This window comes from Frankia sp. AgB1.9 (genome assembly GCF_016786355.1).
Classification (GTDB): Bacteria; Actinomycetota; Actinomycetes; order Frankiales; family Frankiaceae; genus Pseudofrankia.
In genome coordinates this window covers 1-45,016 of the sequence record NZ_JADWYX010000077.1, presented here as the reverse complement: position 1 = coordinate 45,016, position 45,016 = coordinate 1, and the positions used below count along the sequence as shown (strand labels likewise).

The following is a 45,016-nucleotide window of genomic DNA, read 5'->3' as shown; positions in this document are numbered from 1 at the left end:
GCCTGACCGATTCCGGCCCGGGAGACCGGCACCGGGGCATCGCCGGCCCGGTCATCCGATGGGTGACCGGGCCGGCCCCCCAACGTCACCGCCCCCCGCGGGGGCCCCGGCCGCGCCTCTCGCGCGTGCGGCGCCTTCCGGGCTTCGACCCGACCGGGGCGCGGCTCGCGGCCTCCCGGCTGGGCGGTACGCCGCTGGTCGCGTTCTGGCTGCTGATCGTCGCGATCCTCGTCCTGCCGATCGTCCTGTTCCTGTTGAACGCCTTCCTGCCGCGGCTGTTCGGCCAGGGGCAGGCGTGGTTCACCCTCGCCGGTTTCCGCGCCGCGTTCACCGGCGTCCTGTTGCGCGGAACGCTCGACTCGCTGCTCGTCGGCGTGATCAGCGCGGTGGTCGCGGCCGGGACAGGATTCGTGGTGGCCTGGCTGACGGGGCGTACCGATGTACCGGGCCGTCGGGTGTGGCCCGGGGCGATGTTCGTGCTGCTCCTCGCCCCGAGCTACCTGATCGCGCTCGGCTGGGAACGGCTGCTGGAGCCGGCGGGCGTGCTCGACCTGTTCGGAGTTCCCGACGCGACGGCCCGCCGGCTGCTGTACGGGCCGGTCGGGGTCATCGTCGTGCTGACCGTCAAGGGTGTGCCGTTCGCGTACCTGGCGATCTCGGCGGCGCTGCGCGGGCTGGGTGAGGAGTTCGAGGCGGCGGTCCGGGTGCACGGCGGTGGTCGGGTCGCCGCGCTGCGGGTCGTCGTCGCGCTGCTCGCCCCGGCGGTCTGGTCCGCGCTGGCGATCGTGTTCGCCGAGTCGGTCAGCGACTTCGGTGTCGCGGCGACGCTCGCCAACGACGCCCACTTCCCGGTCGCGACCTACACCCTCTACAACGCCGTCGACGCGTTCCCGGTGCGGTTCGCCGTCGCGGCGGCTGTCGGCTGGGTGCTGCTGGGCCTCGCGGGAATCGCGCTGGCCGCCCAGTCGCTGGCCCTGCGCGGCCGCAGCTACCAGGTTCTCGGCGGCCGCAGCCGACCGGCGCGCCGGCACGTCCTGTCGCCGCCGGCGAAGGTTGGCGCCGTGGTCTTCCTCGCCGCCGTCCTCATCGTCGGGCTGGGCGTACCCGCCTTCGGCGCCGTGTCGGCGTCACTGATCAACGGGCTCGGCTCGCTGGCCGGCGGCCACGGCCTCACCCTCGCCAACTACGACCGCGTGTTGCGGAACGCCGACATGCGGGCGTCGCTGGCCTTCTCGGCCAGGCTCGCCGCGATCACGGCGACCGCGGCGACCGCGCTCGGCCTGGTCACCGCCCGACTGCTTACCCAGCGAGGGAGCCAGGTCGGTGCACGCGTCCTGGACATGGTGCTGCTCACCGCGGTGGCGCTGCCCGGGATCGTGTTCGCCGCCGGCTACATCTTCACCTACAACCTGCCGTGGGTCGCCCATGCGGGCATCCACCTGTACCAGACGACGACGCTGCTGGTCCTGGCCTATGTCGCCACGGCGCTGCCACCGGTCTCCCGCGTGCTGGTCGGTGCGGTGGGCCAGGTGCAGGACTCCCTGCGGGCCGCCAGCCGCGTTCACGGCTCGGGCGCGCTGGGCTCGTGGCTGCGGGTGGTGCTGCCGCTGCTGGCCCGGCCGCTGGTCACCGCCTGGCTGCTGACGTTCGCCGCGACGCTGCTGGAGCTGCCGGTCTCGCAGCTGCTCTACCCGCCGAACCATCCCCCGGTCGCGGTCGGTATCGAGAAGGCGCTGGCCAACTACGACTTCGGCGGTGGCACGGCGATGGAGGTCATCGCGATCGGTCTAGCGCTGGCCGTCGTCGCCGTGGCGTGGGGTCTGTACCGGCTGCTGTCCCCCGCCGGCTGGCGCCGCGTCGGAACCACCCGGTGAGCGTGGCCCTCGGCCGCGACCGCCACCAGCCCGCCACCCAATCCGAGCGGAAGGAAACCTCGTGACGGCTACCGCCGCATCCGACGCTCCTTCGAGCCGCGGCCATCGGCTGCGGGTCGCTGGAGCGGTCAAACGCTACGGCCAGGTCACCGCGCTGCACGACGTCGGGCTGGACATCGCCGCCGGCCGGTTCCTCGTCCTGCTCGGCCCGTCCGGCTCCGGCAAGTCCACGCTCGCCCGGCTGCTCGCCGGTGTCGAGAAGCTCACCGACGGCACCATCCGCCTGGGCGACACTCTGGTCGCCGACGGCCGCAGCCACCTTCCGCCCGAGCGGCGCGACCTGGCGATGGTCTTCCAGGACTACGCGCTGTGGCCGCATCTGACCGCCGCCGGCAACGTCGCCTACGCGCTGCGCCGCCGCAGGCTGCCGACAGCCGAGGCTCGCCGCCGCACCCACGCCGCACTGGAGCGAGTGGGCCTCGGCGCGCATGCCGACCGCTACCCGCATGAGCTCTCCGGCGGTGAGCAGCAGCGCGTCGCGCTCGCCCGCGCCGTCGTCGCCGAGCCGGGCCTGCTCCTGTTCGACGAGCCCCTCTCCAACCTGGACGCCGACCTGCGCGAACGGCTGCGCGTCGAGATCGCCACGCTGACCCGCGAGTGCGGCGCGACCGCCGTCTACATCACCCATGACCAGTCCGAGGCGTTCGCGCTGGCCGACGAGATCGCGGTTCTCGACCGCGGCCGGCTCGTGCAGCTGGCCACCCCCGAGACGGTCTACCGTCGACCGGCGACGCCGTTCGTCGCCCGTTTCACCGGCCTCGCGGGCGAGCTGCCCGGCAGCCTCGCCACCGCCAGCGACCAGGTCGCGACCGTTCGCGTCGCGGGACGCACCGTCACGGGCCGCCTGACCGGCGACGCCGGGCCCGAAGAAGCCGTCAGTCTCCTGGTCCGTCCGGCTGCCACCCACCTGCTCCCGGCGAGGCCGGGCGACGCGGACACCGCCGGCGACGGGCTACCCGGAACGGTCCTCGACCTCGCCTACCGCGGCCGCGGCTACGACCATGTGATCGTCACTCCCGCCGGCACGCTCACGTCCGTCTTCGACCAGCACCCCTACGCCCGCGGGACCGCCGTGACGGTGTCGCTCGACCCGGACGGTTGCTTCGTGTTCCCGGCCAAGCCGGAACCCGTCGGCCTGGTCAGCGTGCCCGATCTGCGGTCGCCGCCGCCCGGCCCGAGCTCGAGCCCGCTGCGCGTCCCTGCGTGATCTGTCCGTGCGAGCGGCGGACGTCGACCCGGCCGTCCTGATCTTCCGGCCGGCGGCCCACGCCGCCTGCCCCCGATCGTTCGCCATCAGATCTAACAGTCGTTAGACTCACGACGAATTGATCGGTCGTCCACCGACGGATGCCCGCGCACGATGCGTCGAAGGGCGACCGCGTCCCAGTCCAGGCATCGTGGTTCGAGTGAGCCTGTCCCCGCCGGGACAGCTGGGAGGTCGCATGACCACCGCATCGCTGTTCATTGCTGTGTTCCTCGCCTGCGCGGTCGAGGCCGTCGAGGCGACGACGATCGTGCTCGCCGCCGGTACCGCCCGCGACCGGCGTTCGACGGTCCAAGGCCTGTTCTGCGCCCTGATCGTTCTCGCCGTGGTCGTCGCCGCGCTCGGACCTGCTCTCACCGCCGTGCCGCTGTCCGCGCTACGAGTCGTCGTCGGCACCCTGCTGCTGATCTTCGGCCTGCAGTGGCTGCGCAAGGCGATCCTGCGCGCGAGCGGGCACAAGGCGCTGCACGACGAGAACGCGCTCTACGAGCAGCAGCTGGCCGAGGCCCGGCTGGCCGCGGCGACCAGCCGCGGCGTGGTCCGCGACTGGTACGCCTTCACCTTGTCGTTCAAAGGTGTCCTGCTGGAGGGTCTGGAGGTCGCGTTCATCGTGGTCACCTTCGGCTCCAACCAGCACGACATCCCGACGGCGGCGATCGCGGCCGTCGCCGCCGTTGTCGTCGTCGCGGGGGCTGGGCTCGCGGTTCGAGCGCCACTGGCCCGGGTGCCCGAGAACACCATGAAGTTCGTCGTCGGCGTGATGCTGACCGGCTTCGGCACCTTCTGGGCGGCCGAGGGCGCCGGCGGCCGCTGGCCCGGCTCCGACGCGGCCCTTCTGATCCTCGTGCCGGCGATCGGCGTCTTCGCACTCGGTCTCGTCGCCATCCTGCGCCGACACCCGGCTTCACCGGCCCTGAGCGGCGCCGCACCCGCCCCGAAAGCGAGCTGACCGATGACCGCGAAGATCCGCGCGTTCTTTGCCTTCTGGTACGACTTCATCGTCGGCGACGACTGGCGCGTCGCCCTCGGGGTCGCGCTCGGGGTCGCCGCGACCGGTGCGATCCACACCGCCATCCCGGCCTGGTGGCTGCTCCCGCTCGCGGTGGCCGTCCTACTCCCGTTCACGCTCTGGCGGGCAAGCCGGTCGCATTGACTCGCCGGGTGGTCTCGCTTACTCGGTCGCCGGCCGACCAGCACCGCTGTTCCGCCCTGCGAACGTCTGCTCGGCTCTTGCCGAACCACCGGATCTGAACGCCGCGGGACGTAACCCTCCGTTACGGACGAACGTCCCGGCAGCGGGCCGCTCTGTCACGGTGTTCCGCTCCTGGATTTTGCGTGCGGCAGCGCTCATCGATTCGTGGGGCGGGGCGCGTTGATACCGGGTGTAGCGGGGGTGTGCGAGATCGGAGGCGCGGGCGGGTGCGGGACGGGGAGCAGGCGTTCGAGGAGTTCGTGACCGCGGCGGCGGACCGGCTGCTGTTGAGCGCGATCCTGCTCGTCGGTGGTGACCGCGCGGCTGGCGAGGACCTGCTCCAGGGGGCATTCGAGCGCTGCTACCTGCATTGGGCGAGATCGCCGACGGCAACCCCGAGGCCTACGTGCGCAGGGCGCTGGTCAACGCGGCGACGAGCCGTTGGCGGCGGCTGCGAGCGCGGGTCCCCGAGGTTCCGTTGACCTGGGGCGGGGAGCCGGATATGGCTGCCGCGGATCACGCCGATCGGCTGGCGGTCGCCGACGGGCTGATCCGGGCGTTGCGGACGCTCCCGCCCCGCCAACGGGCCGTGGTCGTGCTGCGTTACCTCGACGACCTGCCCGAGAGCGAGGTCGCGGCGGTGCTTGGCTGCTCGGTCGGGTCGGTCCGCAGTCAGGCGTCGCGGGGCCTGGCGCGGCTACGCGACAGCGAGCATCTGCACCTACTCGCCGCCGCCCGCCCCGCCGACCAAGACCCGCGCGGGAGGGCGTTTCCAGCGTCGGCCGCGGATGTGCTGACGAACGATCCCCGCGGGGGCAGGACGGCGGTTCCCCCGCGGCCGCCGAGCGCGGAGACGAGATCGAGCCAGCGCGCGGCGAAGGAGGGGCGGCGGTGACAGCGACCGAGGACCTCGAAGGAGTGGCCGCCCGGCTACGCGCCTCACGGGACGCGCTGCCCCCGGTGGCGGTCGGTGAGCGGTTCGCGGTGGACGTGCGGGCGGGGGCGCGCCGGCGCCGCCGCCGGGGCGTCGCGGCGGCAGCGTCGGCGCTCGTGGTCGTCGTCGCGGTCGCCGCGCCCGTCGGCCTGCGCGTAGAGGATTCCGGAACAGTGGTGGGGCCGGCCGCGACCATCGCCGAGACGAGCCCACCGCGGGCCGACGCGGGCTGGGGTGGAATCCGGATCGGCTGGTTGCCGGCGGGCACGACGCATCTGGGCGACGCGGGCGGACCGAACGGCCAAGGGATTGGCAACGAGACCGACCAGCCCGGCACAGGCGTGGCGTACACCGGACACCAGGACGCGATCTACGTCAGCTCGTTCACCCAGGCGAGCGAGAAGGACTCCCTGCTGCGGATCGTGGTGAGCTGGGCTCCTCAAGAGGACTTCGTGGCGTCGTCCCTGTTGGAAGGGGGAACGCCGATCACCGTGCACGGACAGCCGGGCCGGCTCTACGACGGGGGCCTGGCGTCGCGAGCGGGCGCGCCGCCGGACTACCGCGCGGGCCTGACCTGGCGGGAGGCCTCGGACGGGCCGGTAGTAGCGGTCACCGCGCAGGGCGCCGCACCGGTGGACACCGGGGCCCTGCTGCGAGTCGCGGAGAACATCACGGTCGTCGGCGAGCCCGGCGCGGTGCAATCGACGACGAGGGAGCAGATCCAGGCGGCGTTCACTACGGCGCTCGGGCACCCCCCGGCACCGGACGACGCCTGGGTACGCGCTGTCGAGAACGGTCCGAAGCTACTGAAGGCCCGCCAGCAACTGCTCGCATCGTTCCCCCACCTCTCGGCAAACGTGACCGCCACGGTCACGCATGCGGTATGGACCGGGCCGGACACGATCCGGGTAGACCTCACCTACGCGTACAACGATCCGACGACGCCGATCGCGAAGGACCTCGCCCGCCAGGGGACGAACCGCAGCGGTCACGTCGAGGAGGGCGAAATCGGTCTGGAGGCCGTCCGGGTCGACGGCCATTGGTTGGTCACTGCTCGGTCCTACTGCACCATCCTCGTCTCACTGGTAACCGACGCTCCGGGGTGCGGGTAGCGCACCTTCCGCCCTGCGACCGACTGAAGAAACGATCGTCATCGCCAGGAATCGGGAGGGCGCCGACGCGCCTGTGCCGTCAATGGGCATGTGGGCAATGGTCGCCTCTGATCACCTGAGGACCAAAAGCCCTGCAGGACAGGGGTTTGCGCACCCGACCGGCACGAATGCGAACCTCCCCAGTGTGACCGGCCCAACCATCACCATCCCCGCCAGCCACAGCAAGATCCGCCGCGACGGCTACCTCGGCAACACCCACTGGCGCGCGCGACCTGCACAAACGAACCACCCGATCCAGCACGACAACGAACGAACCACCGAATCCGACCACCGCGATAGGTAACCCACCGCCACCAGCAACGGCAGGCGTCACCAAAGAAGGTCGAGACCAGCAGCTTCGGCCGCGCGACCTGCTAGCCGAGGCGTGCATAGGCGCGGGCGGTCGCGGCCAACTCGGCGCCGGACGGTTCCCGGGTCAACGCCGGCTCGTCGAGCTGCACCCAGCTGAAACCGGTTGCGGCCAAGTCGGCGAGCAGCTGGGCGTACTGCTCGACCAAGGTCGTCGAGCAGGTCCAGTGGCCGAAGGCCGCCCGGCGCACCCGCGGCCGGCTTGGCCAACAGCAGGAAGGTGACCGGGCCGACGACTACCGGCCGGGTCTCGACCCCGACCTCCCGAGCCTCCCGGTACTCACGCAGCGGCTTGTCGTCAGCGAGCCGGAATCTCGTCGACGGGTCGAGCTCGGGTCATCTCCAGCAGCGCGACCGCGTCGGCGCCACGAGCCATTGCGAAATACCGCTCCAGCGCTGTTGCTGGGGAGCCGTCCGCGCCGGACAAGCCGCGGAAGCGGTCCGGAACGGCGTCGAAGAGCACGGCCGTGTCGAGGACCTGGTCGTAGGAGGACAACGTGTTCGACGGGATGGCGTCGAGCCCCGCGGCAGCCGGTCGAGAAGCGCACTGTCGGGCGGACCTACACCGCGCAGACAGGATGGCGTGGCGGCTGTCAATTTGCCTCACACTCACCTACGGCCGGGTTCATGGCGACGGCCCCGATCGACCCGAGCAGGTATGGCCACCCGCGGGCGGCGCGGCACGCGATCCACTTCCCGAAGCTGATCGACCGGTTCTGGCAGAACCCGCGCCGCGCGATCGGCTGGGATGTCCAATTTCCGATACTTCGTCGCCTTCGAAGCACAACGCCGGCTCGCGCCGCGCTCGACGGGGCTTATGGAAGGATCATGTTTATGATCCAGACGTTATCGTGGCGAACCATGAGGAACTGATGACTACCGCTGTCACACCGCTCACCAGCCTCTCCGTCGCTGGTATAGCACTCCGAATATTTCACTTCTATCACAGGAGACCCATTACGAACACCTGAACCTTCTACTGAAATGTTCTTTATTTGGACATTTTCGTAGCCTGCCTCGAACTGCTGCCGCGTAGTTTGCGATGCAAATCCAGGGCCGAGTTCATCATAGGCTCTGCCTAGTTGATGGTCGTTCACAAAATTAAAGTATGCGTCCAGGGTCTTTTCGATTCCCTTCGAGTCTCCAGTACTTGCTGGGACATTGAGCGAGACACCTGAAGTGAGTATTGAGCCATGATATTTTAGGAGCAGAATAATTGCGACGACAATGGCGGCGAACCCCATGAAGACTACAATTGGGGAGGAGAATTCATCATCTCCACCCTGATAATTGCCACCGGGGCGCCCAAAGATGCGCAGCTCGGAGACCGGACCGCGGCGTTGAGTAGGGTTGTGAATCTGAGGGTGGGGCTCGTTGTCTTCGGCCTGATCGGACGCCCGCGCGCTAATCATTTGCCGGTTAAGATCACTGAGGGATCTTGGCTCAGACGGTGGAATGCTCCGAACAGCCTGAACGAATCGCTTCGTAAATGCAGTCGCCAGCGCTCCCTGAGGCGCTCTTGCGGCGTCCTCTCTGCTCGAGGCCAGCAGGAGTGCAACTCCTTGACTTCCCCCGATGTGAGCAAAAGCCGGCACTGCGGCTCCGGCGTAGCATGCGTCGATTATAAGATAGATGCGCATGAACCTTGCAGCCATACTGACTGCTTCTGCGAGAGCCGCGGCCGAAATTGCCGATCCCCTAGGCAGTTCCTTGGAGCTTTTAGCGACGTAGAGGTAATATTGATTATCGATCCCAGGTGAGTCCCCGTGACCGATGTAGTAAATGACCACGTCACTCGGGCGCCCCCGGGAAAAGTCGGTTCTGGTGAGAAAATTATGAATCTCCATCAGTTGAACGTTCGCGTTTAGGGGTTCATCGAAAAGATCCAGAGTATATTCTGTTGTAATCCCAAGTTTCGGAAGAATTCTCTCTAGGGTCGAATGGGACCCGCGCAGAGTGGCTGAGTCGAGGTCTTGCCAGCCGGGCCACTCGCTGGCGCCAATCAGAATCGCTGCCGTTCTGACGTTTGACAGATCGGGATTCGTGCCATCACTCATCTTCGGAGTGGTGCTGGTCGATGAATTCAGCTAGCTGTTTTCCGAGCTCACTGGCTGAGCGGCTACTTATTTTGTCGACCGACAGAGATGATTCGCCGCTCTTAAATACTACTTCCGATGTTGATCGCCGCGCGAGCCACGACCTGACTCCCAGAGCAACGGCGCCTATAGACGGCGTTTGGAGGATTAGAATCAAGGTGGCTCCGATATCCTGTGCTTCAGGGTCAGACCGCATGAACTCGATATCAGCCTCGGGTTCCTCGTCAAGAATAAAGTCGCGCAGCTCTCGCGCCATCCTGCTCTTCTCGCCGTTCGGTGCTCTCTCGATTTGTAGCAGCAACCGATGCTCGGTCACGAGACGTCCCCCTGTTCCTCCGGCCTCTATTACCTTTTTAGCCTTGCGCCAGTTGGCCTCGCCTCTGGCTAATCGGCTATCTTAGCGACCGGATCTTGCGGAGGTGCTCAAGGTGCCGACAGTCTCGACTTCGCTCGCAGTAGAACATGCGAGGTTACGAAGGTCGGTAGGTCCCTCCGGGATCACGCCCAGGCCCCCTGACCCGGTAGAACGGCTGTGCTTGGTAGCAAGCATTGACCCCATCCGCCCTGGTCAATGAAGTCGCTACCAGGATCGGTAAGATCATTTGTCGATGATCGGAACACCAGAGGTCATGCAGGCCGTCAGCCGAGTCACTTGGAGTGTCCAAACTCGCTTCACCACCAGGTGGAGGCCTTGGTGACCGGCGGGTCTGGCGTAACAATCCAGATGCCAGACCGGCCTACGCAGGCGCGGCTCCAGGTCGCCAAACACCGCGACCCGACGCTGTCCCACGGGGGGATGCGGACCGGCGTCGCCTCTGCGCTCCTCGATCACTCGTGGGCCAGGACTGTGGAACGACGCGGCCGATTGGTTGCGACACCTGCGATACCGGGAGGGATCGGCTAGTCCCGTCGACAACGAGGACTCGGACGGCTCTACCGCGGCAGCCTGGCGAGGGAGTATGGCAGCCATACTCCGCTGCCAGCGAAGATGAAAGGCCGGCGGGGCTGATCCACATCGACCCCACTGAGCTGCATAAACGGACCTTCGGGCCGTCGGGAGCTCGAACTGCCTCTGGCTGTCTTGTGGGAGGCGAGGTGGACGTTGTGGACCGGTCCGGGGCTCGAGGCGCCGACTCTCGGCGCGACGGCGACCTTTCGGGTCGGACGGCTCAGAAGGCGGGGGGGATCCGCGGCGCCGCTGCCTTGGCGGAGCCGGCGCTGCGGGCCCGCGAGCGGCGGTAGCGCGGCAATCAGCCGGTGATCGCGGTCATCACCGCCGTGTAGCCGTTGAGCTGCCCGCGTGCGTTGGGTGGTGCAAGGCTTCGATGTCCCCGGGATCAAGCCGTTCAGCCACGATGATGGTGAGCATTGCTGGACGCCCGATACGCGAACAACAAGATCGAAGCCGATCACGGCCGGCTGAAGGCACGGCTGCGGCCGATGCGAGGACTGAAACGTCTCCGCTCCGCTCAGGTCATCGGAGCCGGGCACGCCTTCGTCCAGAATCTCCGCCGCGGCCACTACGAACTCGGCACCGATGCCGAACCCCGTCACCGACTCGCAGCCGCGTTCACCGAACTCGCCCTGACTCTCTGAGCAGGCAACCGGCCCGTCCGAGCCCTGCCCCGGGCCAGCTCAATGCAACAGCGCCCTTCCGAGGGCTCGGCCCGAGACCCGACTCGCCGCGTACGAGTTCCGCCAATCTTCGATCACTCTGTGTAATCCTCGCCGGGCGTCCCGGACCTGGCTGGGACGTGGGACCGCGCTGTGCCGGTCCATCAAGGTCTGCCGCCGGCCCGCCAGAGTCTCGGGTCTCGGCGGGTGACCACGCCGAGGAGCGAGCATGTCGAGACGTCCAGCGCGGCGCCGCGAGCGGCTGCTCGCATCAGCCGGATCCGCGGGCCCAATGGCCTGGCCCGTCGCGGCCGTGGTCGCGCTGACCGTGTTGACTGCGACGGCGGCGCCGGCGATGGCCGTCGCGAGGCCCGCTGCCGGCGATCCGTCCGCTTCCGGCAGACTCCCACTCGCCGCAGCGACACTGACTCCCGCGATCACGGTCGCCACGTCCGCGGCCCCGGGCTCGTTCTCCGGCGCCGGGCAGACGCTCGACTTCTCCTACCTGGTGACGAACAGCGGCGACACCCCGCTCACGAACGTCGTCGTCCACGACGCGCTCGCGGGCGTGTCTCCGGTGACCTGCACGGCCGCGGAACTGGTCCCGGGGGCAACCACCAACTGCGGCGCCACCTACGTGACGACCCAGGCGGACGTCGACCGCGGACGGGTCGTGAACACCGCGGTCGCGAACGGCACGCCGCCGTCCGGCCCTCCGGTGACCTCCGCCCCGGCGCACAGCCTCACGTCCACCGCGCTGCCCGGCTCGCTCAGCATCACTGGCTCGGCGGACCAGCCCTCTTTCAGCGCCAGCGGCACTCCACTGAGCTTCACCTTCGTCGTGACCAACACCGGCGCCGCGCCGCTGAGCGAGGTCTCCATCCTGGAGACGAGCCGGCCCGGCCCCGCGGCCACCTGCCCGGCGCAGGTACTCGCGCCCGGTCAGTCGATGACCTGCGCCCTGCAGACAACCTCGACTCCCGCGGACCTCGACCGAGGAGCGATCTACATCAGCGCCGTCGCCAGCGGCCGGCTCCCGGCCGGCCAGTGGGTGACCTCGGCACCGACGACGGCCTCCGTGCCCGCCGTTCAGAAGCCGAGCCTTCAGTTGACCCCGGTGTTTGCCAGTAGCTTCAGCGCGGCCGGCCAGCGGGTCAATTTCACCTACAGCACGTTCAACACCGGAAACGTCACCCTGACCGGGGTGCGACTCGTGTCGTCCCGATCAACTTCTGGACCGGTGAGCTGCGCGCAGACGCTGCCGGCGGGCCAACGCCCCTCCTGCAGTGTCTCGGCCGTATCGACCCAGGCCGACGTCGCCGCCGGTTTCCTCGCGAACGTGGCCTACCTCGTCGGGTTCGACCCCGCGGGCGTGCTGGTCGCGTCGCCGCCGTCGGCCGCCTACACGCCGAGCACCGGTGGCCCGCCCGTCCCGCCCGCCACTGGCGCGCTCTCCCTGGCCAAGTCCGTCGCGCCAGCCACGTTCACCGGCACGGGCCAGACGCTGGACTACTCCTACCTGGTGACGAACACCGGCGTGGTCGGGCTGTCCGACGTCGACGTCCTGGACGGCCTGCCCGGGCTGAGCCCGGTCACCTGCCCGGCGACGACGCTGGCCGCCGGCGCGGCGATGACCTGCACCGCCTCCTACGTCACCGGCGACGCCGCCGCGAACGCCGGCCAGGTCAACAACGTCGCGATCGCCTACGGATCGGTGCCGGGCGCTCCGCCGGTGGTCTCCCCCGCGGCGGCCACGACGACGCCGGGCCCACCCCCGCGACAGCCCAGTCCAGGCATCGCGCTGGTGGCGCAGGTGCAGCCGACCACCTTCTCCGCCGTGAACCAGTCGCTGAGCTACTCGTACCTGGTGACGAACACCGGCGATGTCCCGCTGGATGTGAGGCTCACCGAGGCGCTGCACACGACTCCGGTGTCGTGCCCGAGCGGTCCACCTCTGCCGCCTGGTGTGTCGATGATCTGCACCGCCCAGCACAACACGGACGTTCAGGACCTCGCCCGGGGCTCGGTGTACAGCCTCGCGGTGGCGACCGGCCAGGGCGCCTCCGGGCCACCGGTGACCTCGACGCCCTTCCGGACGACCGCGACGCTGGTGCCAGCGACGATCTCGCTGACGAAGTCCACGGCCCAGAGGTCCTTCACCGGGCCGGGCGAGCAGATCGACTACACCTACCGCGCGACGAACACCAGCAGCCAGCCGCTGACCAACGTGTTCGTGTACGACGCGCTGGCGGGTGTGTCGCCGCTGCGCTGCGACGCGACGGCCCTCGCCGCGAACCAGTCGATGAGCTGCACCGCCAGCTACGTGACGACACAGGCCGACGTCGACAAGGGCACCCTCAGCAACAGCGCGTGGGCGGCGGGCACGCCACCGTCCGGTCTGTCGGTCGTCTCCGAGCCGGCGATCACGACGTTGTCGGTGTCGGTCCTGTCGCTGGTGAAGACCGTCAACGCGACGTCCTTCACTGCGGCGGGTGAGCGGCTGACCTACCTCTACATCATCACCAACGGCGGCCCGGTCACACTCAGCAAGCTCGTGGTCAACGACCCGATGCCCGGCCTGTCGGCCGTCGACTGCCCGGTGACGACTCTCGCCGTCGCCGTGACGACGATCTGCACGGCGAACTACGTGACCACACAGGCGGACGTCGACGCGGGGAAGGTCGAGAACGTGGCAACCGCGAGCGCGACGCCAAATTCCGGCTCCACGGTGACCTCGAAGCCCTCGATCACCTCGATCCCCCTGCACTCCGGCACCGGGCCCACTGGGCCGCCCGGTCCGGCTGGTCCTGCCGGACCCGCTGGACCGGCTGGGCCCGTAGGACCCGCAGGACCGGTAGGACCTGCTGGACCCGCAGGACCGGAAGGGCCTGCTGGGCCGGCAGGACCCGATGGACCCGATGGACCCGATGGACCCGATGGACCCGCAGGACCCGCAGGACCCAGTGGGCCCGCCGGACCTGCCGGACCTGCCGGACCCGTTGGACCTACGGGGCCGACTGGGCCTCCCGGACCACCAGGTCCGGCCAAGGACTGGAAGATCGACATCGGGAAGATCCGTATTCCAGGTTGACCGGCTCCCTCGTCTCCGAAATCCGCGTGACCGGCCGCCACAAGATCGAACCGATCTTCCGCATCCCGACATACAGCCCAGAGGCCGAACCGCCGACCGCGACCCATACAGATCAGGACGATCTTCGCAACCATACACACAGGCGTAGTGACGGTATGCAGGTTCGCACCTTGCCTGGATTGGTGCACCCGACCGCCACGAATGCGAACCTCCCCAGCGTGACCGGCCCAACCATCACCATCCCCGCCAGCCACAGCAAGATCCGCCGCGGCGGATATCTCGGCAACACCCACTGGCGCGCGCGACCTGCAGAAACGAACCACCCGATCCAGCACGACAACGAACGATCCGCCGAATCCGACCACCGCGATGTGTAACCCACCGCAACCAGCGGCAGCGCCCCATGGCCCGCCACCACGCGGCGACGCCACCGTCCGCCACGCACGCCCCGACAGACGGCCCGTCCGCAGCGAGACCCAGACGGCCTGTCCGGGTGCCAGAGGCCTGCCAGCGGCGTGGTCTCGGCAGTCGTCGACAACCCGGCATTGATCGGCACCGCCGTGACCGAGGCGAAGTTCGCGATCCGTGGCGAAGAGGTAGGTGGCACGAGTTTCGGGTTCCCGGGGCCGCCGGGCGGCGCACTGGGCGGCCAGCATCCCATGCTCGGGTCGCCCGGGCGGTAGCCGCCGAGCCAGGTTCGGCCCGGTCAGCGAGCCCCTACTTTCGCCGCAGGCTCGCCGCGCCGACGATCCCGGACGACCAGTCCACGTTCCCCACCTCGCCGTGACGGTCGAAACACCACCCGGTGCAGCCTCGGCCACACCCCCACCCGCGACCACTGCTGGAACCGCCGGTGCGCGGTCGCCGGCGACGTGGACCGGGTACTCGCGGCCAGCCAAACAAGGCCAGGCAGGAACCTGGCCCATCGCACGCGCGGCGCCCGTCAAACCACCTGTGAACAGCCAGACTAGACACGACCCTGCCCCGGCCGATCACCTCCGCAGTTCCATGGCTGGCCTGGTCGGCGCTATCGCTCGTTTTCGGCGGGAGTGGCCGAACGGAGCGCGCCCCGAGGCCTCCCTCAGCAGGGCGGGCAGACGACGCTTCGCTGCGTGTGAGTTGGTGCCGGCGAGTGTTCAGGGCGCGGAGGGCAACCACGACAACGGCGCCAACAACCCCTCAGGCAACCGTGTGTTCTCGTTCCCCCGCGCCACGTCCAGCTGATCCTGCGTCAGCCCGAGGACGCCGGTCAGGTCCAGTCCGCCCAGCATGGCCTGGGCCAGGTCCGCGCCGATCAGATCGGTGCCGACGAGGGTCGCCGCATCCAGTGCGGCGCCGGTCAGGTTCGCCCCGTTCAGCAGGGCGCCCATCAGATTCGCCTCTTCCAGGTGGGCATTGGTCAGGTTCGTCCCGACGAGGCGGGCACGGCTGAGATCCGCCAACATGACACCGGCATCCATAAGGTTCGCCTCCTGCAAGTTGGCGCCAGTGAGGTTCGCATGGATCAGGTCGGCGCCCGTCAGGTCCGCCCCTTCTAACGTGGCACCGGAAAGATCTGTGTCGGTCAGCCCTGCGCTGGTCAGGTCCGCGCCGATCAACACGGCCCCCGTGAGGTTCGCGTCATCCAACTGGGCGCCGGCCAGATTCACCTTGGCCAGCATCGCGCCGCGCAGCCATGCGCCCGTGAGATCAGCGCGCGGGACATCCAGCCGGCCAGGGAGACGCCCGAGGACCGTCAGGGCGGCCTGCACATCGGTATCCGGCGTGTCCGGCCCAGCGGCACGCGGTGCGCCGGTCGGACCGGGCGGGGGCAGGCGGGTGTGCTCGCGGACGAACGCGGACAGCACCTCCACAACCGTGCGCTGGTCGGCCGGCGAATCGACCGCGATCCGCTCCAACGCATACAGCCCCCCAAGCCTCCCGTCGACCGTGCCCGCGCCCAGCAACCCGATCGCCGTCGCATACAACTCACGCACGTGGGTGTTCAGGTCCGCGGCCCGCTCACGGACGTCGGCAGCCTCGTTCGCCCGCTTCGTCTCCTCGTTCGCCGCCTTCACCTCCGCATTCGCCGCCTTCACCTCCGCGTTGGCCTGGCGCGTCTCATCCAAAGCGATCAACGCACCCGCGACCGCCGTGAGCGCCGCCGCCGCCGTCAAGAGCGCGCCTTGCAACGCCGCGCGGGCTTGGACCGCCCCGTCACTCGAGCCCGGATACATCTGGGGCGGCAGATGCCAGATCGCGACCACCGCCGCGACCGCCCCCAGGCCAGCGACACCGGCCACTGTCAACAGCCACCGCCGCCCGGAACGCCGAGCCGCCCCGCGATCGCTCATAGGGCTGGGTTGTACTCCACGCCACCGATCTCCAACAGTCCCGAGTGGAGGATCTATCCGGGCCGGAGTCCTGACGTCGTGACCGACGATCACGCGGCTGCCCGGCCGCCGCCGTTGTCGGCAGCAAGCAGTCGGTGAGGACCCAGCTGCAGAGGTGCTGACGGTTAGTGGTGGGCGGCGATGGCGGCGGGTGGCGGTGCGCTCAGGTCGTCGTCCGGGCCGAGGCGGACCGCGTCCAGCATCGCCGTCCACGACGTGCGGCCCGGTTCGAGCGCGGCCACGAACGAGTACGGCCAGCCCGGGATCACCTGGGCCTGCCCTTTGCCCCGGCCATAGGTGTGGCAGAACATCCGACCCGGACTGGTCGCCGCCTCGGGGCGTAGCCACGGGCTGACGTCAACCGCCAGCATGATCCGGCCGTCGTCGGACCAGGGTAACGGCAGCCCCGCCAGGTCGCGTCGCAGCCGGCCGGTATCAAGCAGGCCATGGTTCCCCGCGTCGTATAAGGCCCCGTGTCCCCGACGGTGCTCCGGCGCCAGCGACAGCCCCACCAGTGTCCGGACCGGACCGTCAGCGCACAGCACCGCGTCGGTCAACTCGAACAGCGTGTCCGCCCGCCGGGACAGGCAGCCATGGAAGTCCCGACGAAAGCGACACAGCACCCCGATGTCCTCGACGCCCGGCAGATCCCGCGGCAAGCTGTCCCCCAACGACCTCCGTTTGATCTTGTGACTTTGGCGAGAAACATGATCAATCGAAGGTCGTGCCATGTCAGCCTGACACGCGCACCCCACCGACCCGGCACGGACAAGGGCAAGCCAACGCGGATCGAAGGTTAAACGGCAAGCTAAGGAATCCGCGCGGCACGTAACCTGCGCCGACGAACGCCCACGCCGGCAGTCTGCGTGGTCGGGGTCGAGTCCCTGGCGGTGCGCCCGTTCTGACCTGGCCAGACAACCCCGGGGGCTATACGGCTCTCATCGTCGCGGGGCATGGATCGGCACGCCTGGGTCACGGACCTGCCCCGTGGCTGACGGACGGATTCCGGCGCGCAGGCCCCGAAGGCCTATCTCGTGGAGACAATCCCCCCACCGGTCGGCAGGTTGCTGCTTTCATGGCGGATGTGGCCCAGCAGGGTCGACTGATCACGGGGGCAGAGAGTGAAAGGCGTCATCTCCAGCGGGGTTGTGTTTTTCCCGCTCATCGCCATAGCTTTGGCTGGGGTGATCCGGGCCGTCCGCCGGCATCGGCGTGAAGAGCGGTACGACCTGCCGCCGGCCGCGCCGGCCTGGACCGACGTCGGTCCCAAGGTCGGCCGTGTCCGGCGCCGTTCGGCGGTCTGGCGAGCGGCGGTGGTCACCCGCCGGATCCTGGTCGGTGCGGGCGTTCTCATCTTCCTGGCCGACTACTTCGCGGCCGAGAGTCCGACCGGCGACCGGCACGTCGGTGGCGTCCTCTACTTCACCGCGGTCGGGGGGATCGTGGCCAGCGGACTGGCGCTTACTCCGCTCTGCCGTGCCTTCCGGGACCCGCTTTATGCCGGCGAGGTGTACGGCACGGACGAGCGTCGCCCGACCAGCGTCATCGGCCTCGGCCTCCGCTTCGCCGCGAACCTGCTGCTCGTACCGGTGATCATCACCGCCGTGGCGTACTGGATAGGCGATGTGGTCACCGTCGGAACACGGGGTCAGGACGCGGTCCTGGGCCTGGTTCCCCGCTACGGCCTCGTCGTCGCGCTCCTCGCCGTGCTCGGGACGGCCGCGGTGGCGCTCGACCGGCTGGGACTGCGCATCCTGACCGCGGAGGCACACACGCTGATCGTGCAGGATCCGCGCCCGCCGATTCTGTACCTGCGCAGTTTCGGCGACGACGCCGTCTCGGTCGAGGCGGCCGGTCCCAGCAGGCGCGGCCTTTCGGGCAAGCTGACTCTTCGCAGGAAACGACCCTTCGAGGAGATCTTCGCCTGGCGTGTCGCCCGGTATGGCCCGCTGATCGCGGTCAACGACCCGCGCATCAGGCTTCGTACTCTCGGCGCGGCCAAGATGCATCTCGCCATGGACGGCTGGGAGCCCAGGGTCGAGGCGATCGCCGCGAAAAGCCTCGCGGTCATGGTCTCCGCCGCACCGGCCACGACGAACCAGGGCCTGCTGTGGGAACTCCAGATGATCGCGGAGAGGCTGGCGCATCAGCGCGTCATTCTGGTGCTGCCACCGCGGCGGAAAGACGAAGCCGGAGCGAACTGGGCCGCGTTCTGCGCCGTCGTCTCCGGCTGGTCCTTCTTTGACGGAGCACGCGCCTTGAATCCAACCGGCGCCGCGCATCTCCTGGTGCACGTTCCTGGCGAGGGCTGGCAGGCCTGGGGCGCGGCGACCCGCACTGAATGGACCTATGCCCTTGCCATCGCCGGCGCCCTGGACCACGCGACGAAAGCCTGGCAGCGGACAGCCCCATGGCTCGCCCACGCCCTGCAGGTGTCCATCGCCGCGCATGCTGGATTGGTGCCGGCGACCGTCCGCGCTGGGTTGCGATGCATGTACGCCGGGGTCGTCCTGACCCTTCTGAATACCCTGGTGACCGTGCCCATGCTGGCCCGGTACTACGACGCCGCCGCTGCGCGAGACGCGATCCAGAACCCAGCCTACGGTGACCTCGACGGCAGCGTCGGCATGATGGAGACCAGCTGGTTCATCGTGGGTGGACTCGTGACGACGGCCGCGTGGGCGTGGATCGCGTTGCGGTGCCAGCGGGGAAACAACTGGGGCAGAGTCCTGGCCCTCGGCGGCTGCATTCTCGGCACGCTCTTCGTGCTGGCCAAGCTGGACCTCGACATTCGCGCGCATTCCTGGGCCGGCGTGATAGATCTGACGACGGCACTCGCCGGAGTCGCAGGCATCGTGCTGATGTGGGTCACGCCGTCCGAGGCACATTTCGGCTCACCCTCACGCGCGGTCCCGATGCCACAGTCCGTGTGGGCCGCACTGCGGATCATGTATCTCGGCATGGCGCTGACCCTGGCGGACGTCGTCTACATCGGTTACACCCGCTACCTCGGATATCGGGATGTCACGGAGCATGGCAGCGCAATTGTCGCCCATGAGGAGCTCGCACGGCTCACCTTCAAGCTCATGCTGGTGGCCATCGGCGGTCTGGTCTGCGAAGGGCTCTGGCTCTCGTCAGTGCTGGGTTGCCGCCGGGGCGGCGGCTGGGCGCGAGTTCTCGCCACCGTCTATTTCGGCCTGGCGGCCCTCGGTATCGTCATTCGGTTGTTCGTCGAAACAACCATAGGTGGCCGCCTGTTGGATCTAACCGTTCTCCTCATCGCCGCGGTCGCTCTCGGTCTGCTGTGGCACAAAGAATCGGGCCGCTACTTTCGGCCTGAGCTCGGCCCGGGGTTCAGTTATCCGGCTCCTTCAGGTTGGTCCCGCTGAACCGCGGAATCATCACGAGTAGGGTTCCTCGCCCCGCCACATCACGGGTGGCGTGTACATCCGGTCGGGGCGAGCTGGGCAACAGGGAAAGTCAGCGTGGTGTTATGAAACGTTGGACCGTGGGCCGAGCCGGTCGCATCGCCCGGCTACGCTGAGACGCATGTCAGCGACAGGAGGTCTCGTGCTGGCACCCGAGCTCGTGGTCCACCTGTTCGCCCCCGCCGGTGACAGCCGCGCGGCCGAGCGCGGCTACGACCAGCTGCGCCGGGTCTGGTACGCCAGCCGGAAGGCTCTGGGCGTACACGCGGCGGCGCTCGGCCTTCGCGTCCCGGCTGACCTGCCCGACTCAGCGGCGGACCTGATGGGGCCTGGCCCGCTGACCGATCATGAGATCGTCGCGAGCCAGCAGGGGCCCGCCGACGTGGGTGTCTTCCAGACTGTGTTGCGCCGTCAGCACGGTCTGCTGTGCTTGTCCGCGATACTCGCTCCGTTCCCCGGAGCCGAGGTGGACTGGCCGGACCTCGACGCTCGGTGGGACGAAGCCAGGGGGGCGCCGCGCTCCGAGCTCGTCGACGAGGCCCGGATCTACCAGGGACTCGTCCCCAGTTTCGACGTCTTCGCGCACTATCCGCACTCGGCCACCGCCGGGCTGGCCCTACGGTGCGCCGCCGAGCTACCGACCTTTGACCGGGCCGCCGGGTGGGAGTCGCGTGGGGCCAGCACCATCTCCGGATTCGCCGTCTGGGAGCCCGCCGCGGGCGACGACTATCGGCCGCTGCGCAGGCTAATGATCATCGCGTCGGCGGCGCGGGAGGCCGCGCTCGGTGGGTGGGTCTGGTCGGTCGGCGGCACCGCGGCACCGCCCGTGCAGCTCTACCTGGCGCAGGCGGCGAAGCTGCGGCTGCAGGGCCGGATCTGGTCGGCGGGCGCCACCGCCGCCGACCAGTTGCGCCGTCGCCTCGACACGGGTGCCCGGCAGCTCGGCAGCGGCCTCGCCGAGGCGGGGCTGCTCGGCGCCGGGCCGACAGCATCGACAGCGCCTACCGACTCTACGGTAGCGCAGCGCCTGGCCCAGCTGCGCGCAGACGTGTTCCACGAGGCCTCCGCGCGCACGTCCGTCCTCGACCTCGAACGCAACGTCCGGATCGCCGCGGCGAACATGCGGGCGTTGACCGCCGCCACGGTGATCCCGACCGGGCTCGCCGACCCGTTCGAGCAGGACCAGCAATGTGCACAGCACCTGCTGGACCTGCTCGGCGACGGCGGCGCGCTCCTGAAGTCAGCCGGTGTACGGGCCCGAGCGGCGGTGCGTGTGGCCGAGCAGGCCGGCCTGACCACGTCCGGCGGGGCGCCCGCGGACGATCAGGCGCTCGCGGGCGACGACAGGTTGACGTTTCTCGACGAGCTTTCCGAGGCCTACGCCGACACGCTCGACGCCTACCGTCTTCTCGAAAAGCTGGGGGTCCCCCGCCGGCGCCTGCCCGTCGCCGGCGGGCTGAACCCGCGGAACTGGTGGGGCGAGGTCTTCAGAGAGCTTGAGAGCGGCCTCGTGGCTGCGCCGTTTCGCGGCCTGCTCGGCGCCGCATTGGTGGACTACCGCCACAACCGCCAGTTCCTGGACCTCGCGGAACGCTATGGCGTGCCGGTTTCCCGGGTCGAAGGGTCTGTGTCGGCAGAGGTCACCTCGTCACCCGGCGGACGCTTCGAGGACTACGCTCCTTGAGGACTATGCTCCGAACACGCCGGCCGTCGGACGTTCAGGCTACCGCGCGGCCAACGGGCGGGTAGGTCGGCACAGGTAACCACGGGGGTAATGCCTTGCTCACACATCATCCGGGCCGGCGCCGGTGAAGCGCGCGCTGCTGGTCGGCGTCGACCACTATGACAACTTCCGCCCGCTGGCCGGCTGCTGCAATGATGTGAAAGCGCTTGCGCCGCTGCTGCGGAGTAACGAGGACGAGAACCGCAACTTCTACTGCGCCACCAGGACGAGCGACCTCACCCGCATCACGCGGGACGCGTTGGTCAGCGACCTCGAACGTCTGCTTGCTCCGGCCGCGGACGTCGCATTGCTGTATTTCGCCGGCCACGGCCAGCCAATGCCGAACGATGTCGTGCTGTGCACCGCTGACGGGACGCCCACGTCCCCGGGTGTGTCGTTGTCCACGATCCTCGGTATGGTCATGAGTTCGGCGGTGCCCGAGGTCATCCTACTTTTGGATTGCTGTTTCTCAGGAGCGGCCGGCGGCGTCCCGCAGCTCGGATCCTCGGCCGCGACCATCCGTTCAGGGGTTTCCATCATCACGGCCGCCCGGGGGGACCAGCCCGCGGCAGAGGTGCGTGGCCGCGGCCTGTTCGCGACGTACCTGGAGGACGCGTTGAGGGGCGGCGCGGCCGACCTGCTCGGGAAGGTCACCGTCGCGAGCGTCTACGCCTATCTCTCCGACATGTTCGGGCCCTGGGACCAACGCCCCACCTTCAAAGCGAACATCGACCGGCTGCACGAACTCCGGCAGACTAGGCCCGACTTGACGGTGAAACAGCTGCGCGCCCTCATCGCGCTGTTCCCGACCGCAGACCATGCGCTGCCGCTCGACCCGTCTTACGAGCCCGACGCCGAGCCGCGCAGCCTCCTGCACGAACAGGATTTCGGGCTTCTGCAGGCGGCCCGCGCCGTGAAGCTGGTCGAACCGGTCGGCGAGCTACACATGTACTACGCCGCGATCAACTCGAAGTCCTGTAGGCTCACCAAGCTTGGCCAGCACTATTGGAAGCTGATCGACAAGGACCGGCTATGAGGTGGCACTGGCTATGAGCAGGGACCGGCCATGAGCACTGTCGGGTTCACGGGGCACCAGAATCTGCCACCGGCAGGGGTCGACTACATCTCCAGCCGGCTGACCGAGCATCTTCGTTCCGTGCCGACCCCGCTGGTCGGGCTGACCTCGCTGGCGGCTGGCGCCGACCAGCTCTTCGCCCGGCTCGTACTCGACCTGGGCGGTTCGCTGCGCGTCGTCATTCCGAGCGCGGAGTACGTGACGACCTTCCAGACCGACGCCGACATGGCCGGCTTCCACACGCTGCTGCGCAGCACCCCGGACTCCCGGGTGCTGGCCTTCGACACACCTTCCGAGGAAGCGTTCTTCGCCGCCGGCCGCGCGGTCGTCGAGGAATCCGATGAATTGCTCGCCGTCTGGGACGGTCTGCCGGCTCGCGGGTTCGGTGGCACCGCCGACGTCGTCAGGTACGCCGAGAAACAAGGGAGACCGGTCACCGTCGTCTGGCCGGCGGGCCTACGGCGCTGACTGGGCCCTCAGCGACAAGGACCAGTGATGACGGACGACGACCCGACAGCTGACCGAACGTTTCTGGCCGCCCGCGCGACCGTCGCCCGACTTCTTCACTCGGCGGCCGGATGGTCACTGCCCGGCAGCGTGTGGGTACAGGCCGACCCGGCTCGGCCGTCGGTAGCCAAGGTGCTGGACAGGCTGACCCAGTCACTGGCCGACCAGGACGGCCGCGCGTTGATCGCCGCGGCGGAGAGCCTGCGGTACTACGCCGGTGAAGGCGAACAGGTCATCCCGCGCGGGGTTCTTGTCGGAAGCATTGCGACGCCGACCGCTGATGCCGGCCGCTCCGGGCCACCTGCAGAAATCCGGCTGCGGATCGACGCTCTGGTCACAGAGCTGAACATCTCGATCGGCGAAGCCAGGGCGCCTGGAACGTCTGGTGGTCGCCCGGAAAAACAGTAACGAGTATCCTGGCGCGATACAGGGTGGGGGGACCTTTGTTACTGCGCATGCGATGGCGAAACGGGTGGGCTCTCGGATATGTGGTCGCTGGCGCAACGCTCGGCCTGACCTTGTTGCTGGGCACAGCGTCGGCGACGGCCGCATTCGCGGCGCCGGCGCCAGCCACGCCGGCGCCGTCCATCATCGACCAGCCGCGGGTGGACGGTGTGACGAGTTGGACGCTGACGGGGCGGGTGCCAGGGCAGCTCTGGATTCCGGGCGTTGATGCTGGATGTCGGTCCGTGGCGCGGGTCTGGCGGGCGCAGGACGCGACGGTAAGGCTGAGCGTGGTCACCTGCCCGACGGTCGTGGCCGCCAGGGTCTATGCCTGGGGCTATCTGCATCTGCTCGACCGGGCCCCCCTGAAAATCAAACGGCACGGTGACCGGGTGCTCGTTCTGTCCCCAACGCTCGACGATGGTCAGCCCACGGTCGACGGCGAGGTTCTCGAATCGGGCCGGACCCTGGTGCTGAGTTCCGTCGAGCTGGTGGACACCTCGGACCTCGACGGGACCGATGTCCTGGACGCGGTGACCGGGCAGCAGGCCGCACTCCTGTCCAGCCCACCCGACCGGGCCGGCCCACCGGACCCACACTCGCCACCCGGAACCCTCGACAGCTTCCTGACGCTGGCGATGTTCGGGCTGCTCCTGCGCCCGCACGCGATCCTCAACAAGGTCTGGCGCGGTCGCTACTCGCGCCGTCAGGGTGACCCACGCTGGGTCGATATCACGTCCCTCGCCCGCCGGGTGAGGTGGACGCACCGCGCGCGAACAGCCGCCGGCGCGCTCACCGTGGTGATGGTCTCGGGCGCGGCGCTTGCCCTGCGGGTGCAGGTCCTGTCGGTGGGCATCGCGGTGGCACTCGCGATCGTCGCGTGGGCGCCGCTGCCGGCTCGGTGGATGCCCGCGACGGCGCGGGCTACCGCGGCGACGCGCGGCGCATCCCGCGCGGCGGCCAGCCCGGATGCCCGCTACCGGGCGCTGACCGGCGTGGCCACCGCGCTTCTCGGCGCCGGGCTGATCATCCTGTTGGCCAGGAGCCTGCTGTCCTCCGCTGGATTCAACGACGCACCGATGCTGCGGGGCGGCTGGTTCGACCCGGCCTACCTGGACACCACCTCGGGGAACAGCCGGCTGTACGCGGTGGTGCTCTGGCTAGCACCGATAGGGCGGGCGGCGAGCGCGGGGCCGTGGGCCGCGACTCTGTGCATCGTTGCGGCGGTCGTGATTCGCCGGCTGGCGGCCAGAACGGCCCACTCGGCACCGGCCACGGCGGCCGAGCAGGCGTCAGGCGGGTCACTCAGACTGCCGGTCCGCGCCCTCTGGCCGCGAGAGGACGTCCGGCTCGCGGCGCGGCTGGTGGGCGTCCCGCTGATCGATCGTGTCGCCTGGCCGCGGCGCCGGCCGTTCCGCCCGGTGGCGGCGCGGTGGCTGGGACGGCTGGGACCGTTCGCGCCCTTCGAGCGGCCGACGGACCCGGCGGCGGCGGTGGTCGCCCTGGTGGGCGAGTCCGAGCACCTCGCCCGGGTGGACCAACTCGCACCACAGCTCGCCGTCGCGGCGGCGAGCGCGCCCCTCTGCGTCATCCTGCCGCCGCTACCCGAGCGCGTTCTGACCCCGCGTTGGCGGCTGTTCCTGACCGCGGCCGCGGGACAGCCCCGCCTGGCTGGCCTGCTCCACTTTGAACAGCGGGAGGAAGGAGAGGTGCAGGTCATCTACTCGGGGACACTGGTCGCGGTGCAGGCCACTGACGGCTCCTGGCGGGTGTGGGGAGCCCGCCGTCGCACCGAGTGGACCTATGCTGTGGCGCTGAGCCTTGCCACCGACTTCATCATTGCCGACCGCACCCACAACCGTTCAGTGATCGCGAACCTGGCGGTGGCCCAGGCCCCGACGGTTGCGGCCGGGCCGGCCGGGGTCAATGGGGCGACGGCGACGGCGCCGGCGCCGGCGGAGAGGCAGACGCGGCACTCCCCCGCCGCCCAGTCGGCCGTCGAGGTGACGGCCACGGCTACGGCCGCGGCGTGGAACCACGGCGTGCCGCGCGCCACGGAGATGACCTCGAGCGTGACCGACGTGTTCGGCGACCTCGCCAGCAGGATCCATGGGCGCCCGGTGAACACCCGCGACGTCCTTCTCGCGCTGCCAGCCGTCGATCACCTGGCACGGTGGCAACGCCTGTGGACCCACACCGCCGATCCGGACTACCTGGCGGGTCTCCATGTCGCCGACGGGGATCCGGCCGCCGCCGCCCCTTATGCCGGCACCTCGCTCACGGGGACCTGCGTGCGCGCGCTGCGGCTCGCCAGCCTGCTGGCGGCTCACTACGACCTGGGGCCGGTGCCGCCAGCGGTCCTGGCCCTCGCGGTCGTGGTCGACCCGGATGGCGCGGCCGCGCGGGCGTTGGCCGCCACCGGCCTAAGCGAACGCGAGGTCGTCGACCTGGTGCGGGACACCGTGCTCGGCATCGACCTCGACAACCTCGACGACCGCCTACCGGAGCTGGCGCGGGCGGCCGGCATCGGGTTGAGGCACACGCCGTAGGGCTCCGCGGGCGAGACTCTTCAGTAGGGCTCGGGCCACCTCGGCGCACCCGCCAGCATGCCCTCCGACCCGATCCGATCCGGAGACGGCCCGATGGCCCGGGCACGGTCGATCGCATGGGACAGCGCGACGGCATAGGTCCACTCGTTGCGCTTCTCCGCTCCCCAGGTCAGCCATCCTTCCGCCGGGTCCAGCACCATGACGATGGCCCCGGAATGGCCGCCGTCCAGGTAGGTGTCCAACGCACCGAAGCGCGGGTACGTACGGGCCGCCGCCACGAACAGGTTCCAGCGAGCGACTAGATCCCCGCGGGGATGCGGACCGAGGACGAGCATGACGGGCCCGGTCGCGCGTTCGCGGTCAAGGTAGGAGAGCTCCCAGCGCAGACCGGGCTGGACGGCGTCGGGCGTCGCCGCGACGACCACAGCGCTCGCCAGGCCGGCATACTCCGCGACACCATCCTTCCAGGCGGAGCCGTCGGGAAGGATCATCCGCACCGCTCCGATCGTCGGCACTCGGCTTCCGGGCGGCCGGGCCGTCACGACCGGCGCGAGGCGGTTGAGATGGCGGGCCAGCACCTCCTCGAACGGCTGGCGGGTGAAGGGGTTCAGGCGTTCCACCAGGCTGGTCCGCCCGATCGCGCTGGTAGACATCCGCAGCCGGTCGTCGCCGAAGTTCCGGAGGTACAGGACGTACGGAGGCGGTAGGTGGTGTCGCGCGGCGAGCGCGAGGCTGCGTCCTGCCCGGCGCAGCCGCGTCGCCGCCATCACCAGCACGATGGCGACGGCCAGCATGACTCCCAGGGCGTACTCACGCGGAAGAACCAACGGCAGCAGTGACCACCACACCGGGCTGGACGTATCGGTTGGGACATAGCGAAGGTCGAGCGTGCCGCCGACGAACAGCGGCGACTGCGAGATGCCCGACACGAGCGCCGTGAAGGGCATCAGAACCGTCAGTGCCGCTGCCGCCAGCAGGACCAGGCTTACGGCACCCAGTGGGGCGCTAATCCAGGCGCCCCACGACGAGAAGATCCGCAGGCCGCGAACCCGGGAGGGCCGCCAGCCACGGACTCTGCCCACCGGCCTGATCCACCCGAGAACGCCGCAGATGACCACCGTCACGACGGAGCCGACGCTGACTTCCCCGGACACCAGGATTATGGCGAACAGCAGGAAGCCCACCCGCGCCGCCGCGCGCAGCCGGACCCACCGCCGCAGCCAGCCGGCGGCTTTGGTGACGTCGGTCCAGCGAGGATCACCGCTGCGAACGCCGTACCGCTCGCCGCGCAGCGGCTTGGTGAGCATCGCCCACGGGCCGATCACGGCCAGATAGCCGAGGATCAGCGCGCCCAACGTCTCGGTGAAGCGTCGCGACTCGATCACCCGCAACCGCAGGTCGACGTGCGCGTTCCAGCCCGCGCCCGCCGCCAGCTCGGCCTGAGCCGCCGCGGTGCGCTCCGCTATGCCCGCTCTGTCGAGCGGAGCGCCCGCCGGTGCCCAGACCGCCGCGATGATGAATACATGGCCCCTGGCCAGCGCGTTCAGCACGACCGGGTCAGGGTCGGACTGACCCGGCGCGGAGGTGAGCAGCACCGAGTGGTCGGCGAGCTCGGTTGCCGTGTAGTGACTGTGGTCCACCAACTGAATCGCCGCCGTCCAGAGCGCGACGGCCGCGTCCTGGCTCGACCGGCAGTCGTACACCGTCAACGTCACGCGTGTCCCGCCGTCGGCATCCCAGCGGCGCGCCTGGCTCGGGCACTGCGCCGCAGTCCCCGAGAGAATCGTCTGCCCAGGCTCCTGGCCGAGGAACAGCCAGCCCCTCGCGCCGGTGGCCGGCACCGGAGGTACGGCGATGAATCGGGTTGCTGAGCCAATGGTGGCTGGCGGGACGCTGGCCGCGTACGCAGTGCCCGGCGCGAAGAACCAGGCCAGGCAACATCCCGCGGCCAGGAGCGCGCCGGCCAGGGCAGCGCCCGTCGCCGCCCGTCCGCTGGTACGGCCCGATCGTCGGTCGGATATCCGGCCCGCACGCGAGCAGCGACGCCTCATCTGGCCGGCCCCTGAATCCCCGGTAGCTGATCCCAAGCCGTGCGTAGCGCCGAGCGGTAGGCCCACTCGTCTCGACGGGCAGCGGAGAACGCCTGCCAGCCGCCCGCAGTGCAGATCAACGCGAGTGCGTTCCCAGGATACGGCGGAAGGGTTCGAGTCAGGGGCCAGACCCGGGGGTCGACCTGCCGAAGCTGATGCCAGCGCGACGCCAACTCCGCAGTTGGCACCGCCGGCACGACCCGGACGGTGCGTTCCCAGTACCGGCGGTCGATGATCTGCTGGAGTTCTCACAGGAGGCCCGCGGTCAGCGCGAACGGCGGCACGGCGATCACGACGAGGGCCCCCTGCTTCATCCATTCGTCGATCCTGGATTGCCAGTCGACGTCGGACATCGTCGCCCGGGCCGCGCCGAGGGGCGGAAGCGTCATGCCGGGCGGGTTGATCGCCACGACGGGCCCGACAGCCGACAGCGAACGCGCCGTGATCTCCTCGAACGAATCAAACCGGTTCGGGCTGAAACGCGCGATCAGTGACCGCCAACCGAGCGTCGCCGGCGTCCGCCACGACCGCACCTCGCCGGCCCGGGTGCCGCGCTCGAACGTGCCGGGGTCGATTCCGAGCGGTCCCAGGCGCTCCGTCGTCAGCTGCCCGCTGAACGCATGGTCCGGGACGAACCCCGCCGGCGCCTCGGTATCCGTGAGAAACAGCGGTCCGAGAGAGACAGCCAGCGGTGGAGTATCGGCCGAGGCAGCCAGGCCCGAGGCCACGATGAGCAGAAGTACGACACCCAGGCCGATCCAGGATCCCAGTGATTCCCCGCGCCGAAACCGGCTGCGCCAAGCTGCCATCTTTCCCCCCGATCGGCCGCGTGCCGCGATCCTTGCGCGAAACGCGGACTCAGTCCGACGGAGTTGACAACCTGTTTTCTTCGGCCAGTGGCTCCGTTGCGGTGAAGCCAGAGATCGCGGGCCGTCTGGCCCTCTTAGCTTGTCGTTTAACTTGTCTGCCTCCGAGGTCGTGCAGTGGTTGCCTCGTCCTTGGTCTTGCCGACCGGTCGGTGGATCGCGCGTCGTTGGTTGGGGTGGCCAGCGGGGCGGCCGGGGCCGGGGTGGCTGGGTTTCGGTGCGCTGGCTGGTCGGGCGGTCTTCGGGTGGATGTTGCGGAACCTCTGCGGACCCGGGCTGGCGCTGTTGCATTGAGCTGGCCCGGGGCAGGGCCGGGGCAGCCTGGTTGCCTGGTCAGAGAGCCAAGGCGAGTTCGGTGAACGCTGCGGCGAGTCGGTGATGGGGTTCGGCGTGGAGGCGAGTTCGTACCGGCCCCGGCGGAGATTCTGGACGAAGGCGTTCCCGGAGCCGATGACCTGCGCGGAGCGGAGACGTTTCATCCCGCGCATCGGCCGCAGCCGTGCCTTCAATCTGCCGTGATCGGCTTCGACCTTGTTGTTCGCGTACCGGGCATCCACGTGATGGGCGGCGGGGAGCTGCTCGTCGAGGACCCGATTGCAACGGTCCAGTTGCTTCCCGGTACCATATCCCACGCCTGAAGCAGGACTTGATAGCCCGCATCTTCTAACTCCCAGGCAATCCACTCGGCCCACCTCCGGTCCACCTGGGTATACGAAACGAAGAAATCCCATTGGCCGCCGTCCACGCCGATACCGCGTCTCCGCTCGCCCCATCGCTCACTCCACGCCAGGATCAAACCCATCGTCCGCATGGCGGCTCCAAGCTAGAAGGCACGACGACCAGCGACAGCACGAACAAGACGGAAGGAGGCCCGAGCCTTGACCCGTATCGGCGTCACCGGTCACATGGACCTCACCCCCATTAGCGTGCGACTGATCCGCGAGGCTCTAACAGACGCCCTCACCCCCACATGGCGCACGGTGTGACGGGCGTCAGCTGCATCGCGGTCGCCGCCGACAGCATCTTCGCCGAGGCCGTCCTCGAACTCGGCGGCGATTTCGCGATCATCGTTCCCGCTGCTGACTACCGTCAACGCCAGGTCACCGATGATCACGCGGACCTGTTCGACAGTCTCGTCGATCGCGCCACCTGTGTGCGAGTTATGCCGCACGATGAGTCCAACCGTGCGGCGTATGCATCAGCGAACGAGACGCTCGTCAACTCCATCGATCTTCTGTTCGCGGTCTGGGACGGCCGCGCTCCCGTCGACCGAGGAGGCACCGCCGCGGTCGTCGAGTACGCCCGATCCACAGGAACCCATGTCGAGATCATCTGGCCTCAAGGTGCACAACGACGAAGCGGCCCGCCGTCGGGACCACGGCAGGTCGACGCGGCAACCCCTCTGCCGGGCTTCCCCGCGCCCCCCAGTCCGATGCGCATCTCCCATCCGGCTAGCCCGAAGCGGGAGCTCCTCACGGGCCGACCGGTCATTGACCACCCAAGACGGCGGAACCCCGAAAGGTAGAGCAGAGACTGTAGACTCTGCCCTATGTCGTCGACATCGGCTGTGGCCAAGTTCTGGCGGTCCTACTTCGGCGGCGGCAAACGCGCCGACTTCGATAGCGTCCGCAATTCGCTGTGGACTGCGGGAGTGGACTCCAGTAGCTTTGGCGGCGACGACGTCAAGTACCGAGAGACAATTCTCGCGCAGTACAATGTCTGCCTTGAAATGGCCGACCGCATTAGCGCTCGACGCGGCCTTGCGAACACCTTCTACCTGACACTGAACACGGCGATATTCGCGCTCATTGGAGGAGCCTGGAAGAACCTCCCCAAGGCTCCGCTCGATCTCCTGATAGCGCCCTTGGTTGTGCTAGTGATCCAATGTATGACCTGGTTTTGGTTGGTGCGCTCCTACCGTCAGCTCAATGCAGCGAAGTACCTAGTGGTCGGGGCCTTGGAGGAGCGACTGCCTGCGTCGCCCTACTGGAAGGCGGAATGGGTCGCGCTCGGCGAAGGTGATGATAAGGAAGTATACTGGCCGCTGACCCACATCGAGCAGTGGGTACCGCCGCTGTTCGCTCTGGCCTACGTCGGAGGCTTCATCGCGATCGTGCTGAGCTGATACATCGATACGCTGATGACTCGCGAAGGCCGCACGGACGGGTACCAGGACCTCGGCAACGCCAGGTCACTCCTACGACTGCCGAACGATCACCGATCCCGAACCGGCCTGCTTTTCCGACCTGGCTTCCCTCTTGGCGCGCACGGCGCATCCGGCCAGCTTGATCAATCTCGGATTGGCGGGCGTTTTGTCCGTTCAGGGGCTTGGTTAGCGGCCAGGCCAGCCTCTGCGCGGCCGTTCTGAGCCGGTTCTGGGGGCACGGGTGCGGCCGGTTCGGGTCGCGGCCCGTGCGGGGTCAGACGATGAGGGCGAGCGCGGTGCGCAGATCGTCCGGGAGCGGGTCCTCGGCGGTGAAACGTTGCTCACCGGCGCGGATCTGGATAGTGCGGTAGCGCCGGGTGGTGCGCACGAAGCGGCGGACCGACCAGCCGGGGCGGTCCTCGATGAACCGGGTGACGGCGAGCGCGGCGAACACGATCGTCAGGTGCGGCGTCGATCGAGGCGCCTTCGTGGTCGTAGACCGGCCTCGCGGTAGGTCGCTATTGGACATCCGGAACGCCTTCTCGATGTTGTAGAGCCGGTGGTAGGCGGCGAGGACGAACTCGGGCGTCATTACCAGCGCCAGAGAGAACAGACTTCATGGACTGCACGTGCTGCCTCAAACCCACCCTCGGGGCTCGACATCGCCATGAGACCTGGGGCCTCTCCAGCCACGAAAGCAAGCAGCCTGGCGCGTTCGCTGCGGGCAGCTGAGCGGAGATGATGCGTTACGGCGTCGCGGAGAGCCTGTCGCTGAGAGTCCGTGATCGCGGACGTGGACACGCCGAGCCGAGCCGCCACGAGCAGGCCGGCGAATACGTCGTCGAGCGACGGGCCTCCGCAGGTCTGTTGCCAGAAGATTGCCGTCAGCCGTTCGTTGTTCTGAGCCATGCGTGCGATCAGTGACAACAGAGAAAGCCGCTCGTGCGCCGGGAGCCGTTCCAAGCGGCGTGCAGCCTCAAGGATCCAATCCTCGCGGTCGTCACCGGAGTAGCCGATCAGCATCAGCAGGAGGGTCGCGGAGGACCGGGGGTCAGCAAACGACAGTGCAGTCTCGCGAGCCAGCTTCGGCAGCCTCGGATCACTCGGTTCACCGAGAGCATCTTGAGCGTTGAAGAGACCCCAGAACCGGCCAAACGCAGAGGGCAGATCGATGAGTTCTGCCACCAGACGGTCACGGTTGGGTCCAGAGGCGACCGGCAGGAGAGCTGCGATGCCATCTCCGCGCTCGACCGGAGGCAACGAGCAGACTAGCTCGACGGCGTGAATCATGCCAGTCGCTGAGAGTCTCGGCCCAGCGTGGTCCAGCAGTTGGACCCGCGCTCCACGACGCTCCCGGATGACGTCCAGGTCCTGGTCACTCATGCTTTTCTCGACGATTCGGGCCACCAGGTTGTGACGGAACTCGTCGAAGCCGGGGTGAGAGCGCGTCACCTTGCCGAAGTCGCGCACGGTCATCGCGGCAATGGCGGCGGCCAGTTCCTCGTCATCCCGGATCGAAGGGCCGGGTTGAACGGCGGCAACCGAAACCAGTGCGTCAACCGCCGCCTGGTCGAGCAGGGGAAGAAGCTCGCCCAGTGCCTGGACACGCTTCATTGGATCCAGGTCCTGCTCGATCAGTTGCCGCATGGTGGCCGATACGATTGCCGCCCGCTGTTCGGGCTCAACCACCTCGCGCATGGACTCGATCGCGCGAACCCGCGGCCGGAGCGGTGCTTGGGCAAGAGTCTGGACGAGGATGTTCTCGAGTTGTCCGGCAAAGACCGGCGACAGAAGACTCCGGAGGACGAACGGCCGCTGGTCTACCTGCGCGGACCACTCGTGGGCAGCGGACGCCTCGGCCATGGCGTCCGCACCGAGGAGCCGCTCGTACTCGCGCGCCTCATCTGCCGTCAGTCGTTCGTACTCGGCGCGGGTCAGGCGTTCTCGTCGCTCGTGGGCGTGACGCTCGACGAAGTTCTGGACGGCGTCGCTCCGCCGAGCGATCTCGTCTTCCATCGCAGGGAGCAGGTCCGTGAGCAGGTCCAGTCGGCCTGGATCGGCGCCTACGAACTCGATCGCCGCGAGCGCACCGGATGACAGCAGTGGCTCGATCCGGCCCCTGGGCAGGTGAGGCAGCAACCGGGCTGGGAGCCAGGCCCTAGGTCCGTCATTAGTGAATGCCAGCGCCTGCGCGACGGCTCGGTCCAAGCGATCCTGATCCAGACGATCTACGGTCGCCGCGATCACCTCGGCCAGTTGCACCTCGCGCTCGATCTTGAAGATCGCCAGCTCCGACATCACGACGGTCTGCTCAAGCACGTAGGCGCCGGACACAGAATCCGGCAGGCTCATGTAGTCAGGATGGACATGCAGGGCGTGATCGAAGATCAGGCGCGCGAGACGCTCGTCGGCCACGGCTGCGAGCGCACGCGTGATCTCTTCACGCGCGAACCAGGGCAGTCGCTTGCACTCCTCGAAGGCGGCCGTGGCCTGGTCGCCCGTCAGGCGAGGAGCCAGCGCGAGGATCGCCGCTCCCCGCGGGTATTCGTGGATCCAGTTCCAACCCCAGGCCTGCGAGTCGCCAATCGCGTTGCGCTCCGGAAGCTCCAGCGCGGCCACGAACACCCGCTCGATCCACTCGTCGGGAAATCGATCGGCCAGCATGGCGATCAGCCAGCCGCGCGGACTGATCTTGTTGTTGTCGCCGGCTGTTGGGAGGGCTAGGGCCTCGGCGACGATTTTGGGCGGCAGCCGGCCCGCCGTGGCGCGGGCGAGGGCAAGGAGAGCATCGAGGCGGTGGGGAACGGTCATGGACCGTAGCGGGCCCAGGAGCTGGGCGGCTGGGAGCAGGTCTCCGGGCGGCGGCCGTTTGTCCGGCTGCTCGCCCACCGGGCGGGAAATCAGCCGTGCGGCAAGCCCGAAGTCCTGCCCGCTACGGATGTCAGTGATCGTTTGTGCGTACCACTCGTCGACCGTGAGCAGTCGCAAATCGCCGGCGTTGATTCCCGTAGTGAGGGCCTCGATGGCCCAGAGCTGGCTTACCGCATCCACATCCGGAGCGAGAGACCGCAATGCTCGATCCACCTGCTGCCGCGTTAGACGTGGAGCGAGCAACTCGAGCCCAGCGCGCCGCATGTCCGAGTCGTACCAGGCCAGGACATCCGTGAACACACTGCTTACCTGATCATCGATCAGATGCGGAAGGAGCAGAGGCAACGCGGCCAGCCGGGGAGCCGTGCGTATGTCGATCGCGGTGCCGTAAACCAGATCCAGGGTGGTGCGCTGTGGATCCAACGACAGGGCCAGGAAGTGCGCCAGCACGGCGTTCCAATCGACGTCCACGAGGTCGTCCGCCCTGACTCCTAGCCATGCCGCCGCGACGCTTCCCTCTTGGACGTGCCGGTCGAGCGCCGCGATCAGGAGAGCTGCCCGGATCCTCCGCTGAGCCTGTGTGATCTGAGCGTCTTGAACTTCGTCCTCGCGGAGCTCGTTGATCAGAGACATCATGAAGAGCTGCTCGGCCAAGTCGCTTGGCTTCATCGTCTCCCGGACCAGTTTCAGCAGATCCGCGTCCGACAGCGGTTCCCGGGACACCATCGTCGCGAGGAAGGTCGGCATGCCTAATCGCCGGATCTCTCGCATCACTAGCGAGTAATCCGCAGCGCCTCCCTCGGATGGCTCGTAATCGGGTGCCTCGTCAGGTCCGTTGAGCTTCGGAAGAAGCAGGTTGAGGTAGCGCCACTGAAGTATCTCGATCGAGTCGCCTGGCAGGTCATCGGTGCCGAGCAATTCATTCACCTCACCCGGGCGCACAGCGGCCTGGACACTTCTCAACAAGTCACGGCGCGCGCGCGACTCCTCATCAGGCGAACCATCCTCGCTGGGCTTCAGCGACTCGGCTGGTCCTGGGAGCGCGTAGGCCTCCATCAGTCGGCCGAGCAGGTTGGGGTCAGTGACGAACCCCAGGGATTTGCCGACGGCCTGCAAGAAATCTTGGGGAGCTGGATGGAGCGGGAGGAAAGCGGCTAGGCGAACGAGCAGCTCAGCTACGTCTCGGCTGGCTCGTGACAAGTCGAAGCGGACCTTAATTGCATCTTGGTACTGCTGATCCCGCAAAGACGGCGGTGAGGGGAGTCGCCCCGGCTCCTGCTCTGCCCGATCATCCGGCTCTTCAGCGGACCGGGCCGATGGCGCGAGTTCGAGAATCAGTCGGTCCGCCACTTTACGGATCAGGACTGGCCGCCGTGCTTCGGGTACGGCTTCGAGAGCATCGACTATGGCTGCGGGAGTCACCGTGCCAACCCTCTGCGCGACTGAGGTGATGATCGCGTCCGCTGCGATCCGATCGACCACGGCCAGTCGCTCGGCAGGCTCTAGCAGTTCCAATCCACGCACTAGTTCCTCGGCCGGGAGTTCGCCGGCTGGTAGCTGGATCAAGTCGAGGATCCTTGCGCGAACCGAATCCGACTGCTCGGATCCGACGTCCTCGAGCAGAGTAAGGAGCATGGCGGCGCGGAGGGTGGATGACGGCTGCCTGCTGATCGCGGAGAGCGTGCGTTTGACGCTCCAGGCGTCGGTGGACCGTGCGGCCAGGACAAGCGCCGGAGGCAGATCTTCGTCCGAGGACAACGTGGACCGGATCACGGCCAGCCGGATCAAATAGGGAGTCGGATCCGCGATCGATGACTGATCGACTGCGTCCCAGATTGTCTCCAGATCCGCCTGATATCCGTCCCAGTCATCGGTGACCGGATCACGTCGGCGGAGCATCCAACGGTCATCGGCAATGAGCTCGATCAACCGGTCGACTCGGCCCGCGTCGTAGAGGTAGCGACAGAGATGTCGAGTCAGGTCGGCGAGTTCCTGATCGACCTCGGTCATGAACGCGCTCGGTCCCAGAGCACATCCGCGATCACACCGCTAACTTCGGGGAGCGAGAGACCAGCGCTCGTCACGGTGTCCTTACGTCGCAGGAAGTCACGAAAACTGTTGTGATAAACGCTCCATCGTGGTGCGCCGGAGGTTTCCTCGCGGTGCAGGAATTGCCGCCACTCCAGCAGCACCTCCTGCACCGCGATCGCGTCGGCGCCGGGTTCGACGTCGTGCAGCAACTTAGCCAGCACACCCGCAGTGGCGGGCTGCTCAAGCTGACACAATAGGTAGATCACCCACACTTTGAGGTGCCCTTCAGAGCCCGTCGTATCCATGGCTCGCCAGTGCACCTCGTAGTACTGTTCGAGCCCGCGCGGCAACCTCTCCAGGGTCAGTTGCGATTCGGAGAGCAGTTCCGGCAGAACATATCTCAGGTACATAAAGTTGCCCTCGCTGCCCTCGGCGAGGCGTCGGACGAAATCAACTACTGGCACACCCCGTTCAGATAACCAGCGGCTCAGCGGATCTCGGGACGCTGCCTGCTCGAGAAACTGGCGGATATCAACCATGGTGTCGCTCTGCACATGCCCGAGATCGAAGATCCGGCTGGGGGAATCAGTGTCGAGAACGGTGGCGGCACGACGACTACTGAGAACGAAGTAGACACCCGCCGGGACGTGACTCGGAAGCAGGAGCGCGTTCGCTCCGGGTGGATCACCGAGGCTGTTCACCTCATCCAGCGCATCCACAACCAGAAGCACTGGCTCACCGGCAGGCGCTTCGGCACGAGCATCAATTAGCAGGCGAGAGAGCGTTTCCCCGTGACGGTCCCGGTCGACGGCTGCGGCTAGCGGAGCCACGCCGTACCGGGCCGCCAGATTGGCCCCGAGCTGGCGGATGAAATGGCTGCTCGTATTTAGAGCTTGCCCGCGCGCGTTGAAGTGGGCGACCGCACCCGTCCGCCGGACGTATTCAGCCAGGATGGTGGTCTTACCTGCGCCCGGATCCCCTTCGATCGTGAAGTAGCCGCGATCCTCGCTGGCTACGAAATCACCGATGGCATCGAAGACGTACTCACGGCCTACGAAATACTCCGTCTTGTCCGCAATGAGCTCGGCCACCACGGCAGGCACAAGGTCGATTACGCCGACGGCGCGAGCCACCTCGGTAAGCTGATCTGCGAACAGTTCATGATGGGGCACTCTTTGAAAACGATCGATGAAATCGGCCCCGGGGAAGTCGGCCAGCTGACCCATGGCCAGTGGAAGAACCCGAAAGGTGCGGTCCTCGCGGTAGCGCTGACGAGCGAGGTCAATCTCAGCCAGTACCCACGGCGCAATAATCGAGCTGCCCGAGAGCAGCACAAGGAAATGCGTCCGCTCCTCAAGCACTTGACGGATCAGCGATTCCTGCCACTCGACGCCTGCGGCAAGACTGTCCCGATCCATCCAGACGTCCACACCCGAAGCGCGCAGCCCGGCGGCCAGACGTTGAGCGGTGGTCGCATCGCGGGTGTCGCGGTTGCTGTAGGAGAGAAACACACGGGGTGCGGTCACGCGATCACACCTCCACAGGTCGGGACCCGGACCAGCACAAAATATCGTCACGAGCCAGCGATCGTCTCGACATCAGCTTGCTGGGACCATGAACCAAACCCCCTCCTGCTCACGCCCGAGGCGGAGGTCGTCCTCGCACCCGAGCAGCCGATCAGGCCGCCAGCCTCGCGCCTGGCCTTCCACCGCAACAACGCCCTGGCGGTCGATTACCTGAGGCCGCATACGTCGCGCACCGAGCGGACCCGCCCCGGTGAGGCCTTCGTGAACGACCTCACCAACAGCCGCCGCAGAGGCTCCGCGTCCTCGCCCGTGGGTCACCCTGACCGCCATAGGCGTGTGGGGTGCCAGAAGTCGGCCTGGGCTCGCAACCTGGACTGATGCGATGGCACGGCGTGGGCATGGTGGTCAACTATGGCCGTGCGTGTTCTACCTGATCTTCGTCCGGGTGTGTGGCTGGCTGGTGCTACTCGGTCGTTCATCGGTGTCCAAGGACATCGAGCTGCTCGTCCTTCGGCACGAGGTCACAGTGCGGCGCGCCCAGCCCAAGCCGCAGTGAGACTGGGCGGACCGGGCGATACTGGCCGCGCTGATTCGGCTCCTACCGAGAAGGCTTCGACTGCACCGGCTGATCAACCCGGTACCGTCCTGCGGTGGCACCGCTGTCTGGTCACCCGGAAGTGGCCTACCCGTGCCGAACCCCGGGCGACCGCCGGTCGACCCGGAGATCGCTGCGCTGATCGAACGGCTCGCGAGCGAGAACAGAACGTGGAGATACAAGAGCATCCAGGGCGAGCTGCTCAAGCTTGGCCACCGCGTCGGTGCCTCGACCATCCGTCGGCTACTGAAGACCCTCGGGCTGCCTCCCGCGCCGACGCGGCAGACCGACATGACCTGGCGGCAGTTCCTCCGGGCCCAGGCCACGACGATGCTGGCCGTGGATTTCTTCCACGTCGACTTCGCCGTCACGCTGCGGCGTCTGTACTGCTTGTTCGTCATGGAGGTCGGCACGCGCTACGTTCACCTCGTCGGCGCCACCGCGCACCCGGACGGGCCGTGGACCACCCAGCAGATCCGCAACGACCTCAAGGACCTCGGGGACAGAGCGGCCGGCGGTTCCTGGTCCGCGACCGTGCCGGGCAGTTCACCGCCTCGTTCGATGCGGTCCTCGTGGACGCGGGCATCACCGCTGTCAAGATCCCGCCTCGGGCTCCGCGGGCAAATGCCTACGCGGATCGGTTCGTCCGCACCATCCCGGCCGAGCTCACCGACCGCATACTGATCTTCAGCGAACGGCACCTGCGGACCGTCTTGACCGACTATGCGGTGCACTACAACGGACGACGACCCACCGCAGCCGCGATCTCCGGCCACCCCAGCCCGACCACCCCGTCGCAGACCTCACCACCAGACGGATCAAGCGCCGACCCGTCCTCGGTGGGCTGATCAACGAATACGAACCAGTCGCGAGTCGATGAGCGCGGCGATGCGGCTCACCCACATCACCCGGTTCGGCGTCCCGGCGGTCATCGTCGCCGCAGCGGTCTTCCTCGCCTCGTCGGAGTCCGCCTTCATGACCGGCAGCGACCTCTACGCGGACGGCGGCAGCAGCGTCAAGAAGGCGCTACCGGGAAACCAAGGCCGAAGCCCGTCGGGGTCCGTACCCTCACCCGCGGGTGAGAGAACGCACGACCACGCAGCCGTCGGGCCCCCCACCGGATTGAAACCAGCTTTACGCGGGATTCGAGGCGGTCCTCGGGGAGCCATCGGCCGATGGGGCCGGATCGGCAAAGATCGGCCGCAGCGTCTCCCTGATCCGCAGGATCTGGGGCTTGCGGCCGTCCTCGCCATCATCTGTATCGACGAGGTCGAATCGCAGGACCTGTGGCGTCCCGTCGTCGGTGAAGTAGATCACGCCCTGCAGAGCCGCGTGCCAGCCGTCCGGCGCCGCGGCGGCGAGGGGCACTACCGGAAGGCGCGCCAAGCAGGACCCGGCCCGGTCGAACTCGGAGATCTCGGCCGCCCGCTCGTCGAAAGCCTGCTGGATCGACTGGCGGAGGCGCACGTATTCCGCGGCCGCTTCGTCCCCCGAACGAAGGACGATGAGCAGGCGGCTCGGCGGGAGGAGCCGCGCGGCTTCGGTCACCTGCCAGCGCGCCTCGACGCCCAGGCCGCACGCTGGCACGATGACGAAACGAAAATGAGGCAGCGCTGTGCTCAAGGTGCTCCGCCAGTCATCGCCCAGCAGCGGCAGGCGGGCGGCTCGGCTCGGCGAGAGGTCGCTGTTCATGGCAGTTCCCCGAAGTAGGAATTTCCCACCGGCAGCGGCTATCAGGTCCCTCAGGAGGCCGCTCTCCCAAGGCGTGGTCGGATCCGTTGCCGCCGGTCGCGGGTGCAGGTAGAGCGCGTTGGGCTCCCTCGTTATGTCCTGTGGGATCCGGGGGGTGAGAGTGATGGCACCCAGGCGCCGGCAGTCGCGACCGCACGACAGCAGAAAGCGCCCCGAGGCGAGCAGCAGGAGCAGCGGGAAAAGAAGGCTGAAGTCAATGCCGGGGACGTTCGAGAACATGATGATCGCGCCGACGAACGCCCCGATCGCGATAATCAGGCTGAAGATGGCTCGCACCAGGAAACTCCCGCTGCGCAGCTTCGCGTCACGTTCGGTCTGGACGTACCGCACGACCTGGTAGCACAGGACATTTCTCCCGAGACCAATCGGCTCCGCCTGCGGGGGCAGTAGCAGGGTCTTTCTCGTCGTCATGGGCCAGAGCGGACTGCGGGTCGGAGGCAGGACAGGCCGGCCATTCTCGTCGCTGTAGGACCGCACCTTCTGGAGGCCGATCCCGAAGCGGCCCGGCCACCGAAGCGTGCTCTCGAGCACGATGTATCTTGCGCCGCCGGAACCGGGCGTCTCGGCGGAGACGCTATCCGGCTCTTCGTCTGGCATCCGTACCTTAGGAAACGAGCTGGTTCCGTCGTGGATGAGCCTCGTCAGGCGAGCCAACGCCGGTAGCGCGACCAGCGCGAGTGCGGCGAGGACTGTCAGCCTCTCGGCGATGCTTCGACCATCCCATAGTTTGAGCAAAAAAACGACGGCGAGCGCCATGAAAGTGGTGACCAGTACTTTGCTCTGCCAGTGCCAGCGGGCTTCTATGCCGGAGAAGACGGTTCCTGGGAGGTCTTTCTCGAACTCTTCGATGAACGATTTGACCTGCCTCGCGGCCGTGCGACGCCACCGCGCGTGCGGAGTCAGGCCCCGCTCGGCCGACGTGTCGAAGTGCACGAACTCGGGTGCCCAGCCGTCGGCGAAGCGAATGACACCGCGCATCGGGAAGACCCCCGTTCTCATCCTGGCCGGGCGCCGGGGAGCCGGCCATGCCGGCAGCGCGGGCGGCGGCGGGAGCTCCTCCCCTGTCTCGCTCAGCTCTTCCGCCCGGGTCCGGTAGTACCTGGCGGCGTCCGCCCGGAAGCGCTCGTAACCGGCCCGCTCGCCGACCGCGACCAGCAGCACGCGGGACGGCGACAGCAGGCGGATCGACTCGGTGTACTCCCACAGAGTTCCGTCCGCGCCCATGGAATCGGGCGCGATGGAGGCCACGATGACCACCAGCCGGGCTCCGCTGATGAGCTCGCTGACGTCGTCGTGCCATGGTTCGCCTGGCCGCAGGTAGAAACGGCGCGCACCTGGCAGTGGCAGAGACTCGCCCGGCCGGCCGACCGCGAATACCTGGCCGAAGCGTTGCAGGAGCCCGATGAGACGGCTTTCCCAGGTGCTGGTGAGCTCGCCGGGGTGACGGTAGCCGAAATAATCGGCGAGAGTCGTCAGAAAATTTCGGCCGCCGACGTCGTCTGCGGCGGCCAGGGATCCGTCGACGGTAAACGGCCGCAGGTAGAGCACATAACTTTCATCACCTTCTGGTCGCCGTGAGCCCTGACCGCCGCGGAGCTCTGACGTGACGAGTCTGTCGACGCGTCGGTCCGCGCGGGCCATCACGACGAGATTTATGGGAATGACTATGAGGTAGAACGCCTCGGTCCAGGAGATCGCGCGCTGGAAGATGACCCGGAGACACACGAAGGCGAACAAGCTCATAAGAATTCCCGACATGCTGCCATGCCAGAGCGTGGCGAGCCACAGGGACCTGCTCGTGGGTATTCGCTCCCAGCGCCGACCCGCCTTTGGTTTGGAATCGTCCCCCATTTGGGCATGGGAACACATTTCGCGCTAGTTGTCAACCCGTCAGGTTTGCTGAAGTACACCTCTGTTTTGCGGAACGCGCGGACTGGTGCGAACCGGCCGGAAAGCGTCCTGAACAGGCTATTGGGACTGTTGCAGCCGGCCATCGCCTGGGTCCGCGCTGCAAGCCCGCATGATCGTGTGGTGGCTCGAGGTGTCGTGCGTCTACCGATCCCGGCGTCAAAGTTGGCCGGCTTCCGATTCCCGCCGGAGGTCATCGTTCTGGCGGTTCGCTGGTATCCGAGTTTCGCGCTGTCGTACCGCGACGTCCAGGAGCTGCTGGTCGAACGCGGCTCGACGTCGACCATGTCACGATCTTCCGGCGGGCGCAGTGGTTCACGCCGCTGCTGGTAGACGCGGCCCGATCCTGCCGTCACCGCCCGGGCATTAGGTGGTTCATCGACGAGACCTACATCAAGATCGCCGGCCGGTGGCGCTACCTGTACCGTGCCGTCGACCAGCACGGACAGGTCATCGACGTGCTCGCCAGCGACCAGCTCGCCGCCCGCCGCTTCTCCGACCGGGCTCTCGCCCACGGTCGCCGGCCGGTCCAGGTCACCACCGACAAGGCGCGCGTCTACCCGCGGGTTCTCGATGAGCTCCTGCCCGAGGCCTGCCACGTTGACGCACGCTGGGAGAACAACCGCATCGAGTCCGACCACAGCAGACTCAAAGCCCGGCCACGACCCATGCACGGGCTGAAACGACTGCGCTCCGCCCAGACGATCAGCACCGGACATGCGCTCGTCCAGACCATTCGCCGCGGCATCGAGCTCGCCCACGCCATCTGATCACCAGGCCAGCAGTAGTTCGGCATGCCCCGGCTCCTCACAATGCAACCGTGAGTATCTGGTTGCGCGCACCGGGTGGTGGTCTGACCCGCAATGCAACTGGCGTGATGCCCTCGCACTGATCTGTCGACTGCCGCTCGATGCACGCGTGCTACCGCCGGACCGGCGGGCGTGTCCCGATAGGGGCCTTGCCGCACAAGGCACCGTCACAGTTCTGACCGCCCTGCCCGGCCCGGCGGTGGCCGTCCGCCACCGAGCCGATCAGGAGACGAACGACCGATGCCCAGCGTGCGCCAACCCGCGTCCCCCGGCCAAACCGACACCCCGCCGAAGACGTCATCCTAGGCGTCGACACCCATAAGGACACCCACGTCGCAGCCGTGATCAGCACGGTCGGTGCGCTGCTGGGCACCGCGTCCTTCCCTGCCACGGCCGTGGGCTACCAACAACTGGTGACCTGGACACGCCAACACGGCCGCCTTGCCCGGGCCGGAGTCGAGGGCACCGGCTCCTACGGCGCGGCACTGACACGCCACCTGCACGGCGACGGCATCCATGTGCTTGAGGTCAACCGGCCAGACCGCGCCACCCGCCGCCGCCGCGGGAAAACCGACACCGTCGACGCCGAGTCCGCCGCCCACGCCGTGCTGACCGGCCAGGCAAGGGCAACCGCGAAGACCGGCGACGGCGCGGTGGAGATGGCACGGATACTCAAGATCGCGAAGACATCCGCCGTCAAAGCCCGCACCCAGGCCATCAACCAGCTCAAAGCAGTGCTCGTCTGCGCCGAGCCGACGCTGCGGGAGTCGCTTCCGGACTCGGCCCGACGACACTCATCCGGCGCTGCACTGCCCTCGACGTCGTGGAACCCACCGACGTCACCAGCACCGTCGTCTACACACTGCGCCGCCTGGCCACACGGATCGAGGCACTCACCGCCGAGATCCGCGACCTCAACCAGCGCCTCGCCGCCGTCATCACCCAGCGAGCCCCGGACCTTCTCACCCGCCCCGGCATCGGCCCCGACAGCGCCGCCGCGCTGCTCATCGCCGCCGGGGACAACCACGACCGCCTCACCAACGACGCATCCTTCGCCGCCCTGTGCGCCGCCAGCCCCGTCGAGGCATCCTCCGGCAAAACCCGCCGACACCGCCTCAACCGCGGCGGCGACCGGCAAGCCAACGCCGCGCTGCACCGCATCGTCATCACCCGGATCCGATGCGACGCCCGCACTCGCGACTACATCGACCGCCGCACCAGCGAAGGCAAAACCCGCCGCGAAGCCATCCGCTGCCTCAAACGCCACGTTGCCCGCGAGACCTACAACTCGCTCCAACACCCCACCCGGCAGCCAGCCACACCAACAGCCACCGCAGCTTGACAAACATAGGGGCGTCAGCGCCCTCGCCGCCACGGGCTACAGCGCCCCCACCGACGAGAGCACGACGACCGCCAGGCCCAGCGCGCCGGCGAACGCGGCCCCGCCACGCTGGACCGCGGCCGGCAAAGAAGCGCCGTCGGCCCGGGCGAGGATGCCAGCGAGCAGGGCGACAACGAGGGAGATCGCCGCGCACAGAGCGACGACGAGGACGCGACCGAGAACCGTGGACATGGCGATGCGCTCCATACCCGCGCCGCATGCCCGGTCGACACGGCGCTGGATTGGAGAAGCGAAGACCGACGTCAGCGAGGAGAGGAACCGCAGGCCGGGGAATGGTCACCCGAGCGAATGAGGGGGGCGCCAAGGGACCGGGGACTCGGCGACGACCCAAGCTTGCCGCCGGTACGCGCAGGCCAGCACTCGGCCCGCTAACGGTGAGCGGTGGCTGCTATCGCCTAAAAGCGTCGGGCTCTAGACATAAGTCGCGACGTGAGTCGCGCATCCGCCGATCGGAGTTCCAGTGTTTCCAGCACGGTACCTGCGCGACCCCGTCCAGGGGCCCATTATCGCTCGACCTGTTCAGCGACGGCGAGCGTCGTCACCGAGTGTGAGATCCGGGGCCGACAGGCGTCGGCATACTCCCTGGTGGTCTGACGCGCGAGAACCCCGCTCACGACCTTCCGTTGGTCAGACGTCCAGTGATCTACTGCCCCCGCGCGGCCTCGATTCAGGAGCCGACCGGCACGGGAACCCAGATGCTGCAGACCCCAGCAGCAACGACTCGACGACGGGTACCCGCTCCCGTCCGTCGCCACCCACAGTGACGAATTCCGCCAGTCCTGACCGAACCGTTTTTCCGTACGAACCCACTCTTCCCACACTGACCTGCACCGACGTGCCGTTCTTCTCATACAGCCCGATTGATCGAGCCTATTGGCCCAGGTCAGAGGCTTGTTGCACTGCGTAGTGCGCCCGGCAGGGATCGAACCTGCGACCCAGTGCTTAGAAGGCACTCGCTCTATCCGCTGAGCTACGGGCGCTCATGTTCCATTGTGCGGCCTCGCGATCGCCACACCGTGGGACGAGACGGCCCGCGTCCGCGCCAGCCCGGAATGTCGGGCCGCCCGGGGCGGTCCACGGTGGCTGGCGGGAGTCAGAGAGCGCTCAGAACAGGTGCTTCCGGCGTCCTCCTGCGGGCCGCGCCCATGATGCCCGTACAGAGGCCCCGGCGCCACAGGCTAAAGGTCCCGACGCGTTACCCCGCTTGACCCGAACTCGATCACCCTGGCGGTGCCTTCGCCTGTCCGGGACCGGGCGCGTATCGAAGCGCCCGGTCC

The 45,016-nt window shown here is 68.1% G+C and carries 28 protein-coding genes, 1 tRNA gene and 10 pseudogenes; 23 read left to right on the top strand and 16 right to left on the bottom strand.

Translation table 11 applies throughout. The annotated features are described in order from the left end of the window. Window positions 1–125 precede the first annotated feature (125 nt). From I6A60_RS43710 to I6A60_RS26790, 6 genes and pseudogenes are all read left to right on the top strand, one after another. A complete protein-coding gene (locus tag I6A60_RS43710) occupies window positions 126–1,874 on the top strand; it encodes an iron ABC transporter permease (protein WP_203055724.1) in 1,749 nt (582 codons plus the stop codon). Window positions 1,875–1,935: 61 nt separating this feature from the next. After that, window positions 1,936–3,141, top strand: a complete 1,206-nt coding sequence (locus I6A60_RS26810; RefSeq protein ID WP_203015942.1) for an ABC transporter ATP-binding protein — start codon at window positions 1,936–1,938, stop codon at window positions 3,139–3,141. A gap of 235 nt (window positions 3,142–3,376) precedes the next feature. After that, the gene (locus I6A60_RS26805; RefSeq protein WP_203015943.1) at window positions 3,377–4,147 is read left to right on the top strand and encodes a COG4280 domain-containing protein; all 771 of its coding nucleotides are present in this window, start codon (window positions 3,377–3,379) and stop codon (window positions 4,145–4,147) included. A 3-nt stretch (window positions 4,148–4,150) separates the two neighbouring features. Continuing rightward, window positions 4,151–4,351, top strand: a complete 201-nt coding sequence (locus I6A60_RS26800) for a hypothetical protein (protein WP_013426296.1) — start codon at window positions 4,151–4,153, stop codon at window positions 4,349–4,351. A 266-nt stretch (window positions 4,352–4,617) separates the two neighbouring features. Continuing rightward, a pseudogene (locus I6A60_RS26795) lies at window positions 4,618–5,285 on the top strand (SigE family RNA polymerase sigma factor). Continuing rightward, entirely contained in the window at window positions 5,282–6,436 is a 1,155-nt protein-coding gene (locus tag I6A60_RS26790) for a hypothetical protein (RefSeq protein ID WP_203015944.1), read from the top strand. Before I6A60_RS26795 ends, I6A60_RS26790 begins: the two are co-directional and overlap by 4 nt. A gap of 413 nt (window positions 6,437–6,849) precedes the next feature. Here the strand turns inward: I6A60_RS26790 and I6A60_RS43705 are convergent, their stop codons facing one another. Both I6A60_RS43705 and I6A60_RS42045 read right to left on the bottom strand, forming a co-directional pair. Beyond that, the gene (locus tag I6A60_RS43705) at window positions 6,850–7,035 is read right to left on the bottom strand and encodes a hypothetical protein (RefSeq protein ID WP_203015945.1); all 186 of its coding nucleotides are present in this window, start codon (window positions 7,033–7,035) and stop codon (window positions 6,850–6,852) included. Between the two features lie 43 nt (window positions 7,036–7,078). After that, window positions 7,079–7,340: pseudogene (locus tag I6A60_RS42045) on the bottom strand (5-methyltetrahydropteroyltriglutamate--homocysteine S-methyltransferase); the annotation flags it as partial. Here I6A60_RS42045 and I6A60_RS43700 point away from each other — a divergent pair. After that, window positions 7,244–7,717 (top strand): replication initiator, encoded by a 474-nt coding sequence (locus tag I6A60_RS43700; protein ID WP_307873887.1) that lies wholly within the window; start codon window positions 7,244–7,246, stop codon window positions 7,715–7,717. The pseudogene I6A60_RS42045 and the gene I6A60_RS43700 sit on opposite strands and share 97 nt — an antisense overlap. Here I6A60_RS43700 and I6A60_RS26775 read toward each other — a convergent pair. Next, window positions 7,660–8,901 carry a hypothetical protein gene (locus I6A60_RS26775; protein ID WP_203015948.1) on the bottom strand — a complete coding sequence of 414 codons (1,242 nt, stop codon included), beginning with the start codon at window positions 8,899–8,901 and terminating at the stop codon, window positions 7,660–7,662. The two genes, I6A60_RS43700 and I6A60_RS26775, sit on opposite strands and share 58 nt — an antisense overlap. After that, on the bottom strand, window positions 8,894–9,256 hold the full coding sequence (locus tag I6A60_RS26770; RefSeq protein WP_203015950.1) for a hypothetical protein: 363 nt from the start codon (window positions 9,254–9,256) through the stop codon (window positions 8,894–8,896). Before I6A60_RS26770 ends, I6A60_RS26775 begins: the two co-directional genes overlap by 8 nt. A gap of 1,055 nt (window positions 9,257–10,311) precedes the next feature. Between I6A60_RS26770 and I6A60_RS26765 the strand changes: the two are divergent. The 4 genes and pseudogenes from I6A60_RS26765 to I6A60_RS26750 all read left to right on the top strand — a co-directional run. Beyond that, window positions 10,312–10,536: pseudogene (locus tag I6A60_RS26765) on the top strand (DDE-type integrase/transposase/recombinase); the annotation flags it as partial. Between the two features lie 247 nt (window positions 10,537–10,783). After that, window positions 10,784–13,645 (top strand): hypothetical protein, encoded by a 2,862-nt coding sequence (locus I6A60_RS26760; RefSeq protein WP_203015952.1) that lies wholly within the window; start codon window positions 10,784–10,786, stop codon window positions 13,643–13,645. After that, a complete protein-coding gene (locus I6A60_RS26755) occupies window positions 13,642–14,022 on the top strand; it encodes a hypothetical protein (protein WP_203015954.1) in 381 nt (126 codons plus the stop codon). Before I6A60_RS26760 ends, I6A60_RS26755 begins: the two co-directional genes overlap by 4 nt. 138 nt (window positions 14,023–14,160) lie before the next feature. Then, window positions 14,161–14,328: a hypothetical protein gene (locus I6A60_RS26750; protein WP_203015955.1), complete on the top strand. Its 168-nt coding sequence runs from the start codon at window positions 14,161–14,163 to the stop codon at window positions 14,326–14,328. Between the two features lie 453 nt (window positions 14,329–14,781). Here I6A60_RS26750 and I6A60_RS26745 read toward each other — a convergent pair whose 3' ends face one another. Beyond that, the gene (locus I6A60_RS26745; RefSeq protein ID WP_203015956.1) at window positions 14,782–15,978 is read right to left on the bottom strand and encodes a pentapeptide repeat-containing protein; all 1,197 of its coding nucleotides are present in this window, start codon (window positions 15,976–15,978) and stop codon (window positions 14,782–14,784) included. 197 nt (window positions 15,979–16,175) lie between these two features. Continuing rightward, window positions 16,176–16,748, bottom strand: a pseudogene (locus I6A60_RS26740) (transposase); the annotation flags it as partial. Between the two features lie 777 nt (window positions 16,749–17,525). On the opposite strand from I6A60_RS26740, the gene I6A60_RS26735 reads away from it, so the two are divergent. From I6A60_RS26735 to I6A60_RS26710, 6 genes are all read left to right on the top strand, one after another. Beyond that, window positions 17,526–19,406 carry a hypothetical protein gene (locus I6A60_RS26735; protein ID WP_203042532.1) on the top strand — a complete coding sequence of 627 codons (1,881 nt, stop codon included), beginning with the start codon at window positions 17,526–17,528 and terminating at the stop codon, window positions 19,404–19,406. A 160-nt stretch (window positions 19,407–19,566) separates the two neighbouring features. Beyond that, window positions 19,567–21,129 (top strand): CATRA conflict system CASPASE/TPR repeat-associated protein, encoded by a 1,563-nt coding sequence (locus I6A60_RS26730; RefSeq protein ID WP_203015958.1) that lies wholly within the window; start codon window positions 19,567–19,569, stop codon window positions 21,127–21,129. A 124-nt stretch (window positions 21,130–21,253) separates the two neighbouring features. Then, on the top strand, window positions 21,254–22,204 hold the full coding sequence (locus tag I6A60_RS26725) for a caspase family protein (RefSeq protein ID WP_203015959.1): 951 nt from the start codon (window positions 21,254–21,256) through the stop codon (window positions 22,202–22,204). Between the two features lie 30 nt (window positions 22,205–22,234). Next, on the top strand, window positions 22,235–22,711 hold the full coding sequence (locus tag I6A60_RS26720; protein WP_203015960.1) for a hypothetical protein: 477 nt from the start codon (window positions 22,235–22,237) through the stop codon (window positions 22,709–22,711). Window positions 22,712–22,882: 171 nt separating this feature from the next. Then, window positions 22,883–23,158 (top strand): hypothetical protein, encoded by a 276-nt coding sequence (locus I6A60_RS26715; protein ID WP_203055723.1) that lies wholly within the window; start codon window positions 22,883–22,885, stop codon window positions 23,156–23,158. A 281-nt stretch (window positions 23,159–23,439) separates the two neighbouring features. Then, window positions 23,440–25,743: a hypothetical protein gene (locus I6A60_RS26710; protein WP_203015963.1), complete on the top strand. Its 2,304-nt coding sequence runs from the start codon at window positions 23,440–23,442 to the stop codon at window positions 25,741–25,743. 20 nt (window positions 25,744–25,763) lie between these two features. Here I6A60_RS26710 and I6A60_RS26705 read toward each other — a convergent pair whose 3' ends face one another. The 4 genes and pseudogenes from I6A60_RS26705 to I6A60_RS26690 all read right to left on the bottom strand — a co-directional run bounded on the left by I6A60_RS26705 (window position 25,764) and on the right by I6A60_RS26690 (window position 29,501). Next, window positions 25,764–27,458 carry a hypothetical protein gene (locus I6A60_RS26705; RefSeq protein ID WP_203015965.1) on the bottom strand — a complete coding sequence of 565 codons (1,695 nt, stop codon included), beginning with the start codon at window positions 27,456–27,458 and terminating at the stop codon, window positions 25,764–25,766. A 623-nt stretch (window positions 27,459–28,081) separates the two neighbouring features. Further along, a complete protein-coding gene (locus I6A60_RS26700) occupies window positions 28,082–28,561 on the bottom strand; it encodes a hypothetical protein (RefSeq protein WP_203015967.1) in 480 nt (159 codons plus the stop codon). A 471-nt stretch (window positions 28,562–29,032) separates the two neighbouring features. After that, window positions 29,033–29,292 (bottom strand): annotated as a pseudogene (locus tag I6A60_RS26695) (DDE-type integrase/transposase/recombinase); the annotation flags it as partial. Beyond that, the gene (locus I6A60_RS26690) at window positions 29,205–29,501 is read right to left on the bottom strand and encodes a toll/interleukin-1 receptor domain-containing protein (RefSeq protein WP_203015968.1); all 297 of its coding nucleotides are present in this window, start codon (window positions 29,499–29,501) and stop codon (window positions 29,205–29,207) included. The gene I6A60_RS26690 and the pseudogene I6A60_RS26695, both read right to left, overlap by 88 nt. A gap of 180 nt (window positions 29,502–29,681) precedes the next feature. Here I6A60_RS26690 and I6A60_RS26685 point away from each other — a divergent pair, with 180 nt between their 5' ends. Together I6A60_RS26685 and I6A60_RS26680 are read left to right on the top strand one after the other, a co-directional pair. Beyond that, entirely contained in the window at window positions 29,682–30,224 is a 543-nt protein-coding gene (locus I6A60_RS26685; RefSeq protein ID WP_238436306.1) for a hypothetical protein, read from the top strand. A 24-nt stretch (window positions 30,225–30,248) separates the two neighbouring features. Continuing rightward, window positions 30,249–30,824, top strand: coding sequence for a hypothetical protein (locus I6A60_RS26680; RefSeq protein ID WP_203015971.1), 576 nt, complete (start codon window positions 30,249–30,251; stop codon window positions 30,822–30,824). Window positions 30,825–31,119: 295 nt separating this feature from the next. On the opposite strand, the pseudogene I6A60_RS26675 reads toward I6A60_RS26680, so the two are convergent. The 3 genes and pseudogenes from I6A60_RS26675 to I6A60_RS26665 all read right to left on the bottom strand — a co-directional run. Next, window positions 31,120–31,425 (bottom strand): annotated as a pseudogene (locus tag I6A60_RS26675) (IS1634 family transposase); the annotation flags it as partial. An 11-nt stretch (window positions 31,426–31,436) separates the two neighbouring features. After that, window positions 31,437–35,726 (bottom strand): hypothetical protein, encoded by a 4,290-nt coding sequence (locus I6A60_RS26670; protein WP_203015974.1) that lies wholly within the window; start codon window positions 35,724–35,726, stop codon window positions 31,437–31,439. Continuing rightward, window positions 35,723–37,273, bottom strand: a complete 1,551-nt coding sequence (locus I6A60_RS26665; protein ID WP_203015975.1) for a toll/interleukin-1 receptor domain-containing protein — start codon at window positions 37,271–37,273, stop codon at window positions 35,723–35,725. The genes I6A60_RS26670 and I6A60_RS26665 overlap by 4 nt, the downstream gene beginning before the upstream one ends. Window positions 37,274–37,655: 382 nt before the next feature. Between I6A60_RS26665 and I6A60_RS26660 the strand changes: the two are divergent. Both I6A60_RS26660 and I6A60_RS44185 read left to right on the top strand, forming a co-directional pair. Continuing rightward, window positions 37,656–38,748, top strand: a pseudogene (locus I6A60_RS26660) (integrase core domain-containing protein). Next, a pseudogene (locus I6A60_RS44185) lies at window positions 38,745–38,819 on the top strand (hypothetical protein); the annotation flags it as partial. The pseudogenes I6A60_RS26660 and I6A60_RS44185, both read left to right, overlap by 4 nt. A gap of 183 nt (window positions 38,820–39,002) precedes the next feature. Here I6A60_RS44185 and I6A60_RS42035 read toward each other — a convergent pair. Beyond that, complete coding sequence (locus I6A60_RS42035; RefSeq protein ID WP_238436305.1) at window positions 39,003–41,378, bottom strand: hypothetical protein; 2,376 nt, start codon at window positions 41,376–41,378, stop codon at window positions 39,003–39,005. Between the two features lie 300 nt (window positions 41,379–41,678). On the opposite strand from I6A60_RS42035, the pseudogene I6A60_RS26650 reads away from it, so the two are divergent. Both I6A60_RS26650 and I6A60_RS26645 read left to right on the top strand, forming a co-directional pair. After that, window positions 41,679–42,274 (top strand): annotated as a pseudogene (locus I6A60_RS26650) (IS6 family transposase); the annotation flags it as partial. 362 nt (window positions 42,275–42,636) lie between these two features. Next, window positions 42,637–43,679 (top strand): annotated as a pseudogene (locus tag I6A60_RS26645) (IS110 family transposase). A gap of 36 nt (window positions 43,680–43,715) precedes the next feature. On the opposite strand, the gene I6A60_RS26640 reads toward I6A60_RS26645, so the two are convergent. Next, window positions 43,716–43,910, bottom strand: a complete 195-nt coding sequence (locus tag I6A60_RS26640) for a hypothetical protein (RefSeq protein WP_203015980.1) — start codon at window positions 43,908–43,910, stop codon at window positions 43,716–43,718. A gap of 736 nt (window positions 43,911–44,646) precedes the next feature. Beyond that, a tRNA-Arg gene (locus I6A60_RS26635) sits at window positions 44,647–44,719 on the bottom strand. Between the last annotated feature and the right edge of the window lie 297 nt (window positions 44,720–45,016).

What these genes read in the sequence shown, in the direction of transcription:
- I6A60_RS42035 (WP_238436305.1), bottom strand. Translation starts at nt 41,378, where the DNA reads ATGTCGGGAATTCTTATGAGCTTGTTCGCCTTCGTGTGTCTCCGGGTC.
- I6A60_RS26805 (WP_203015943.1), top strand. Translation starts at nt 3,377, where the DNA reads ATGACCACCGCATCGCTGTTCATTGCTGTGTTCCTCGCCTGCGCGGTC.
- I6A60_RS26745 (WP_203015956.1), bottom strand. Translation starts at nt 15,978, where the DNA reads ATGAGCGATCGCGGGGCGGCTCGGCGTTCCGGGCGGCGGTGGCTGTTG.
- I6A60_RS26775 (WP_203015948.1), bottom strand. Translation starts at nt 8,901, where the DNA reads ATGAGTGATGGCACGAATCCCGATCTGTCAAACGTCAGAACGGCAGCG.
- I6A60_RS26670 (WP_203015974.1), bottom strand. Translation starts at nt 35,726, where the DNA reads ATGACCGAGGTCGATCAGGAACTCGCCGACCTGACTCGACATCTCTGT.
- I6A60_RS26760 (WP_203015952.1), top strand. Translation starts at nt 10,784, where the DNA reads ATGTCGAGACGTCCAGCGCGGCGCCGCGAGCGGCTGCTCGCATCAGCC.
- I6A60_RS26680 (WP_203015971.1), top strand. Translation starts at nt 30,249, where the DNA reads ATGTCGTCGACATCGGCTGTGGCCAAGTTCTGGCGGTCCTACTTCGGC.
- I6A60_RS26800 (WP_013426296.1), top strand. Translation starts at nt 4,151, where the DNA reads ATGACCGCGAAGATCCGCGCGTTCTTTGCCTTCTGGTACGACTTCATC.
- I6A60_RS26690 (WP_203015968.1), bottom strand. Translation starts at nt 29,501, where the DNA reads ATGGGTTTGATCCTGGCGTGGAGTGAGCGATGGGGCGAGCGGAGACGC.
- I6A60_RS26640 (WP_203015980.1), bottom strand. Translation starts at nt 43,910, where the DNA reads ATGTCCACGGTTCTCGGTCGCGTCCTCGTCGTCGCTCTGTGCGCGGCG.
- I6A60_RS26730 (WP_203015958.1), top strand. Translation starts at nt 19,567, where the DNA reads ATGTCAGCGACAGGAGGTCTCGTGCTGGCACCCGAGCTCGTGGTCCAC.
- I6A60_RS26720 (WP_203015960.1), top strand. Translation starts at nt 22,235, where the DNA reads ATGAGCACTGTCGGGTTCACGGGGCACCAGAATCTGCCACCGGCAGGG.